Raw genomic sequence first — 57671 nt, forward strand, 5'->3', positions numbered from 1 at the left:
ACCACCGGCTTTTTGACATTGTGCAATGGCTTGCAATGTCATTGTGGTTTTACCAGAAGATTCAGGACCGTAAATTTCAACGATACGACCTTTTGGTAAGCCACCAATACCAAGTGCAATGTCTAGTGTTAAAGAACCTGTAGAGACCGCTTCAACGGCCAATACGGTATTATCACCAAGACGCATTACGGTATTTTTACCAAATTGTTTTTCAATTTGGCTTAGGGCAGCATTAAGCGCCTTACTTTTATTATCATCCATCTCACAACCTCAAAACGATGTCACAAAAATATTAACTTAAGTGGATGAGTTACTTTTAAACGTGTTCCACTCAAGTATAGTGACAGATTGATTCTTTATGTTCTATATCAATTCAGTCTAGTGCGACAGAATATGACGCTTAAATTAATCATCATTATAAGACCAGCTTTGGTCAGACTGCTGATTATTGTCTTGTTTAAATTTACTGATTTGTCGTCGATCTTTTTTACTAGGTCGATGTTCAGGTCGGGCTAGATTATGCAACTTTCTTTGTGTTGCAAGCAACTCTCGTCGTGCAATACTGACGTCAGTTTCTGCATAAAGTTGTTGCGCAATCGGTGCTGCACCGCGTATAGCCGACAATGCTTTGATCACAATCGTTTTTCGGTCGAAACCTTGTTGAATGGTCAGTTCCATGCCAACACGAATTTCTTTCGATACTTTCACCCGTTCACTATTATGATGAACCTTACCACCTTCAATGGCAGCCTTCGAGATTGAGCGTGTTTTAAAAAAACGTGCAGCCCAAAGCCATTTATCAACACGCATACTTTCAACGTTGTTTTGTTGAGAGAGATTAGGCATATTTTTTCAGATCCTCAGCTTGTTCCAATATTGCAATGAAGTCAGTTAAATGATTTAAAATCGGATAAGGGCTTTCAGATCTTATCTGTCCTTTAGATGAGGGCTGAGCAATGGTAATCAAATGCTGAAGACCAAATTTTTCTGCGCCATTGAGGACTTTTTCTGTGTCATCAATAAAATAGGCTTGATTGATTTGGAAGGGATGTAATGCATGTAACTGTTGCCAAAATTCAGGATATTCTTTGGCATAGCCGATACTTTCACTACTGATAATCACATCAAAATAATGCGCTATTTGGGTTTGTTCAAGTTTAAACTTTAAACCCTCACAATCGGCATTGGTTGCAATCCAGCAGGAATAACCATTTGATTTTAAATAATCGAGCAATTCCAAACAGCCGGCACGTAAAGCAACGTTATGTTTAAATTCTTGTTGCAATGCAAGCGTATCGACGCCTACTTTTGAGCTCCAAAAACGAGTCGAATACCAATTTAGGGTATGATTATGTTCTTGATAAAACTGAAATAGGGCTTGGGTGCTTTGTTCCAGTGTGCAACCATGTGTGGCAGCATATCGAAGTGGAAGTTGATGATTCCAAATGAAATCATCATAAGCAAGATCAAGGAGCGTACCGTCCATATCAAAGATAATGGTCGGTTTTTCTGAGTAATTCGACATATAAAGGTAATCTATGTTTAAAACAACAACAGCACCACAAGATGCTTTGATTTTACAGTTGGTTCCCATTGTGACACAGGCATGTGAAATTTTGCGAGCAGAATATCAAGCATATTGTGCAGGTGTCGCCTTTGATGTTGAGAGAAAAAGTGACAATTCACCTGTAACCCAAGCGGATTATCGGGTGAATGAATTTATCACCACAGCATTGCAGAAAAATTTCTCAGATATCCCCGTATTGTCAGAAGAAGGGGATAATACAGAACGTAAGCAATGGCAAAGTTTTTGGTTGCTTGATCCTTTAGATGGGACGAAAGAATTTCTACATAAACGACCTGAATTTACAATTAACTTAAGTTTGGTGGAAGGGGCATATACCACTTTTGCTATATTGGCCATTCCAGGTGAGCAAACGATTTATATCTGCCCAAAACAAGGTTTGCCTTTAAAATTTGAGATTCAAACGGGTCTATGGCAGGAATATGTGCAAGATCAGCCATCGACAGAAATTCGAATTGGCTTAAGTCAAAGTAGTCAAGATAAACCTAAATATGCTGAATACTTAGCAATATTAAAACGAAAGGTGAGTATTGCTGAGTTTAAAGCAGGAAGTGCTTACAAATTTTGCATGATCCTTGAGGGTAAAGTCGATATTTACCCCCGCTTTCATCCCACCAGTGAATGGGATACCAGTGCAGGTCAATGTTTGGTTGAGCGTATAGGGGGGGGAGTGGTTGATTTAAAAGGACGCCCTTTTTTATATAATCAACGGGAGAGCTTGTTAAATGGGGGCTTTATTGCATTTCGGAATATGGATATGAAAGAATTGGCATTTCAAGCCCTAGAACTTATGGCAAACAGACCTTGAGCTGATGGTTTAACATGCTATAGTGTGCCGAACCATGTTTATTTTGGCTGGATCATGGCGTTAGAGCTGCTCCCGATAAGTATGTTGAAGGCAATTGATTTATTGCCCGATGCAAAAACACCTGTCACTTTATTTACTCGTCATTCTATTCGTGAAGTAGTGGCTGGGCAGGGTTTGGCTGGCTATGATTTACAGTTAACCTCGCAAGGTCGTGATTTGGCGCAGGCGTGGGGAACCTATTTAATTGATCATACAGACCGAAGTATTCAGCACTGTATTTCAAGTCCGATACAACGCTGTGTCGATACCGCTGCTTTAATGATTCAAGGTGCTGATTCTAGTACGCTGGCGCAAAATACCCATTGTATTGAGATTGTCGAGCAAGGTTTGCTGGTCGAACCGGGAAGTTTCGTACTGGATATTAAGCAGGCTGGTCCTTATTTTCAAAAACAAGGTGCACTGGGCTTTATTAATAGTTTTGTGAAAAATGCGTTGCCGGGCATGAAACATCCAATTTCTGGTGTTGTGGATGTATTAGAACTGATTTATAACACGCACCCACAAGATAATTTTGGTTTAAGTCTGGCGGTGAGTCACGATACCATTTTAGCCGCCATTATTGCAGTGATTTCTGGGCGTAATACCGTGAGTCAGGAAGATTGGCCTAGAATGATGGAAGGTCTGTTTGTCTGGTTTGAAGGTGATGAGTTCTTAGAGTCGAAACTAAAATGGATTTGGCGTGGTGAATTGAATGAGTTGTCAATACGTGAGTTTCAAAAATTAGAAAAATAAAATAGATGTGAATAAAAAGAAAAAATGAATTGACCTAAAAAATCACCAAGCAAGTTTTTAAGAAATTATAACTGTCTTTTATTTTTCTCAATTGTAAGTATTTGGTCTATAGCAATAATAACTAAATTGAAATGAGTGTTATATACACCGACATTTTAAAAAAATTCATCCATAAATTCACCTATTTCATGTAAATAAATGTTCTAACACACACTCATTTTTTTGAAAAAACCAAACAGAACGCAAGGAAATACAAAGATTTAGCGCGGTCTTTTGCATATTTTCTAATGGCTGTTCCTGTTAGTTTAATATATTATTTGTTTTTGTAAGGTATTGATTAATATAATTTTAATATGCTCACATAATTTTTCTTTTTGGAGAGGTCGTGGTGCTATTGGGGTGGGAATGTGATGCAACTACAGTTTAAATATTTAACTGTGTGTACTTTATCTATAATGCTTATGGCATGTGGTGGGGGTGGTGGTAGTTATGAAGGAGGAGCTTCAAATACAGTTCAGGAAGTTGATAATTCATGTGAAAATTATAAATTACAACTACCTGTTACTCATGATTATGTCGAACCATCTAATGATGTTGTTGATGCAAGTGTTCTTGGTTTTAATGATTGTGAATCAAATGGTCAGCTACGTTTAATTCGTAATGATTTGTCAGGTAATTTCAATGCAATGATTCAGTTTGCACAGAGTCATGTTGTTGATCCAAAAGGTAATGAAGCGAAAAATATGCCTCGCTTAACCAGTGAAAAGGAAGCTCTTTTACTGGTGACTCCAACTGAGGATATGAGTAAGGTGGCTCAGTTGACTGCTGAAATCTATCAGGATAATCGATTGCTTAGAACAGTCAACTTGAATGATCCTTTACAAATTGCATTGTCAGATCAGTCCAATGCTGATGACCGACCACGAGTACAATTTTCAAAACGTGCTTGGTCAGCAGCATTAACATGGAATGAGGTTCGTCCGGGTTTATCTATTCGTATTGTTGATCCTGTAAACAAAAAAAATGGTGATTTACGCTCAGAAGACATTGATTTTGCAGCACCGGGAGAGTTGGTTGTTCAAAGTATTCGATTGGGTTTGTTGACAGATCCACCTAAGTCAACGGGTCATTACATGTTGCTTGAACCTGAGAAAGCAGGCACGGATTATTTTCAGACCATTCCAGCAGCACGCATGATTGTCAGTAAATATGAAGATATGAAGCTTGATAAAGTAATGGTGGCAAGTGGTGTCATTTATGATTCAGTAAGTTTAGACAATGGTGGTGTATATGGTGGTGACATGCGTGAAAATACAGCTAAATCCACCTTTAGTACGGGCATTAACCTTGCAAACTGGGGTGTAACCAGTTCATCTATGCAGAGTCAGGAACAACCACAAGTAACCCAAAGTGTTGTTATTCATCATGCCCGTGGTAAATACATTAATGAAGAGATCAATGATAAAGGTGAGTCCAATAAAGGTGAGTATGTTCATGGGTTAAGTGGAGGTAATGGTATTCTGACTTTATATGATTCAGTTGGAAATGAGTTTAGTCATGAGATTGGCCATCATTATGGTTTAGGGCACTATCCAGGTTCGGTTAAGATCAGTGATACCATAACCAATTATTTCTGGGCCGCACATCATGCTGATAGTGGTTGGGGCTATATTGCCTTTAGAAATAAAATGCGCGGAAATTTAAATTGGAGAACGACCAATTTGGGTGATGGTACAAATGGTGTGCCAAACTTCCTCGGTAAATATGCATATGGTTGGGATGCCATGTCGGGTGGTGCGACAGCCAGCTCGATTTCACGTTATACCCACTATACTGGATACAGTACACAACAAAAAATTCAGCCTGCGTTTGATTGTGATGTTTGGGCCGAAGACTCTGCCACGGGTTATAAAAAGTGGAATAAAACAACGCGAATGATGGAAGTGTCGCAGCCTAAAGTACCTACGAAATCGAATAATGTTTGGTATAACAGTGCGAATGGAAATTATTTAAAGCCGCGTTTATTTAGTGTACCTGTATATACCATTGTGGGTGGATATGATCCCGTTAATCAGTCGGGTTTAATTTATCCTGCGGCACGTGGGAACTGGGGGAATGTGTTTGATTTGCCGCAAGCCAATACGAGCGGTACAGCTGCGAGTTGTTGGTTAAAGGTGCAGTCTGCCAGTGGTGTGCAAAATATTGCACTAGCATCACAGCGAATGAATCCTAACCTTGATCCTAAAAATTTGGCTGTAGTGAATAAGTTTCATATTAATTTAGCACAAAGTGAGCAACCTCAAGCGGTTGATTTATATTGTCAAAAAGCCAATGAGCAAGCAGTTAAACTTTCAAGTATGACAATTCCTGTCAGTACTGATGTTATGCCACCGTATGTGAGTATTGGTCAGGAAGATGGTTATTCCGCTTTAAAACGTGTTGAAATGCCAGAGTTGGAACAAGCCTTGTTGCAAAATAAGGGTAAGGAAATCGTTAATCTATCGCCGACATTTAGACTGCTCTATGATTCTTATCGTCGCTTTAAAGATGAGTTTTCTCCAGATGCTCAAACTGAAATGGTACGTTATACCCAGCAACAAATTAAAATTTACCGTTTGAATCGTTGGGTCAATGTTTATTATAACGACCTTAGTAATGGTAATACTGAAGCATTAGAAGCATTTCATAAATTTGTTGATAGTCTTGGCTTGAAGAATGATATTCCATTTGCCAATGCAAGCATGTTGGTCATGCCAAAATGGGCAATAGCTGTCTTAAAGTAGAAAAGCTTGATACAGGAGTATTGAATGTTTATATGAGTGGGAAAAATGGTTGTACGGGTGAAGCATCGACGTTATGGGTTCATGATGCAATTGGTAAAATTCACAGTCAACAATATCCAAACTTATGTTTAACCAATGCTAGAACACTTTCTGTATGTAGTAATGATGTACAGAGTCAAGTGTGGGAAGCCGCTGTAAATGGTGATACACAACAACTGCGTCAAGGGAAGAGCTGTTTAGACTTGAGTGGTGGTGGTACACCAAGTGCTGATGGGCGCGGTGAAATTATTATGTATGGTTGTGGTGGCGGTAATAACCAGAAATGGAGTCTTATGCCACAAAGTCACAGTCTAATTTTAGCGATGTCGAATAGTAAAAATTTACCCTTGGTATCGAAAATTTTAGCAAAATAATTACACTGTAAAGTGTTAAGTAAATAAAATAAGCCCTATATAGGGCTTATTTTTATGATATGAAAATGAATAGACACAAAAAAAGCCCTAAAAAGGGCTTCTTTCACATGCATAAATTAGTTAGCTAAAGCTTTAATTTGTGCATTTAAACGGCTCTTATGACGAGCAGCTTTGTTTTTATGGATGATGCCTTTATCAGCCATACGGTCAATTACTGGTACAGCAGTTTTGTATGCTGCTGCAGCAGTAGCATAGTCACCAGCAGCAATAGCAGCTACTGTACGTTTTAAATAAGTACGAACCATTGAACGTAAGCTAGCGTTGTGTTTGCGTGCTTTAACGTTTTGACGGGCACGTTTTTTAGCTTGAGCAGAGTTTGCCACTCGTGCACTCCTTGAAATAGATTGGTCTGGGCGGGCTGAAATTGCAACTGAAAACCTTCATCAGAAGAATTATCACCAGCCCGTAAACAAGTGCCATATTGTGATTAAACTATGACGTTAAGTCAAGTCTTGACTTGCTTTGACAACATTTTAGATGCATAAAAATTCCAAAGAAACCGTTAGATTAGTAATAACCTCTAGAGATTGTTTAAAAAATGACTAAATCAATTAAAAGTGCAATTGTGATTGGAGCAACAGGTTTAGTGGGGCGTGAACTGCTAAAACAACTTAATCAGATTGAGAGTTGTGAGAAAATCACAGCCGTTGTTCGGCATGAAGATATAGAGCTTAAATCTTTAGAAAAAGTACAACAATTTATTTTAGATGATTTTCTGTTGTTGAATGATGAAGATGTGAATGGTTATAGCCATGCATTTAGTTGTTTGGGCACAACGCTGAAAAAAGCAGGGTCTAAGCAAAAATTTTATAACGTTGATTATGAAATGAATGCACATTTTGCCGATTTATTTGAATCAACAGATACCCATTACTTACTGATTAGTGCGATGGGTGCCAATGTGCAGTCAAAATTTTTCTATAACAAAGTGAAAGGTGAACTAGAAAATCATATTCAAAGTTTAAATCTTAACTGTGTATCAATCTTACGTCCGTCATTATTATTAGGTGAACGCCAAGAACAACGAACTTTGGAGGATGCGACTCAAAAGCTATATCGAAAATTTTCGCATTTGGTTCCGAATACATTCAAATATAAGCCAGTGACAGCAGAGCAAGTGGCTCATACTATGGTCGATGCAGCGCGAACTCAAACAGATAAGTTTGAAATTTATGATAATTTACGCATACAAACGTGCAAATAAGGGAGATAAAAAGTGTCTAATGTAGCATTCGTAACTTGCGATTTATTGGATGATCATCCAGAGAAAGATCTTCAAGTGGTTACACCATCGATGGATGGTAAATTCTTTAAAAGTTATGGGGCGCGTAAAAATTTTGGCGGTCAGGTGGTGACGGTAAAATGCTTTGAAGACAATTCACGTGTTAAAGAATTATTGGCAACGGATGGTACAAATAAAGTGCTTGTCGTTGATGGTGGTGCTTCAATGCGCTGTGCTTTAATGGGCGATATGATTGCAGAGTCAGCAGTGAAAAATCACTGGAATGGTGTGGTAATTTATGGCTGTGTACGCGATGTTGATGCAATTGCTGAATTAGATTTAGGTGTGCATGCATTGGCTGCAATTCCTCAAAAAAGTCAGCGTAAAGGCATTGGCGAAGTCGATTTAACTTTGTATTTTGGTGGTGTGACCATCAATTCTGGCGATTATATTTATGCCGATAACAATGGAATCGTGATTGCAAAAGAAAAATTAGTCGATTTATAACGAAAATTCAATAAGGATAAAAATGGTGAATCATCAACTTAAAGTAGTACAAGCTTTAGCTTCAACATTGACCGCAGGTGGGCGTGGCGTGAGTGGCACAGCTTTTCCCAAGCAGCCTGAAAAATCACTCAAACTTTATGAGTTTGAAGGTTCACCATTTTGTCGTCGTGTACGGGAAGTATTGACCTTATTAAATTTAGATTACGAAGTCTATCCATGTCCAAAAGGCGGGGCAAAATATCGTAAAATTGTAAAAGAAAAAGGTGGGAAATTACGCTTTCCATTTTTAATGGATGAAAATACGGGAGTCGAGATGTATGAGTCGAAAGACATTATCGATTATCTATTTAAGCATTACGGTAAAAGCGGTAAGACGCCAAAGAAATATTCAGACTATCCTCAATATCCTGTCGTTGCCTTTGCGGGGACTTTGATTAATGGTGCACGTGGGGTTTGGATTAATCAAAAAATTATTGATCGGGAAGCACCTGAGCAACTGCTAGAATTATGGGGTTTTGAAGCGAGTCCATTTACCCGAATTGTGCGTGGTGTATTAACTGAACTGGAATTACCTTTTAAGTTTCATAATGTGCCTAAAGAGCGCTGGCAAGATATGGGGCCAGCAGTATTACGTTTAAAACCGGGGAAATATCAACCATTAAAAGGCGGTAAGCGTGAGAAAGTGATTGAAATTATGGGGCGCGATATTCAAGTTCCATATTTGGTTGACCGTAATACGGATGTGAAGATGTTTGAGTCAGCAGAGATTGTCAAATATTTGAAAAAACAATATGGCTAAACGCTGAAGTTGGAATAAAGAAACAGCGCATTTCGTTGTTTCTTTACAGCGCTATTGATCTATGGATACTTGGATTAGATTCCAAGCACTTTTTATTTTATCGTGCCAAATTGAAATGATAGCGCTGAGAAAGACTAAAATATAATTTTAATGATCAGTAAAAAATCAACAAACTCCTTGGTTTTAGGGATATTCTTTTCATTGTGTTTGTCGTTATATTGAACAGTCATAAAAGGGGATAGTTTGTGTCAGGATTAGAAACGATTTTACCCGTACCCGTTTTAATTGTTGAGGATGAAAGTCTCATTCAAGAACGATTAAGAAATATATTGGCAGAATTGGGTTATGACAATGATGGACTCATTTTTGCTAAGAATCTGAAAGAAGCATTTTTACACATCGAACAGCAGCATATTTCCTTGGCATTGGTTGATTTAGGGCTTCCTGATGGAAATGGGATCGAACTAATTGAAAAGCTGCGTGCGCAAGATAGTAGCGCCCTCATTTTGGTAATTTCAGCATGGAGTACCCAAGAGAGTTTATTTTCAGCAATCAAAGCGGGTGCGACAGGTTATGTCTTGAAAGAACGTGATGATGCTGAAGTTTTGTTATCTATTCGGAGTATTTTGCGTGGTGGCGCACCGATAGATCCTTTTATTGCACAAGAAATTTTAAAGCAGATTTCAGCTTCAGTCATTATAGGGTCAAAGGATAATAAAACTTTAGATTCTGACGTGGCGCATTTAACCAATCGTGAGACAGAAATCCTCGACTTGGTGGCTCAGGGGATGAGTAATAAAGAAATAGCAGAACAGTTATTTGTTTCTAAATATACTGTTGAAAGTCACATTAAACATATTTATCGAAAACTATCGGTCACGAAAAGAACAAAGGCTGTAAGTACTGCGAGATCCTTAGGGATTTTATGAACCATTCCATTTTGCATTTCTTGGCTATTTTTTTACTCTGTTTCGTCAGCAGAATCAGTTATGCAGAAATAGAACAAAGTATTAATAGCCAATGCTCAGTGCATATAACGTCTATCTCTGCCGTGAAAACACCATCAAAAACGGTTTTACCTCAGCATGGATGGCAGCCAGTACAATTACCGGATAATTGGACGAAGCATTGGCAAGATTATAGCGGAAGTGCTTGGTATAAAATTCAGTGGAAATTATTATGCCAAGAGAATACGAGGCTTGCGGAACCCATCGCATTTGCAGTTGATTATATTAATTCTGCGGGTGCTATTTTTTTAAATGGTGATTTACTTTGGCAAGACCAAAACCTGCAAGAACCGTTGTCAAAAAGTTGGAACATGCCACGTTATTGGCTCTTACCTGCATCAGGATTAAGGTCCGATCAAAATGAAATTTTAATTTATGTAAATGGGTTCGCTTTTCAATCTGCAGGGTTGGGCGAAATTTCCTTTAATAATGTACAAAAAAATTATCAGCTGCATCAAACAAAAATATGGAATTCTAGAACTTTATTTGAAATTAATATTATTTTATCTATCACTTTTGGCATTATCTGTTTTGTTATTTGGTTATTAAGACCCAAGGAAACAACCTTTGGCTGGTTCGCATTAAGTTCATTGTTGTGGGTGTTGTTTATTTCTAATGTGCTTATTACAGAAACATGGCCTTATTCAAGCAGCTTAATGGCAACCCAAGCCAATTTAGTTTTTTTTATTCTGTATATCTTGAGTTTTTGTATTTATTTACTCAGATTTATCCAAACACATTTCGTTAAAATGGAAAGAGCGATTGCTCTGATGAGCGTGTTTATCATCATCGGTATCTTTCTGACGCCACAACATGCTGTTCGTTTTATTTTCCCACTGATATTTTTAAGCTATGTCAGTTTGTTTTTTCTCACTTATCTGTATTTAAGCTATCAAGCGGTTAAATTGAGAAGCATGGAGTATATTTTTTTAGCGATTAGCCTAACAGGAATCGTTATTTTTGCTGTACTGGATATTATAGTATTATCATCGGAATCCATGTCCAACACCCAATCTTTATTGCCGTATAGTGCCCCGATTATTACTTTCTTTGTGGTGATGATATTGGGGTTGAGGTTGGTTCGCAATATAAAAAAAGTAGAAGCATTTAATGCGGAATTAGAAGTTAAGGTTAAGCAAGTGGGCGATGACTTAAGTTCAAGTTTAAATGAAAAACATCAATTAGAAATTGAAAATGTGAGGTTACAAGAAAGAATACGCTTATCCCATGATTTACATGATGGCTTAGGTTCTTCATTGGTTCGTTCTATGATTTTAGTCGATCAAAGTACACACAATATTCCAAATAAGCAGTTTTTATCGATGCTTAAATTACTCAGAGATGATTTAAGACAAATTATTGATAGTGGATCATCTGTAGATAATAAGATTCCAGTCAGTCCCATTATGTGGGTTGCTCCAGTGCGGCACCGTTTTAGTCAGCTGATGGATGAACTCGAGATTTCATCTAAATGGACCTTTCCTCGTGAGTGGCAAGCGGTTCCTACGGCTTTGCAATGTCTAACCTTAATTCGTGTGTTAGAGGAAAGTTTAACCAATATTATTAAACACAGTCAGGCAAAAAATGTAACAGTATCGATGGTTTATTTATTTGAAAATGAATTAAGTTTGATTGTGCAAGATGATGGTGTGGGTTTTGATACCAATTGTGTGGAGCAGCAAGGGCTAAGTGTTGGTATGCGCAGTATGAAAATGCGTTTAGAGCGAATCAATGCCGAGCTTAAATTGTCGTCTGTTGCGGGCTGTACGAGAATACAAGCGATTATTAAAATAAAGTAAGTGTTTGTTTTATAATTGATTTACTTGTTGATTTCTATGCAATCAGGGTTAAGTACGAATTTTTTCTTCTAGAAGACAAGGGGGAAGTCATCTAATGTGAACTTCCCCCTTATTATTGGATTATTCTGAATCTGCCGCAGGCAATAACATCAGAATTGACTCATTTAACAAGTTTACGATGTCTTCCAGCATATCTGGATCATCAAGTTTTTCGTCAAGTAATACCGGATTACCATCAGCAATTTGTTTTAGAATGGGTGCAAATGCATCTGAAATACAAATACCTTCACCATTGGCCCAGAACAGCAATTCATCTTCGTCTTCGGTATAGAGTAGACGCGATGCTGGCTCAAGGATAAGTGAATAGCCTAAATCAAGCGCTTCCTCTAAATCACCCGTACCAATTGCTTCAGCATCTGGAATATTTTCAGGATATTTAGGTTCCGACATTAGGCTCATAAGCGCATCTTCAAGCACGGTTGGATTTTGCAATTGTGCTAAAAGTTTTGTTTTTAAATACTCGAGTTCAGCCTGACTGATTTGACCAATCGGGCTGATTTTGTCACGAATAATGTCGGTCAGTGGGTTTTTAAGCAATTGATCGTCAGCAAATTTATCACTCACACGATCCATCATTTCCGCCACATTCGGCATACGGAAGCCAAATGAGTAGGTCAGGCATTCATCTTCAGCAACGCCATAGTGCGATAGACCCGGCGGGACATACAGTAAGTCACCTGGTGCCAGGACTTCATCAAAATTAACATCCATCTCTGGCAGTAATTTTAACGGTTGACCTGCAACAAATTCGCTTTCTGCATCACACATTTGCCCCAACTGCCAGCGACGGTGACCATAACCCTGAACTAAAAACACATCGTAAAAATCGAAATGTTGACCGACTGAACCGCCTTTTTGAGCATATGACACCATAATGTCATCACGGCGCCATTGTGGAATAAAAGGGAATTTTTTCCACAATTCGGCCAAATCAAAAGAGTAATGATCAACAGCTTGAACCAGTAATGTCCAAAGTTTCGGCATCTTTTGGAAATCGGCTTTTATTAAAGGCGATGATTTCACTGACCATTGGTTTGGATCTTTATCTTTTTGTTTGATTAAACGCGCAGTGATATTTTCATCTAGTGCAAGTTCCATCACATCATTCGGTTCTAACAGATTCGCAATTTCTGGAAGTGCATTACGTACCAGTAATGGTTTTTTTTGCCAATATTCGGCAAGGAATTGTTCAGCGGTGATTCCGCCTAATATATCTAAAGGTTGAGACATAAATACAGCCTAAAATTAAGGAACTAAAATATTCAACTGACGCAGGATATGACACAGCTGAATCATCGGCATGCCCATGAGAGTGGTTTGATCTTGCCCACTCATTTGCTCAAATAAGCTGATACCTAAGCTTTCACATTTGAAACTTCCTGCACACATGAGCGGTTGTTCAACTTCGATATAGCGTTCAATTTCAGCCAGTCCGAGTTTACGGAATTTAACTTTGTAGTGTTCAACCAGTGTTTGCTCAAAGCCTGTAGCCAGTTGTTGTACACTTAATGCTGTACTGAAATACACGATTTTATCGGAGTTGGCTTGCAGTTGTTTGACTGCCTTTTCAACAGTCAAAGGTTTTCCAATAAAAATATCGGGTGCACCTTCACGCCATGCCACTTGATCTGATCCAATCACAATGGCTTCAGGATGCTGCTCTGAAATCACTTTGGCTTTCTCAAAAGCCAGTCGTTTGGCTAAATGGTCAGCATGATCTTCACCGCGCGGAGATTCATCAATATCGGGCACGATGCTTTGATAGTCGATGCGAAGACGATTCATTAAGTCTTTACGGGTTTGACTGCTGGAAGCCAAAATAATTTGAGATGTATTCATTACACTGCATATTCCATAAGAACATCAAGCGGAACATAAGAGAGCACTGCTTGATGGCAAGCTTGAATTTTAATAGGGGGAGCAATACCAGCTTGGTAAGCATCTACCCAACGGGTCACACAAATACACCAAAAATCACCCGGCTCTAAACCCGGGAAATCGACTTCTGGTAACGGTGTGATCAAGTCATTACCTACTTTTTGCGAAAAGTTAAGAAACTCAGCGGTCATTTGTGCACACATTGTATGCTGACCTAGATCTGTTGTCGCTGTATGACAAAAACCGTTACGAAAATATCCCGTAATAGGAGAGTAGCAACAACTTGCCAATGGTTCGCCTAAAACATTTAAGCGATTGATATTTGGATCTGGGTGAATAGACATGTGTTCCGAATCATGATGTGGCTTTTGACTATCATAATCAAAAGTTTGCCTTTCGACAGCTTTTATGCAAAAGAAGCTAACCTTTTTCTGCATAATCATTTAAAATCGGGCGATTTTTATATCTATCAAGAGAGCTATACATGAATTTTCAGCGTATGACTGACCTCGATTTAACAGGTAAACGCGTTCTTATCCGTGAAGATTTAAACGTACCTGTCAAAAATGGTGAGATTACAAGTGATGCACGTTTACGCGCTGCACTTCCTACTATTCAAGCAGCGATTGAAAAAGGCGCTGCGGTAATGGTTTGTTCTCACCTTGGTCGTCCCGTTGAAGGTGAAGCTAAACCAGAACAGTCTTTAGCCCCAGTTGCTGCTTATTTGACTCAAGCTTTGGGTCAAGACGTTCAATTATTGAAAGATTATTTAACGGGTGTTGAGGTTGCAGCGGGTCAAGTTGTATTGCTTGAGAATGTGCGTTTCAATCATGGTGAAAAGAAAAACAACCCTGAACTTGCAGAAAAATATGCAGCACTTTGTGACGTGTTTGTCATGGACGCTTTTGGTACAGCACATCGTGCAGAAGCTTCGACTGAAGGTGTAGCTCGTTTAGCACCAGTTGCAGCAGCAGGACCTTTACTTGCTGCTGAATTAGATGCACTTGGTCGTGCGCTTAAAACGCCTGAATCGCCAATGGTTGCCATTGTTGCCGGTTCTAAAGTTTCAACTAAGCTTGATGTGCTGACTTCACTTTCTACAATTTGTGACCAAATTATTGTTGGTGGTGGTATTGCCAATACTTTCCTTGCTGCGGCAGGTTACAACGTAGGTAAATCACTGTGTGAAACAGATTTGATTGACACAGCTAAAGCGATTGCGGCAAAAGTTTCAGTACCATTACCAACTGATGTTGTGGTTGCTGATGCAGCGGAAATCGACTTTGCTGATTTCTTGGGTTCATTGGCAAAAGCAACAGCCGTGGTTAAGAACGTTGCCGATGTGACTGACAACGATATGATTTTAGACGTTGGTCCAGAAACGGCAAAAGCATTTGCTGAAATTATTAAAACCTCAAAAACAATTCTTTGGAATGGCCCAGTTGGCGTATTTGAAGTTGATCAATTCGGTGAAGGGACGAAAGCATTATCTTTAGCCATTGCTGAATCAGCAGGTTTCTCTATCGCGGGTGGTGGTGATACTTTAGCTGCGATCGACAAATATGCCGTGGCGGATAGAATTGGTTATATCTCTACAGGCGGTGGTGCTTTCCTTGAATTTGTCGAAGGTAAAACACTTCCAGCCGTTGCAGTATTGCTTGAACGTGCCTAATTGACAGCAATGTCATGATGACTGTTTGATGAAAAGGTTGATCTCATGATCAGCCTTTTTTGTTTTTGATTCATTTTTTCGTCATTAAAATGAAATATAACTGCAATAAAATCATGTTCATTAAATCTCCTGCGGTAGGAAAATCGGATGAACTTAAAACTAACACTTGCAGCATTACTGATTGCTCCTTTAGCTTTAACGGCTTGTGCGAAGAAAGATGAAGCACCTAAAAATGAGACAGCTGAAACTGTAGCAGTAGAAGAAAAAGTCACACCAGAACAGCAAGCAGTGATTGATTCAATTGATCAACCTGTTTTGGATGAAAAAAATACAGATATACCGGCGGCAGTCTCGAATGTCGATGCAGATGCAGCGACACCTGCGGTTGAAGAAGCGGCTTCGAACGCAACAACGCATTAAGTTTTTCATTTTTTATTTAAAAGTCCCTGCAAATGCAGGGACTTTTTTTGAAATAGTGTTTTTTCTTGCTGAATTGAAAGCAATCAGCATGTAGAATATGGGGCATTACCTGGGAGGACATTATGGCTCTTATTTCATTGCGCCAGCTCTTGGATCACGCCGGTGAACACAACTACGGCGTACCAGCATTTAACGTAAACAATTTAGAACAAATGCGTGCAATTATGTTAGCCGCAGATGAAACGAATTCACCTGTTATTGTTCAAGCATCTGCGGGTGCTCGTAAATATGCAGGCGCTCCGTTCTTACGTCATTTAATTTTGGCTGCAATTGAAGAATGGCCACATATTCCAGTGGTTATGCATCAAGACCATGGTACAGATCCTGATGTATGTCAGCGTTCTATCCAATTGGGCTTTTCATCAGTAATGATGGATGGTTCACTCGGTGCAGATGGTAAAACACCAACTTCATACGAATATAACGTAGATGTTACTCGTCGTACTGTTGCGATGGCACATGCATGTGGCGTTTCAGTTGAAGGTGAGATTGGCTGTTTAGGTAGCCTTGAAACTGGTATGGCTGGTGAAGAAGATGGCGTAGGCGCTGAAGGCGTACTTGACCATTCACAACTGTTAACTTCAGTTGAAGAAGCAACTCAATTTGTTGCGGATACCAATGTAGATGCTTTGGCAATTGCAGTGGGTACTTCACACGGTGCGTACAAATTTACACGTCCACCTACAGGTGATATTTTAGCCATTGACCGCATTAAAGAAATTCATGCGGCATTGCCAAATACACATCTTGTGATGCACGGTTCAAGCTCTGTGCCACAAGAATGGTTGGCTGTGATCAATGAATTTGGCGGCGACATCAAAGAGACTTATGGTGTTCCTGTTGAACAATTGGTTGAAGCAATCAAACACGGTGTGCGTAAAATTAATATCGACACTGACTTACGTTTGGCTTCTACGGGTGCAATGCGCCGTATGATGGCTGAAAAACCAAGCGAATTTGATCCACGTAAATTCTTCGCTGCAACTGTTGATGCAATGAAACAAATTTGTGTAGATCGTTATACATCATTTGGTACTGCGGGTCATGCAGACAAGATTCGTCCAATTTCTTTAGAGAAAATGGTCAATCGTTATAAATAATCGCTAAAGATTATCTATAATCAAAAGCCCACATCTATTGTGGGCTTTTTTGTATTTAACCCTAAACCATTATAAATAAGGAAAATAAGGCAAAAGATGGAACTTATATTGGCCGCAGCATGCTGTAGCGTAATTGTCTCAATTCTTTTAAAGCTCGCTAAAGCGCAAGGTTTTGATGTATTACAAATGATTGTATGGAACTACGCTTCTGCAAGTGTGCTGTGTTTCCTCTGGTTTAAGCCAGATTTACAGCATATTTCAATCATCAATACGCCGTGGTGGTTAATTATTGCTTTGGGTATTTTACTGCCGAGTGTTTTTTTATGTTTAGCGAAGTCTTTGCAATATGCTGGTATTGTGAAAACTGAAATTGCCCAGCGTTTGTCCGTGGTATTGTCCTTATTGGCGGCATTTTTTATTTTTCAGGAACAGTTCAATACGCTCAAAATAATCGGTATTGTTTTAGGTGTGTTCGCTGTATTAAGTCTTTTATTTTCTCATCAACAAGATAAAACAGGGCAGTCATCGACAAAGCAAGCCATGCTGTATCTGGCATTGGTTTGGTTTGGCTATGCCTTAATTGATGTGTTGTTAAAGTATACGACTGGATTGGGGCTTCAGTTTGCTGTTGCACTGAATTTAATGTTTATTTGTGCCTTTATATTGTCATTGGCTTATATTGCTATGACCACCAAAACCGTTGGTAATAGAAAAAATATACTGGCTGGAATGGGATTGGGTTTGTTGAATTTTGCCAATATTGCACTTTACGTTAAAGCACATATGCTGTTGAAAGACACACCTGCAATTGTCTTTGCAGGCATGAATATTCTTGTGGTTGTATTTGGTGCATTAAGTGGCTTAATCATCTTTAAAGAAAAATTAACACCAATAACTGCTCTAGGTTTAACGTTGGGCTTAGCCAGTGTTATTTGTTTAGCTTATGCGCTATCTGTTTGAATAGATTTTTTGCAAAAGTACTTGGGTATTTAATAAAATCTGTGATCTCGGCTGTGCCTAGAAGTAAGCCAGCCTTGTTGCAATCAGGGCAGTCAGGATAAAAAGCAAAAGCATCTATTCGATATGGATGCATATAAATTTTATTACAGTTTGTACATTCGAATTTTATTGGCATTTTAGAGGCAACTGGCATAAAGATGTCCGACCGTGTAATTTTTGTGCAAATATACCTGAATAATGTTTAAAAAATAAGTCCTGAAATGACATAAAAGAGGAATATATCCCCTTTTATTGTAAGTAATTTTTAATTAGAGCTGAGTGAAAATTTCTTCTTTACTTAAACGAGATTTTGGCAGTTTTGCATTAAAATCATTTTCGCTACGATAACCAAGTGTCAGTAATACAGAAGGCACTAAACCTTTTTCGGTTAACTGTAATTCATCATTAATGATTTGCTCATCAAAACCACCAATTGGCGTTGCATCAATGCCTTCAATCCCTGCCGCTAACAAGATTTGACCCAGCGCGATAAAGGTTTGATTTTCAGCCCAGCGCTGAATATCACCTTTTTCATTTCGATAGTAATTGACATAACCTGCACGGCTATCTTTTTGTCCTTGTTTGGCAGTTGAGTCTTTAAAGCGACCACTGATATCATCTTGAGTTAACAAGTTATCTAAATGTTGTTCGCTGATATCTGCCTTGGTACAAAATAAAATAGTGTGCGATGACTCTAAAACTTTAGGTGCATTATAGGCATATTTTCCAACCAACGCCTTTGCGATACGCTCTTTCGCCGCTTGATTATCAGCAATAAAGAAATGCCAAGGTTGAATGTTGATAGAAGATGGCGTTAAACGTAAAATTTCTAATAAACGGGTAATTTGTTCTTGCGGAATTTTTCGAATAGGATCATAGGCTTTTGTTGTATAACGCGTTTTTGAAATGTTTAATAAATCCATGATTAAAACCAAATTAAGTGATTATCTATTTAATAATAGCAAATAATGTATTCATAACTAATAATTTAAAATGAGGAAGCTTATGGCAAAATATCAAATATTGTTACCAGATGATATTGATGAAATAGAATGATTAATTGAAGCAAAAGGTTGTTTTAGATTAGATGTTGAAATTGAAACAGAAATTTATGAATTTAACTTTTATGATTCTGTAAGATTGATTCAAACAATGAATGATTATTTAGATTGTAATACATATTTTTTTGAGCAAAATCTTGTGGTCTTACCGATGGTGAATATTGTAAATATGCGGGCATTTATTGAACAGATCATTGATACAGTTGAAATCAATGCTTTTGTGGTGAATAAAAAATAATCATATTGTTAAAGTATTTTAAATTGAATGAATTGCCATTCCGCATTTTCATTTATTTCCAAAATCATTGCCTCAGATGTTTTTTCACGCCAATCACCTAAAACAATACGAGTCTTACCAAATTCATGGTGAATTTCAGGGCGATGTGTATGTCCATGAATCAGTAAATCCACCGATTGAAGTGATTGTTCAACGGCATGTTGATTTACATCCATAATGGCATAGGATTTTACTTGTTTGGTTTCTGTACTTTTTTTACGGAAGCCATTGGCCAATTTTTGACGGAAACTGAGCGGCATGCTTTTAAGAAAGCCTAAAAGCAGTGGATTGCGAATAATCTTACGAAATTTTTGATAGGACACATCATCGGTACAGAGTAAATCGCCATGTTCAAGGCGTATTTGAATGTTGCCTATTTTTAAAGTATCGACGTCGGGCAATAAAATACCGTTAAATTGTTTTAGAAATTGCTTACCTAAAGCAAAATCACGATTACCGACTTGGAAATAAATTTGATTACCAGCTTGATTGAACTGTTTTAAGGCCTTAATAACGTCATCTAACCATGGGGCAGTGTAGTCATCACCAATCCATGCATTAAACCAATCACCTAAAATATAGAGTTGGGTATTTTTATCTTGATAGTGTACTAATAAATCCAAAAAACCCCGAACGAGTCGAGGGTGTTCAGGTGACAAATGTAAATCAGCGATAAACAGATAGGTCACTTATATTCCTTTTAAATCTCCCTAAATCCCTCTTTGAGAAAGAGGGACTTCCCAACTTTTATATTAAAGGAATAAACCTTTATTTTATGGCGGAAAGTTCCTGCCTTTTTAAAGGGAGGAGAATCTCGTATTTGAATGAGAGTCTAGCTCCCTCCTTTATCAAAGGAGGGCTGGGGAGGATTTAAAATTATTCAGCAATAATTTTAGCAGATTCGATTACAACATTTTCTAAAGGAACGTCAGCATGGTAACCACGGTTGCCAGTGCGAACACCTTTAATTTCGTTAACGATGTCTAGACCTTCAGTCACTTTACCAAATACAGCATAACCCCAACCTTGTGCAGTTTTGCCAGAGTGGTTAAGGAACGCGTTGTTACCAACGTTAATGAAGAATTGAGCAGATGCAGAATGTGGAGCTTGAGTACGCGCCATTGCAATTGTGCCTAAGTCATTTTTTAAGCCATTGTCGGCTTCATTTTCAATAGAATCGCGAGTTGCTTTTTCTTTGAAATTTTCATCCATGCCACCGCCTTGGATCATGAAACCGTCAATCACACGGTGGAAAATTACGCCATCATAAAAACCATCACGAACGTATTCTAAGAAGTTAGCAACAGTAATAGGTGCTTTTTCTGAGTTAAGTTCAAGAACAATACGTCCTTTATTGGTGTTTAATTCGACTTGAGGAAAACTCATTTTATAATCTCCTGATCATGGACAAAAAAGCCATGGGTTTTTGGTTGAGAGAAGCATAAGCAAACTGTAAACTACAAGGCAAGCAAAAACGCGACTTTCTTTGTTAAAAAACGAGAATCGCGTTTTAATTATCCTATTTTATCTTATAGAAGTGATTTATCAACTATGAAGCCGAATGATGTTGTTTCATCCCTGCCAAATAACCCGACAACTAATACTCAATCTGTCGATGCTGCGCAGCAAGAACAACAGCCGGGCTTAGACTTTGTACGCCAAGTCATTACCGAAGATCTAGCAGCAGGTCGTACAAAGCAGGTGGTGACACGTTTCCCACCAGAACCAAATGGTTATTTACATATTGGTCATGTCAAAGCCATTTGTCTGAACTTTGGTATTGCACAAGAATTTGATGGCGTATGTAATCTGCGTTTTGACGACACCAATCCTGATGCAGAAGAACAAGAATATGTTGATGGGATTGCCAACGATGTAAAATGGTTAGGTTTTGACTGGAATGGCGAACCGCGCTATGCATCAAGCTATTTTGACCAACTGCATACGTGGGCAATTCAATTAATCAATCAAGGTGATGCTTATGTCGATTTGCAATCACCTGAAGAAATTCGTTTAAACCGTGGTAATTTTGTTGAATTGGGGAAAAACTCACCTTATCGTGATGTAAGTGTGGAAGAAAATCTTGCACGTTTTACTCAAATGAATAATGGCGAGTTGGGTGAAGGTCAAGCGGTGCTACGTGCCAAAATTGATATGGCTTCTCCAAACGTGCATATGCGTGACCCGATTTTGTATCGTGTACTTCATTCTGAGCATCATCAAACAGGTGATACATGGAAAATGTACCCAATGTATGACTATGCTCATCCATTATCTGATGCGATTGAAGGCATTACCCATTCACTGTGTACGCTTGAATTCCAAGATCACCGTCCATTCTATGATTGGGTAGTAGAGAAAGTTAAATCTGAAGCCGTTCCACGTCAGTACGAATCGAGTCGCTTAAATATTGATTACACCATCACCTCTAAACGTAAGCTTCGTAAGTTGGTAGAAGGTGGTCATGTTCATGGTTGGGATGATCCACGTATGCCAACTGTTGTTGGTATGCGCCGTCGTGGTTTTACTGCGGAAGGTTTGCGTGATTTCTGTAAGCGTGTAGGCGTGTCGAAAACTGATGGTATTGTCGATGTAGCAATGCTTGAGTTCTGTATTCGTCAATCACTGGAAAATACCGCTGCACGTGGTATGGCCGTGTTAAACCCGCTTAAAGTGACATTAACCAATCTTCCTGAAGATATGGATTTAACGCATTCGCGCCATCCAAATGTCGACATGGGCGAGCGTATTATTCCTTTATCGAAAGAAATTTATATCGATCGTAAAGATTTCGAAGAAGTGCCACCGAAAGGCTTTAAACGTTTAACGCCTGAAGGTGAAGTACGTTTACGTCATGCTTATGTGATTAAGTGCGATGAAGTGATTAAAGATGCAAACGGTGAAGTGATTGAGCTGAAATGTTCAATTGACCCTGAAACTTTAGGTAAAAACCCTGAAGGGCGTAAAGTGAAAGGGGTGGTGCATTGGGTTTCTGCGGAAAAAGGTATTGCTGCTGAAGTTCGTGTTTACGACCGTTTATTTACTGAAGCTGCACCAGATGCCGATGATGATTTCTTGGCGAACTTAAACCCAGATTCTTTAACGGTACTTCAAGCTGTGATTGAACCTGCATTGGCACAAGCGCAACCTGAAGATCGTTTCCAGTTTGAACGTGAAGGTTATTTCGTTGCGGATCAATATGATCATACCAGCGACAAACCTGTGTTTAACCGTATTTTGGATTTAAAAGATAGTTTTAAACCAGGCAAATAACCAAAGCAGGATATTTCTAGTAAAAGATTGGCATTCAATGCGAATGCCACTATGCTGAAATAAGCCATAAAAGCTCAACTTAGGTTGGGCTTTTTCATGCAGATTAATAAGGACTTGCCGTGATTATTCGAGATAAAACCAATAGTTTTGCATTGCTGTTTGCTTGGCACGGCACAATTCTGCCTAAAGTTTTTCCTGCACTGATGATGGTGGTACTGATCTCGACGACTTTGGTTTATTTGTCGAAGAATCATTATGTTTCGGTGCCAGAAGTTCCTGCGATAGGTTTTACTGTTTTTGGGGTGATCTTATCGATCTTTCTAAGCTTTAGAAATACTGCGTGTTATGAGCGTTGGTGGGAAGGACGTAAGTTGTGGGGGGCTTTAATTGCCAATTCACGACATATGATACGGGATACTTATGTGTTAGATGATCAACCGCGTGAAGTATTGATTTACCGTATCATGCTGTTTACTCATTTATTACGTGATCGGCTACGTAAACAGACGCATTCATTTGAGCATTATCAGCCACATGTACAATTGACACAGCAGCAATGGCAGGTGCTGAGTGACCATATGAACCCACCGCAATATGTATTGGAAATCACTCAAAAAGATTTAGTCGGTATTTATAAACGCGCTGAGATCACCGATGTTATTTATAGTACATTAACCAAGCATACTGTTGCGATTGGCGATATTCATGCAGGTTGTGACCGAATTTCATCTACACCGCTGCCATTTTCATATTCTGTGTTGCTACATCGTGCAGTGTATTCATTTTGCTTTATTCTGCCGTTTAGTCTTGAATCCAGTTTAGGGGTTTGGACTCCTGTCATTGTCGCGCTGATTGCTTACTTGTTTTTAGGTTTAGATGCCTTAAGTGCAGAGTTGGAAGAACCCTTTGGCATTCAGGAAAATGATTTGGCTTTAGATTCGATGGTACGCAACATAGAGCGGGAAATGCTGAGTTCATTGGGTGAAGACTTGCCGCCCGTGATTGTTGCGCATAAAGGTAATTTGATTTAAAAAATTTATATTTGCCAGAACTCAAATTACGGATTTTTATGTTTATCATCTTTTAAAAATAAATAATCTATATTTTTATGTTTGGCTTTATCGCGTAATTTCTTCTTGATATACAAAACCAAGGCAAAACAGGTGGTGGTGACAGTCAATAGCATACTGTTCATATAACTCATAATTGAGCTGACATAGCCAATGGTGGTGAGACGATTCATCATACGAATCACTTGTGGGCTGCTTTCTACACCTGTAATGGCCCAAGTGCATAAATGTTCACAGTTATTCATAATCAGATGATAGCTGTTTTCATGCATGCGTGAACGCATACGACGAACCACTTTACGACCGACAAATTTTGGCTGGGTATAGCTTTGAACAATAATGGTTTTACCAAAACTGAATTTTTCCAGCGATGTGATTTCAATCGGGCGTTTTTTGAATAAATGTGCAAAACCTGAATAATGAATGACCCGACCACGTCCTGCATAAATGCCATGATGAGAGTATCCCCAATGTTTGACGATCAGATGTGTCCCTAAAGGAAATCGTGTTTTCTGCTGCCGCATCGTACGCTTAGCCCATAAAGTTACAAGTGTATATTGTTGATGTAGTTTACTGTTTCTGTATGAAAGAATCGAATATTTCATTCGGTTGAATAAATTTGTTCTGCTTTTATTCAGAACGCCCCATATTGCTTCTGCAAGCGTATAGGTAAAAAGCCATCGCCTCATGGGGACTGAGTAAGTAGAGTGATGTTTAAATGCAATGCTCAAGATGCATCACATTCGTTTGACTAAGCGTCAGTAGCCAAGAGAGAAGTGAAGGGATAAAGCTTAAAGATAAATCTAGCGTATCGACAAATAAAAAAGCATTTAGATAATCTAAATGCTTTTTGTCAGATTCTACTATTGGAGTGGTAGATGCTGTAGTTCATTTAACTCTTTACGGCTATAACCTCGCGAAGCTAAAACCTTTTTAATTCCAATGATGACTTCTTCATCTGTCGCTTTTGCTAAAGCTTGAATCAGTTGTTCATTGGATTTACAAGAGCAATCATTTTCGACACAAGAAATTTGATTTTTCTGTTCGTTTTGCTGTTGATTAGCAGAAAACAGCTTTTGCCAAAAACTCATAGAGCCTTCATACACGACTTAATATAGTTCGAAATATAGCCAATCTGGTAAATAAAACAAGTCTACTCAAGCGATAAAAGCAGCAATCGAACAGTAAATTTTCCGATAGTAGCAGAGAAGTTTAACGGTATTATGACATTGACTATTTGAAAATATTTATAAGTTACTGATTTTTATTTTAATAAAAAAATGAAGCTCAATTGAGCTTCATCAGAATATAAAAAATAAGCTTTCTTACAGCGAAATAAATTGTTTAAATTTTTTCGAGCAGTACGCCTGATTCTACATGATGGGTGTATGGGAATTGGTCAAACATCGCAAACTTGGTGATTTTGTGCGTTTGGGATAAAGTTTTTAAATTGTCTTGTAATGTATCAGGGTTACAAGAGATATAAATGATGCGTTCAAAGCGTTGAATCAACTTTAAGGTTTCATCATCAATACCTGCACGTGGCGGATCAACAAAAACAGTGTCGAAATCATAGCTTGAGATGTCGATATTGGCTTCTTGTAAGCGACGGAACTCACGTTCACCATTATAGGCTTGAGTGAAATCTTCCGCTGATAGACGTGCAACTTGAATATTGTCAATTTGGTTTTGTTCAATATTCCACTGTGCAGCATAAACCGATGATTTAGCCAGTTCTGTCGCCAGTACACGCTTGAACTTGGTTGAAAGCGGTAGGGTAAAATTACCATTACCACAGTACAGCTCAAGTAAGTCTTTATCTGACTGTTCAGCAGCATTACATGCCCATTCCAGCATCTTTTGGCACACTTGCGCATTCGGCTGTGTGAAGCTACTTTCGATTTGTTTGTATTTATAAGTACGGTCAAAAACTTGGAGTTCTTCAACCACATACTCATCAGACAAGACGAATTTTACACCGCGACTACGACCAATCAACTTAATGTTAAGTTGTTCGGCTAAAGCTTTGGCAGCAACTTCCCACTCTTGTTCAAGTTTACGGTGGTAGATGAGTGAAACCAGCACTTCACCGCTTAACGTTGCCAGAAAATGTGCTTCAAATAAACGCGCTTCCAAAATAGGATTTGCTTTTAAAGCTGCCAATAGTTTTGGCATTAAATCGTTAATGCTTTGATCTGCAATCGGGAATTCATCTATACGAACAACGGTTTTTTGTTTGTCGTCTTCATTGCGTTCAAACATGGCATAGAACATATCATCTTCAGTATGCCAAATACGAAATTCTGCACGCATACGGAAGTTTTGTTCAGGCGACTGAAACACTTCTAAAGAAGGGGGATTAAATTCGGCAAATTGAGCAGAAATACGTGCAATCTTGGCATCAAGTTGTAACTGATAAGCTGAAGTCATATGCAGTAAAAATCACAAACACATTGAAAACAGGGATGGTAACAAAGTTTGCATAAGATGACTAAACTTATTCCCAATTAAGCAGTAGAAATATCGTGTGAACAGGTGTTTTGCTTGAATCTTTAGTTGATCTTATTTATGAGCGTTAAAAGTACTTTTGCAACAGGCGGATCAAAACCAGCTTAATGCAGGTTGATCCATTTATAAAAAAATAGCCAAGTCAACGAGATTAGGGAGTAGTCGACTTGGCTGAAAAGGAAAAGACATTTAGTTATAGGGGCTAAATGTTAATTTTTAGCTTTGCGTGAGTGTCATTAGGCTGGCATTTCCTCCCGCCGCTGCGGTATTAATACTGATCGCCCGTTCAATGACAAAGCGTTCTAAAGGAATGTCATGACTAAGTGGTTCTAAGTGCGTGACGCCAATAATCGCACCTTTACGGGCAGCAATTTTGCTTTGCAGCTTTTGTAGTTCCACTTTGGTTCCATGATGTAACACTGCATCAAATTGATCCGTTTCAATATTTTGGATGATAGAGAAATTGCTCGCGATTTCTTTTGGCATTTTTTGCAAATATTTCAGCACGAAAGTATTTTCTGCAAGCACCGTCGGTTGACTGCCTACCGCAAAAATTGCACACAATTGCTGGATCTGATCCTGCTCTTGATCGGCTAAAGAGAGGACACGTTTTCTCGGCAACACCACATATTGATTACTCTCTCCTGTAGGGCCTTGTAATTCATAATGATGACCAGAACAGAACGCAGGGGATGGATTCAGTTTATATTGAGGGAAATTCTTTTCTGCCCACGTGTAAAAGATCTCATATAAAGGTTGATGTGCTGGCTGGGTTTTGGTGGCTTGAGTGGCAAAAGGGATGGCCAGTTTTTTTGCTGAACAGCTTTGCATTAAGCGGTAAAGATAAATTGGTCCACCGGCTTTAGGGCCTGTACCTGATAGACCTTCACCACCAAAAGGCTGAACTCCGACCACAGCACCGACAATATTACGATTAATATATAAGTTGCCGACTTCTGCATGCGCAATCACGGTTTGAATCGTTTCATCAATACGGGTATGTAAGCCCATGGTTAAGCCATAACCTTTGGCATTAATGTGCTGAAGTAACTGTTCTAATTGGCCATATTTGTAACGGATGACATGCAAGACTGGACCAAAAACTTCGCGTTGCAAATCATTTAAATTCGGTAGCTCAATCAAAGTCGGTGGAATAAATGTACCTTCGGCTAAGCTTGAATCGTGTTCAGGATTGAACATGAATTGATGCACTGGATGACCTTTGGCACGCATTTGATCAATATGTTTTTGAATATTGTTTTGCGCCTCTAAATCAATGACTGGACCAATATCTGTTTTTAATAAGAATGGATTGCCAACCCGTAGTTGTCGCATGGCACCTTTTAGCATGGTGATGACGCTATCGGCATTATCTTCTTGCACACATAAAACACGCAGCGCTGAACAGCGTTGACCAGCACTGTCATAAGCCGAGCTGACCACATCTAAAACCACTTGTTCAGTTAATGCCGAGGAGTCAACAATCATCGCATTTTGACCACCGGTTTCCGCAATTAAGGGAACAGATTGACCTGAGCTGCTTAGGCGCTGTGCAAGTGTTTTTTGTAAAATTTTGGCAACTTCAGTTGAGCCAGTAAACATGATGCCTTGAATACGAGCATCGCTACTTAATTGAGCGCCAACGGTTTCGCCTTGTCCTGGTAAAAGTTGTACGACATCGTTTGGAATGCCTGCTTGCCAGAGTATTTTGATTGCTTCTGCGGCAATGAGTGGGGTTTGTTCAGCAGGTTTTGCAATCACGGTATTACCTGCAACCAATGCAGCAGAAATTTGACCGGCAAAAATGGCTAAGGGGAAATTCCACGGACTAATACATAACACCGTGCCCAGTGGTTCAATGATTGTATCATTTTCTAAATCAATGACCTGTGCTGCATAATAGCGTAGAAAATCGATTGCTTCGCGGACTTCTGCAATGGCGTTGGAATAGGTTTTACCACTTTCACGGCAGAGTAAAATCATCAGCTCGGGCAAACGTGATTGCATAATATCTGCTGCACGTTGCAAACAAGCCGCACGGGCATTTTTTGCTGTATTGCTCCATTCAGATTGTGCATTTACGGCATTTTCAAGTGCTTGATTCACTTGAGTTGCTGTGGCTTCTTGCACATGACCCACGATATCTGAATTACTTGCAGGATTAACAATGGCTAAACTTTGCAGGCTTTCATTCTGAGGGATATTTTCAATGCTTAAGTTTTTACCTAAGGCTTGGGCTTGCCATTGATGTTGATTTAACTTCTGCGCCGTTTGATTCAGTACAATTAAATCCTGATCATTGGCTAGGTCTAGACCGGCAGAATTGGGACGAAGATCGCCGTATAAGTCTTGTGCTAGAGGAATAGAGGGATGTTTTTGACCAATTTGTGTTTCTTTTTCGGCATTTTTCAGAATTTCGGTATGTGGATTTTCAATGAGATCACTAATTTCTAATGTTTTATCCGCAATACGATTGACGAAAGATGTATTGGCACCATTTTCTAGTAAACGTCGTACCAGATAAGCCAGTAGTGTTTCATGATTGCCCACAGGTGCATAAATACGACAAGGCACACCGAGTTTTTTATCTTGCTTTTTACCTACCACTTGTTCATACAGCGGTTCACCCATGCCATGTAAGCACTGGAACTCATATTGACCAACATAGTATTGCTTTGGATCTGCCAAATGGTAAATCGTTGCCAGTGTTTGCGCATTATGCGTTGCGAATTGAGGATAAATTTGCTCGGGTGCTGCTAACAATTTTTTTGCACAGGCAATGTAAGACAAATCGGTGTGAACTTTACGTGTAAACACAGGATAGTCGTTCATTCCTTCAATTTGAGCTTTCTTAATTTCGCTATCCCAATATGCGCCTTTGACCAAGCGGATCATCAAGCGTTTTTGGCTACGTTTTGCTAAATCAACCACATAGTCGACCACGTAGAAACAGCGTTTTTGATAGGCTTGAATGACAAAGCCAATGCCTTTCCAGTCGGCAAGCGTCGGTTCAAAACATAGGCGCTCTAGAAGTTCTAAAGAAATTTCTAAACGTTCAGATTCTTCTGCATCAACATTTAGCCCAATGTTGTATTGTTTTGCCAACTGCGCCAATTGAAGCACTTTTGGATAAAGCTCATGATGCACACGCTCAATTTGCGCACGTTGATAGCGCGGATGTAGCGCAGAAAGCTTGATTGAGATGCCCGGGCCATCGTAAACATCTTTGTCTTTTGATGCTTTACCAATCGCATGAATGGCATCGCTATAATCTTGATAATAGCGTTCAGCATCGTGTTCAGTCAGCGCGGCTTCACCCAACATATCATAAGAATAACGGAAGCCTTTATCTTCTAACGGTTCTGCATGTTCGAGTGCCTCTTGAATGGTTTCACCCGTCACAAACTGTTCGCCCATCATACGCATAGCCACATCTACGGCTTTACGGATAATGCCGCGACCACTACGTGCTAAGAGACCCGTCAGTACACTTGATAAGCTATTTTCTTTAGGGGTTTCCATTAATTTGCCGGTAAGCATTAAGCCCCAAGCTGCGGCATTGACAAACATCAGGTTACTTTGACCGAGGTGTTCTTTCCAATTGCCTTGATTAATTTTGTCACGAATAAGCAGGTCACGGGTTGCACTGTCTGGAATCCGCAGTAAGGCTTCAGCCAAACACATCAGCGCAATGCCTTCTTGAGAGGACAATGAAAATTCTTGTAATAAACCTTGAACGATACCTGCTTTACCCGCAGAGCTTTTACGCTCACGTAGTGTGTGCGCGAGGTTAAATGCGAGATCGTAAATACGTTGATTTAATTCGGCAGAAATTTGACTATGTTCAAGCAGGTTTTCAACAGATTGAGGCTCGGCACGGCGCCAAGCAGTATTAATCTTAACTTCATAATCATTCTTTTCTTTGAATTCAGTCATATACTCAGAATGAGCTTTTTCTTCGCCGAAGCGGGTTTCTGTATCCATCATATTCATGTCAACGTCCTGTAATGCTCAAATTTTTGTTGAGTGAAATACCTTATATAATTTATCATTACAGAAATAAGACCGAATAACTCACTATAATCTTGGTTCATTTTAGAGAATAATTCAGATGACAAGCCCGATTTTTACATTGGACAGAACAGATATCAAAATTTTAGATATTCTGCAAAATGATGGTCGAATTTCAAATATAAAACTGGCCGAAATGGTTAATTTATCCGCGACTGCTGCTTTGGCACGCGTGCAAAAATTGACGAAAGATGGCTTCATTTTGGGCTATGAAGCAAAGCTAAATCCTGAAATGCTAAATGCCAGTTTTGTGGTTTTTGTGGAAATTTTATTGGATAAAACCACACCGAATGTTTTAGAGGAATTTTCTGATGCAGTGATACAATATCCAGAAATTGTGGAATGTCACATGATTAGTGGGGGTTTTGATTTTGTGGTGAAAATTCGCTGTGCCAATATGGAAGAGTTCCGTAGGATTTCGGGGCAGGTATTGTGGCAACTTCCGGGGGTAAAAGAGACCCGAAGTTATCCGGTGATGGAAGTGATTAAAGAAAGTTCTAAAATTCATCTGAAAAACAAACCACAAAAATAAAAACAATAAAGGGGCCTAAGCCCCTTATAAAGTTGGAAATTTATCTAAGCTTTAAGATGAAGGATGTTTACTTCTTCAATTCAGCCATTTCTTTTTTATACAACTCATCGGCTTGTTCAAAACGCTGGATCACTTCAGCAGGTGGCGCTTTTTCTAGTAAGCTGACCACGATGATGCTGATGAATGAAAGAATAAAACCGGGAATAATTTCATAGAGCCCAGTGCTCGCCATGGTGTTTTTCCACACAATAACGGTTACCGCACCGACAATAATTCCGACAATCGCGCCGTTTAAAGTCATCCGTTTCCAGAACAAAGATAAGATGATGAGTGGACCAAATGCAGCACCAAAACCTGCCCATGCATAAGCCACTAAGCCTAAAACCTTACTGTCAGGATTGCTTGCTAGAACAATTGCTAGAACTGCAATCGCTAATACCATGAAACGACCAACCCAAACTAATTCCTTTTGTGAAGCATTTTTGCGTAGAAATGCTTTATATAAATCTTCAGTTAATGCGCTTGAACACACCAAAAGCTGACAGCTTAATGTACTCATTACCGCCGCTAAAATAGCAGCCAAAATAATGCCTGTAATCCATGGGTTGAACAAAATTTTAGTCAATTCCATGAATACGGTTTCAGGATTGGCTGTCACGATTGCCGCATGTTCTGGGTGGATGTTGAAGTAAGCAATACCTAAGTAGCCAACAGCAACTGCACCGCTTAAGCAAAGAATCATCCATGTCATGCCAATGCGGCGTGCTGCTGGAATTGATTTAACAGAGTCTGCTGCCATAAAGCGGACAAGGATATGTGGCTGACCAAAATAGCCTAAGCCCCATGCCATAGAAGATAAAATGGCGACCACACTTAAATCTGAGAGCAGGTTATGTGCCAGTGGGCGAACAGATTCAATGACCGTTGTCACTTGCTGCGCATTATCGCCAATGGCAATGTAAGTCATAATTGGCGCAAGCAGCAGGGCAAAAATCATTAATCCAGCTTGGAAGGTATCGGTCCAACTGATTGCAAGAAAGCCACCAATACAAACATAGGTGATGGTCGCAATTGCGCCAATCCACAGTGCAGTGGTGTAATTCCAGCCAAAGAGGCTTTCAAACAGGCGTGCACCAGCAACCATGCCTGAAGCACAGTAAATTGCAAAGAAAATTAGAATGACGACTGCCGAAATAAGACGTAAAACACGCTTACGATCACCAAAACGACTGGTGAAGTAATCTGGAAGCGTTAATGCATTATTTTGAATTTCGGTATGAACACGTAAACGACCTGCAACCAAGAACCAATTGAGCCATGCGCCAATAACCAGTCCTATGGCAATCCAAGCTTCAGATAAGCCTGAAAGATAGATTGCTCCGGGGAGACCCATCAAGAGCCAACCACTCATATCTGATGCACCGGCAGAAAGGGCGGTGACGACGCTGCCTAAACTACGGCCACCGAGAATGTAATCTGAAAAATCTGTCGTGGCTTTATAGGCATATAGCCCAATTCCGACCATGGCAATGATATAAAAAATAAATGTGATTAATGTGGGGTTTAGTTGACTCATACGCTCATCCTTATTTCCTTATAAATGCATCTGTGCAATAAGATGAATTTTTATCCATATCCTGTAAGGAGCTGATTCAAGCACAGAATTAAAATTACGTTCCGTTACATTTCAGGGGGATTTAATAGCGAGTTATGTAGCGAAATGTATTTCTAGATACAATTGAAGAAAAGATTATAAAATGAATAAATGATAAACATGATGTTAAATGCCATTCCTCTTTTGGGCATATTTAATTACTGTAAATTTAGAATCAGTCTAAAAGAGTCTTGCGTTTCATTTTTAATGAGAAAAATTGAATATAACCAACAATATTACACGTTGTTACAAACGCTACAAAGTGGCTGTACTTGATTATAGAGTATTGCTAAATAACGCTCTTTTTACTGTATTCAAAATAAAACAAAGGTTTAGGATTTCTTATATCGCACGGTTCTAGTGCATACAATGTGAGTATATTTAAAGTGTCTACGGTTCAACTCGATTATACAAGAATAGAGCGTGATTTATTAGGAGCGAAGGAAGTTCCAGCGGCATGCTATTACGGTATTCATACTTTACGTGCTTTAGAGAATTTTCAAATCTCTAATCAAAAAGTAGGAACTCATCCTCATTTTATTCGTGCTTTAGCACAAGTCAAAAAGGCTTCAGCGCAAACCAATTTGAAATTTAGCAAAATTTCTGAGCAAGTGAGTCAAGCCATACAATTTGCTTGTAATGAATTAATCGAGTTTCCAGAGCAATGGAGTACTGCTTTTCCCTTAGATGTTTATCAAGGTGGTGCGGGAACCTCGATTAATATGAACAGCAATGAAGTATTAGCAAATATTGCCTTAGAACACTTAGGTTTTCAGAAAGGTCAATATGAACATATCCATCCGAATGATCATGTTAATAAATCGCAATCGACCAATGATGTCTATCCCACAGCTTTGCGTTTAGCGACTTATTATAGTTTGGATGATCTGTTAATTCAGATTCAAAAATTGATTGATACACTACATATAAAGGTTGCAGAGTTTCAGTTTGTTTTAAAAATGGGGCGGACCCAATTACAAGATGCCGTTCCGATGACTTTGGGACAAGAATTTCGCGCTTTTGCGACGTTGTTAAAAGAAGATATACGTTTGATTCAGCGTACACGTGAGTTTTTATTGGAAGTGAATTTAGGTGCGACAGCAATTGGCACAGGAATAAATACACCGAAGGGCTATGCGTATGAAGCGGTTCAAGCTTTAAGTAAAATTACTGGCTTGAATTTAATTGGCGCGGAAGACTATGTTGAAGCGACCAGTGACTGTGGTGTGTTTATTATTTTATCAAGCACGCTGAAACGCCTTGCCGTTAAACTTTCAAAAATCTGTAATGACTTACGCCTATTAAGTTCTGGGCCGCGTACCGGCTTAGCTGAAATACGTTTACCTGAATTACAAGCAGGCTCATCCATTATGCCTGCAAAAATTAATCCCGTGATTCCTGAAGTGGTCAACCAAATTGCATATAGAGTGATTGGCAATGATTTAACGGTGACACTGGCTGCGGAAGCAGGGCAATTACAGTTAAATGTCATGGAACCCGTCATTGCTATTGCAATTAATGAATCAATTGAATTACTCACACAAGCCGTTAAAAGCTTAGATGATAAATGTATTCAAGGTATTCAAGCCAACGAACAAGTCTGTTATGACGCGGTCATGCGTAGTGTGGGCATTGTCACTTTATTAGACCCTATTTTAGGGCATGCGAAATGTGATGAAATTGGTAAGCAATGTATTGCTGAAAATAAAACCATTCAACAAGTGGTGTTAGAGCAAGCGTTACTGACTCAAGAGCAGCTAGATGAAATCTTTTCGTTTAGTAATTTGGTTTCAGAAGTTACAGCAGTACACGAGTCGTTAGCACAGGTAAGCTAAGTTTTGGATGCAACATCTAATTCTGTGAATAGCTATTAAGTGGTGATAAAGGGTAGTGACTTTAGTCGCTGCCCTTTTTTATGAAAAATAGTCGTGCATAGACAGCAGCTCAGGTTAAAATAGGCCGGATTTTTAATATTTGTAATGCTTATGTTGAATAAACTCGCTGGACTATTTAAAAGTTCAAAAGAATCCGCTGAACAACTGTTTTTACAGCAACAGAATATTCAGTTTGACCAAGTGCAGGGTTATATCGTCGATGGTATTGTGGTCAATGAACTTTCAGAACGCTTGGCTTATTTTTCAAATCGGAAATTAAGTCATTTTGACGATTTAAAAAAACTATATTGCACTGCCATGATTATCAATGAAAAAATTGACCTTGAAATTGCCAATCAACGCTTTGTAGCACGTTTAGGCAATACTGAAGAAAATTTATTGCAACTGAAGCAGATTATTCAAAAGTTAAATGACTATTATCGACAGTTTTTGCGCGAAAAATAATGAAAAAATAAGCTTTGCGTAAATGAGATCTTAAGCATCCAAAAGGATTTGGGTGAAAAATGGCGTCGGATATAAAAATAACTCAACCGAAAAATTACACATGCTAATATATTGCTTATGTGATTTAGACCAAAAGCTATATACATGTTCCAACAAGAAATTTCCCAACTCAATCTACAACAATTAAAAGCAGGCGAGAAACGCTGGGTCGGTAATCTACAAGGCTCATCTGCATCTTTGTTGTTCAAAGAAATTGCCACGCAAAGTAAGCAATTATTCATTGTTATTGCCAAAAATAATCAGCATTTAGGTCAGTTGGAAAGTGAATTAGAGTTTTATGGCATAAAACCGACGATTTTCCCCGATTGGGAAATTCTGCCGTATGACCGTTTATCGCCACATCAAGATATTGTGTCAGAGCGGTTGTCGATTTTATCCAATATGCCACAGTCTGGTGTGTTGCTTTTGTCTGCATCGACCTTAGTACAACGGGTCGCACCAACGTCGTGGGTGTTAGGTGAGCACTTTGATATTAAAGTCGGACAAAAGTTTGAATTAGAACAACAAAAACTTCGCTTGGTGCAAGCGGGTTATCATTTGGTCGATACCGTTTATGATCATGGCGAATTTGCTGTACGCGGTAGCATTATGGATATCTATGCGTCTGGGCAAAGTGCGCCTATTCGGATCGATTTATTTGATGATGAAATTGAGAGTCTAAAGTTCTTTGATCCTGAAACACAAAGAACAACGCAAAACTTAACGCAGTTTTCGGTATTACCTGCCAAAGAATTTCCCCTTAAAGAAGGGCGTGCGACTTTTCGTGATCGTTATGCAGAAATTTTTCCGACTGCAAATCCAAAGAAAAATCCAGTTTATCAAGATGTTTTAGAGGGTATTGCATCTCCGGGGCTTGAGTTTTATTTTCCTTTATTTTTTAGTAAAGAAGCCATGGCAACTCAAAGTACGCTCATGGCGTACTTACCAAAGAATGGCATTGTCATTACAGATAAGTCGTTGGATGAAGGGTTAAGCAACTTCTGGAAGGATGTGGTGCGACGTTATGAAGACCGTCGTCATAATGTTGATCATCCTATTTTATCGCCAGAGGAAATTTTCTTACAGCCCAATCAGGTCTTGGAACAACTCAATCATTTTGCAAGAATTATTGAATCATCAGAAGAGTTTGTCGAAAAAACAGGTGTTCTGAATCTGAACACTGAATTGCCTCCGCGTTTGCCTGTGGATCCAAAACAAGAAAAACCTTTTTCGGCAGTGAAGAAATATATTGATGCTGCCAATCACCCTGTGCTTTTGGTTGCTGAAAGTGCAGGTCGCCGTGAAACTTTAAAAGATGCTTTAAGACCAACGCTTGGGGATATCCCCAATGTGGAAAATTTTGCTGACTTTAGAAAATCATTACATGCCATAGCCATTACCAGTGCACCACTGGATCGTGGTTTGGTGATCCCGAATCACCTTACGGTAATTTCTGAAAATCAGCTGTATGAACATCGCGTGGTACAACGCCGTCGTAAACGTCAGCAAGAAGTATCCGAAGAGTTTCTCATCCGTAGTTTAACGGAGCTGAGTATTGGCGCACCGGTGGTACATATTGATTATGGCGTGGGGCGTTATGCAGGTTTGGTCACCTTAAGTATTGATGATCAAGACCATGAGTTTTTACAACTCGATTATGCTGATGCGGCCAAAGTGTATGTTCCTGTCACCAATTTACATCTGATTAGTCGTTATAGTGGCGGCGATCCTGATTTAGCACCTTTACATAAATTAGGTACCGATACTTGGAATAAAGCAAAGCGTAAAGCCTTGGAACAAATACATGATGTTGCTGCTGAGCTGTTGCATATTCAAGCGCGTCGTCAAGCTAAACCCGGTTTTGCTTTTGAACTTGAACAAAGTCCCTATATGCAATTCGCCAGTGGTTTTGCCTATGAAGAAACCTTAGATCAAGCCAATGCCATTGATGCAACACTACATGATATGCAATTGGCAAAACCCATGGATCGCCTTGTCTGTGGTGATGTCGGTTTTGGTAAAACAGAAGTGGCTATGCGGGCTGCATTTTTAGCGGTGCAAAATAATAAACAAGTGGCAGTTTTAGTGCCGACCACCTTGCTTGCGCAACAGCATTATGAATCCTTTAAAGACCGTTTTGCCGATTGGCCAATTCGGATTGAAGTGCTGTCGCGTTTTGGTTCCAACAAATCACATGTGAAAACAACTGAAGATTTGGCTGACGGTAAAGTTGATATTGTGATTGGGACACACAAAATTTTGCAGGAAAGTATTCAATTTAAAAACTTGGGTTTAATGATTGTCGATGAAGAACATCGCTTTGGTGTACGTGATAAAGAACGTATTAAAGCCATGCGTGCCGATGTCGATATGCTGACCCTGACTGCAACGCCAATTCCGCGTACCTTAAATATGGCATTTAGTGGCATGCGTGATTTGTCTATTATTGCCACGCCACCCGCACGCCGTTTGGCAGTGAAAACTTTTGTGCAAGAAAGTACCAGTGAATCGATCAAGGAAGCCGTTCTGCGTGAATTACTTCGTGGCGGTCAGGTTTATTTTTTACATAATGAAGTCGATACCATTGAACGTGCCGCAGAAAGCATTCGTCAATTGGTGCCAGAAGCACGTGTAGCCGTGGCACATGGGCAAATGCGCGAACGTGAGTTAGAGCAGGTCATGCAGCAGTTCTATCACAAAGAATATAATGTCTTGGTCTGTTCAACCATTATTGAAACAGGGATTGATGTTCCAAATGCCAATACCATTTTAATTGAACGTGCGGATAAATTAGGTCTGGCACAATTGCATCAATTACGCGGTCGTGTTGGTCGCTCACATCATCAAGCTTATGCTTACCTACTTGTGCCTTCTATTAAAGGCTTAAAAGGCGATGCAGAAAAACGTCTGGATGCCATTCAACGTGCATCGAATTTAGGCGCAGGCTTTATGCTTGCCACGGAAGATTTGGAAATTCGTGGTGCTGGTGAACTGTTGGGCGAGCAACAAAGTGGTTCAATGCAGGCCATTGGCTATAGTTTGTATATGGAAATGCTAGAGAAGGCGACTAAAGCCATTCAAAAAGGTAAAACGCCAAATTTTGATGCGCCACTCTCTTTAACCGCTGAAATTAATCTGCATATGCCGGCATTGATTCCAGATGATTATCTGGGTGACGTACACCAACGTTTGTTATTTTATAAACGTATTAGTAATACCGATAGCCAAGACAAACTTGATAACATTCGCATGGAATTGATTGATCGTTTTGGCGTGCCACCGCAACCAGTGAAGCAATTATTTGCTGTACATCAGATTCGTTTGAAAGCAGAGCAGTTGGGAATGACCAAAGTCGATATCAGTTCGCATGGCGGTTATATTGAATTTTCTCCCGATACTCCGGTACAGGCCATCAGCATTATTCAAATGATGCAAAAACATCCGACTTTTTTCCGTATGGAAGGTGGGCAGCGCTTGAAAGTGATGGTGATGTTGGAAGATTATCAAAAAAGAATTCAATTTATTTCTGATTTATTGGTCAGTCTATTAAAAGAAATTCACTAAAGAGAATGTGAGTGCATAAATATTATGCACTCACATTTAAAATTGATCATAATTTCACAAAAGTGCGCAAGAAATACTTGATTTTTTAAAGGAATTTACTACATTTGTAGGGGCTAAGGTGTTCAATATAAATAGTGGTTTATTTGTAATGAAACACATTGCATAGAATATTCACGTCTCATTGGATGTGATAGTATTAGCCATCATTCTAATTTTGCATAATTTATAAAGATATGTTTAGTTTGCATCCACAACTTGCTCAAGATACTTTTTTTGTAGGCGACTTTCCACTGTCAACATGTCGTTTAATGAATGATATGCAATTTCCGTGGCTCATATTAATTCCGCGTGTACCAGGTACTACTGAATTATATGAATTAAGTCAGGCCGATCAAGAACAATTCCTACGTGAATCTAGCTGGTTATCAAGCCAACTGGCACGTGTATTCCGTGCAGACAAAATGAATGTTGCAGCTTTAGGCAATATGGTGCCACAGTTGCATTTTCATCATGTCGTGCGTTACCAAAATGATGTCGCTTGGCCAAAACCAGTTTGGGGAACACCTGCCGTTCCTTATACCAATGAAGTCCTTGCGCATATGCGTCAAACTTTAATGCTCGCGCTTCGTGGTCAAGGTGATATGCCATTTGATTGGCGTATGGACTAATTCATAACCATTTAAAACCATAAAGGAATATATGGTGTGAATACTCGGACTAGGAGTGATTGAGTGCCGCTAGACGACTGGATTAGAAAAGAGCCTAGACAATTTGAATATTTTCATCGCTTGATGGGGTATGTCATGTTGTCTTTGCTCATGATTGTCTATCACTACACTTCATCCGATACCAAATATCAGATTTATGTTCCTTTATTCTTACTGTTTACTTTACTGATTACACCCAAGTTATCGAATTGGTTGCTATACCGTTATAATTCTAAAATAAAACGCAGTGTCTTATTTATTATCGATATTGTTATTATTTCAGTTCTTTTGTCTGCGATTCATTTAAATCTGGTTCTGACTTTTCTTTCATTTTTTGCCATTTTATATACTGCAATCAGTAATAAAATTTCATTCCTCATGGTGTCACTGGCAAGTTTAATTGGCATTGCCATTTTTTATCTGTGCAATATTTTTATTTTTGGTTTTGGTGAGTATTTTGAGCAAACCACGGGTGAGTTAACGGTCCTTGGTTTTATTTGCTTAATTACTTATTTCGGCGTGGGAAGTTTTTACCAACGTAGTCAAATCCAGCATATTACCGATCGTAAAGCTTATTATTATGAGCAAATGAATCGTTATATGGAATTTGCGAACCAACTTAGCCGTTATGCACCGCTACAATTGTGGCAATCGATTATGAAGGGTGAGTCTGAAGCTAAAATTGAATATAAACGAAAAAAAATGACGATTTTCTTTTCAGATATTCAAGGATTTACCGAGCTTTCTGAAACGCTTATTCCAGATGACTTGGCATTTTTACTCAATGACTATCTAAGTCATATGACTGAAATTGCAAAGCAATATGAAGCAACCGTCGATAAGTTTATGGGCGATGCTATTTTAATTTTCTTTGGTGATCCTATTTCCCAAGGTGTTGAACAAGATGCAAAAACTTGTTTAGACATGGCGATTGATATGCGTCAGCAAATGAAATTATTAAGAGAACGATGGATTAAAATGGGTTATCCCGCTTTACATATTCGTATGGGGATTAGTACAGGTTATTGCCACGTCGGGAATTATGGTGCAGCTCATCGTATGGCATATACCATTGTTGGACGTGATGCAAATTTGGCTGCGCGTTTACAAAGTGCTGCTGCGGTGGATGAAATTTTAATTTCTGATGAAACTTATAATTTAATTAAAAATGATTATCTGTGTGCGCCTAAAGCACCAATTACCCTCAAAGGTATTCAGGGTCCAGTGAATACTTGGCAGGTAATGGAAAAATATACTTCACGTAAATCGGATTATCAGCGCTGGTTTGATTATGAGTATAAGGGCTTTCATTTATTGTTGAATCTGGATGAAGTTCAAAATTATGAATATCCAGAACTGCTTAATGTTTTAGAAAAAATGATTAAGCGCATACAAAAACAGCAAAAAATGACCAATGCTCAAGGTATTGTAAAATTGAATTTAGAGGACGAAGTGATAGAAGAAAAAGATCAACAATATCACTAGAATCATTTGTCTTAGCTTATATTGAGATAGAAAAAACCACGCTATAGCGTGGTTTTTTATTGCCTATACCATCAATTAATGATTTTCAGAAGCATGATTGATGGTATATTTAGGTATTTCAATTTCTAAGTCTTCGTCGACCAGTTTCACTTGGCAAGATAGGCGAGAATCAGGTTCTAAGCCCCAAGCACGATCAAGTAAGTCTGCTTCAATATCATTCATTTCATCTAAGCTGTCAAAGCCTTTACGAACGACAACATGACATGTTGTGCATGCAGCAGACATATCGCAAGCGTGTTCAATTTTAATGCCATTTTTCAATAAGCTTTCGCAAAGATTAGCATTTTGTTCAACTTCAAACTCAGCACCATTAGGGCAAATTTGCGCATGTGGAAGAACTTTAATACGTGGCATGATTTTTACCTATTTATTTGTGTGAGTTTGACCAGTCATCGAGTTGAGTGCCTTTAAGTGCAGAATCAATGTGTTGATTCATGCGTGCGGCAGCAAAAGCATCACTATGTATTTTAAGTTGCTGTACAGCTTCTTCAATAGCTTCGATGTTGGTTGTCGATAATTGCTGTTCGAGTTCAACTTTCGTTTGCTCTAAAGCCACCAATTGTTCAGCACTCAGTAAGTTTGCATCAACTTTTAATGCTTGTGTAAGTGCTTCCAATTCACGCTGTGCTTCAACTTTGGTTTCTTGTAAGTGACGAAGATTTTTATCTTCTTCAGCAAATTTAAAACCGTCAATCAATAAGCGCTCAGTATCAGAATCGGATAAACCATAAGAAGGTTTAATGTCAATTTGTGCATGCACACCCGACGTGGTTTCTTTAGCAGAAACGGTCAGCAAACCATCGGCATCGACTTGGAAGGTCACTTCAATGCGTGCTTGACCCGCAGTCATCGGTGGAATGCCATGTAAAACAAAGCGACCTAAACTACGACAGTGTTCAACCAGATCACGTTCACCTTGGACCACATGAATCAACATTGCCGTTTGACCATCTTGATAGGTAGTAAACTCTTGGCGACGTGCGACTGGAATAGCGGTGTTGCGTGAAATCAGGCGCTCAACCAAGCCGCCCATGGTCTCTAAACCTAAAGAGAGCGGGGTAACATCAAGCAGTAATGAACCATCTTTGCTGTTGCCAATCAGTTGGTCTGCGGTAATGGCTGCGCCAATAGCGACCACTTCATCAGGATTAATTGTGCACAATGGTTCTTGATGAAAGACTTCACGAACTGCTTTTTGTACTGCATAAGAGCGAGTAGAACCACCCACTAAAACCACATTTTGAATGTCATTCAGCTCAAGTTTGGCATCACGCATCACACGCTTACAGACACTAATGGTTTTGTCTAAAGCAACTTTAATAATTTCTTCAAATGTTGCGCGATCTAAAGTTAAAACTTGATCTAAGGCATGAAGTTCTACCGATTCGGCATCGGTTAATGCTTCTTTGGCCTTGCGTGCAGCAACGATCAGATGCACATGTTCTGAATTATCTAAAGTTTCAATATTGAGTTGTTTCTTCGCCCATTTAACAATTAAACGGTCTAAATCATCGCCACCAAGTGCAGTATGACCACCGGTTGCGAGAACTTCGAACACACCTTGGGTAAAACGCAAGATCGAAACGTCAAAAGTACCACCGCCTAAATCATAGATGACATAGTTACGATCAGAAGCTAAGTTGCTTTCTTGGTCTAAACCATAAGCGACCGCAGCAGCAGTTGGTTCATTAAGTAAACGTAATACGTTTAAACCTGCCAATTGAGCCGCATCACGTGTTGCTTGGCGTTGAGCTTCATCAAAATAAGCAGGAACAGTAATCACTGCACCATTAATTGGGTTTTGTAGACTTGATTCTGCGCGTTCTTTTAAGTGTTTTAATATTTCAGCTGAAATTTCAACAGGTGTTTTACGTCCGTGATTGGTTTCAAAAGCGGGCATCTGGTGATCTTCACCCACCAGTGTATATGGATGTTGGAATTTAATATCCGCTTTTGAGCGACCCATAAAGCGCTTAACAGAAACGATAGTATTTTGTGGGTCACTGATCATGAAAGCTTTTGCTTCATCACCATATTGAGTTGCCTGATCAGCATAATGCACAATCGATGGGAGTAACACGCGACCTTGTTCATCGTTAAGAACTTTAGCTTTGCCTGATAGAACCGTAGCCACTAAAGAATGCGTAGTACCTAAGTCGATACCAATAGCAATACGGTGTTCATGGGGCGCACTTGATTGACCAGGTTCTGCAATTTGCAAGAGAGCCATTGTGTTACATCCTTTGAACGTCTAAAAGTAAAAATAAATTAAAAATCATCATCAAGATCGAAAGAGTCATCATCTAAAAAACGATCTTCAGCTTTGTTAATATCAGCCATGACTTTTTGAAAAAAGCGTAGTTTTCGCACTGTATCGCGCGCTTCAGCCCAATCTTCTTCAGTATAGTCAATTTTAAATTCACGCACTAAGCTGTCAATCCATTGTTGGACTTCTTCTTTAAGTGAAATTAAATCGTTAGCAGAGTGGGCTTCATCAAGCTGTTCACGAATTTCTAGCGCAGATTGTAAAAATTCAAAATCGCTGATGGATTGATCAAGGAGGTGATCTTGTTTTTTTAACGAAAGCAGATATCCCGCACGACTATCAACTTGAGATAGAACTTTAAAAGCTTGATTGATCTCGCTAGATTTGATGAGTGCTTGATCTTTATCTTCGGCTTTATCGGGGTGATATTGTTGCTGCAATTTTAAAAATTCATTTTTTAAAACGGCTAAATCAATATCGAGTTCTACTGGAAGATTGAACAACTCAAAATGATTCATGGGAGATTTGATCCGCGAAAGTTCTATAAAATAATTGAAAATTAAATGCAATTAAAACAGTGTATTGTACACTGTTTTAATGCTTAAAAAGGGAATATAAGAGATTGATTAAACAGTGAAAGATTCACCACAACCACATTCACCTTTTTTATTGGGGTTGTTAAATTCGAAGCCTTCATTTAGACCATTTTTTACATAGTCCATTTCTAAACCTTCTAAATAGACACTGCTTTTAGGGTCAACGAAAACCTTAACACCAAACTGTTCAAAAACTTGATCATGTGTATCAACTTCGTCTACGAATTCGAGTACATAAGCCAAACCAGAACAGCCTGAAGTTTTCACACCAACGCGAATGCCTTCACCCTTACCGCGATTTTCTAAGTAATTGCTGATATGAGTTGCAGCATTTTCAGTTAAATGAATCATGAAAACTCCATTATTCCTTATTCAAAACTTAATATAATTAAGCTTTAGCTTTTTTGCTGCGGTAGTCTTCAACAGCAGCTTTAATTGCATCTTCAGCAAGTACAGAACAATGTACTTTCACTGGAGGAAGCGCAAGTTCAGTTGCAATATCAATGTTTTTGATCGCTTGAGCTTGGTCTAAAGTTTTACCTTTAAGCCATTCAGTTACAAGCGAGCTTGATGCAATCGCAGATCCGCAACCATAAGTTTTGAAACGTGCTTGTTCAATGACACCATTGTCATCCACTTGGATTTGAAGGCGCATAACATCACCACAAGCTGGTGCACCGACCATACCTGTACCAACATTTTCAGCATTTTTGTCTAAAACGCCAACATTACGAGGGTTTTCGTAATGATCAATTACTTTTTCACTATAAGCCATGATGCGTCTCCAAAACTCGGGGTCAGCCTGATAAGATTTAATATGAGGGCATCTTCAGGAAATTTCCATGAGATGCCATGAATAAATTAGTGTTCAGCCCATTCGACTGTAGATAGATCGATACCTTCTTTGTACATATCCCAAAGAGGAGAAAGATCACGTAATTTTTCTACAGCTGCTTTGGTTATTTCAAGGACATGGTCAATGTCTTCTTCGGTGGTGTATGTACCGAAGCTGAAACGAATCGAGCTGTGAGCAAGTTCATCAGACAAACCTAATGCGCGAAGCACATAAGAAGGTTCAAGTGTTGCAGATGTGCATGCAGAACCAGATGAAACAGCAGCATCTTTCAATGCCATCATCAAAGATTCACCTTCCACAAAGTTAAAACTTACGTTTAAGTAGTTTGCAACATTGTATTCAGGATGACCGTTTAAGAACACTTGTTCTAAACCTTGTAAGCCGTTCCAAAGTTTGTCACGTAATACGCGAATACGCTTTTGTTCAGACTCTAGGTTTTTGCCTGCAAGTTCAAATGCTTCACCCATGCCGACAATTTGATGCGTTGGCAGTGTACCAGAACGCATACCGCGCTCATGACCACCACCATGCATTTGAGCTTTTAGGCGGACACGTGGGCTACGACGTACAAAAAGTGCACCCATGCCTTTAGGGCCATAAATTTTATGTGCTGAAAAGCTCATTAAATCGACTTTCATGCTTGAAAGGTCAATTTCAACTTTACCCGCAGCTTGAGCAGCATCGACATGGAAATAAGTTTTATTTGCACGTGTAATTTCGCCAATCGCTGCAACATCAGTCACAGTACCAATTTCGTTGTTGACCATCATCAGTGAAACAAGAACAGTATCTGGGCGAATGGCTGCTTTGACCATTTCAGCTGTGATTAAACCTGTCTTTGGCTCTGGCTCAAGATAGGTGATTTCAAAGCCTTCTGCTTCAAGTTCACGACACGTGTCTAAAATTGCTTTATGTTCAATTTTACTGGTAATAATGTGTTTGCCTTTAGAGGCATAAAATTGAGCCACACCTTTTAATGCAAGGTTGTCAGATTCAGTTGCACCTGAAGTCCACACGATTTCACGTGGGTCAGCTTTAATTAAATTAGCGACTTGTTCACGTGCATATTCGATTTTTTCTTCTGCTTGCCAACCGTAAGCATGCGAACGAGATGCTGCATTACCGAAAATACCGTCGAAAGTTAGGCATTCCATCATACGTTCTGCGACTTGAGGGTCTACAGGAGTTGTTGCTGCATAATCAAGATAAATCGGACGTTTCATGTCAAATACCTGTAACCGATAAAAGGGCTGAATCAAATGATGGTGTATTTTGGCGAATCGCAACGGTTTGCACGTTGTCTCTTGCTACAAGGTCTGCCAGCGTGATTTTTGCTAAATAATCGGCGATGTGGTGGGAGAGTTCTTGCCATAAATCATGAGTTAAGCACATTGCACCATTTTGGCAGTTACCTTTATGGTCACAACGTGTTGCGTCAACTGTTTCGTTTACAGCTTCAATAATTTCTAACACAGTGATTTCTTCAGCGCTACGAGCTAGATGGTAACCACCGTTGGCACCACGAACACTAGAAACTAAACCGTGACGCTTTAATTTCGCAAATAACTGCTCAAGATAAGCCACAGAAATAGTTTGACGGGCTGCAATTTCAGCAAGCGTGATCGTTTGTTCGGTTGGCTGCAAAGCTAAATCAAGTAGAGCAGTCACTGCGTAGCGACCGCGAGTAGTAAGACGCATGATTCGATACACATATTAAGACTAGATGTGTCGATTTTAAGAATCCTGACTAAAATAGTCAAGTTTTTTTATGAGGCTTTAATTTGTTTTATTTTATAAGAAAAATTATATATTTATGCAAGCCATAAATTATACACTAATAATGCAATTAAAAGCGTGGTGGTTACAATAAATGCAATGTTAGTTCTTTTCTGTCTTTGTTTAAGACGACGAATACGGTTCTTATATTGTTTGACTTCCACGTTTAAGCTATTAATGGTTGAGCGCTGCTGGTCAATTTTTTCTAATAGCGGCGCAATACGTTTTTTTGAAGCAACGATATCTTGCTCATCGGTGGGTTCAGTTAACCATTGTTTCCAGTCAGATAAAACTTTTGGCAAGCTAAACAATAAAGCTAAATCGCGAAATTCATCTTTTAAAGTGATATCACCATCAATACGCATTTTTTTAATGCTGCGGCGGTTAGCCAAAACAAAGACTTTAATTAAGTCCATCAGCGTAGTACGAATATCAAGATCTACAACTTGCTCTGGCGCTTTGGTGTCAAATAAAATGCCATGTTCAGTAAATTGAACATAAAAATCAAAATAAGGTAAATAACTATTAATTTTGATGGAAACTTTTTGCTCTATAAACTTTTTAGCTTGTAAACCGACGACACGATCATGTTTCAAAATGAAGGTAAAAATTGTTTCCAAAACAATCATCGTCATTGTAAGCAACAAATGTGGTTGATTTTGACTTTGTTGCGATTCACTCATAAAACTTAATCCTTCCCTGAAATAGAGCATCCTAGCTTGTAAAAATACTTCAGGACTTTAATCAAATACATAATAATCTTGCTTTGTAGAACAGTTTAGCAAATCGATCAAGTGTTTAATTTGCTATTATGTGGCTATTTTATAGGTAAATATATTAAGCGGTATAAAAAATAATCGGGAGAGTGGGGAAAATGGATAAGCAAATGAATGATCAAAATATTGATCAAGAAAAACAGGAAAATTCCGATAAAACAAAGAATAAGCTGCGTTCAGGTCGTAAGTCGAGTCTGGATTTTCGTAAATATACCCAACAAATTTGGCTTGCTGGATTGGGTGCTTTTTCACGTGCTGAGGAAGAGGGAAATAAATTATTTGACTCCTTAGTCAAAGTCGGTGAAGAGTTAGAGTCAAAAACGACGGAAATCGCTGATCAAACAGTTGAAAAAGTGTCGGAGAAAGCAAAAGACTCAGTGACCGATACCAAAGATAAGGTCGAAAAATTACTTGATCAAAGTGTTAATCATTCACTAAATCGAATTGGTTTGGTGACAGTCAAAGATATTCAGTACTTAGAAAGTCTCATATTACAGTTACATAGTAAGGTTGATTTTTTGGTTGAAGAAAATAAACTTTTAAAAGAGCAAATTGTAAAAAAATGAAACAATTTTACTTTTTCTTCATTTTTCAACAATTTTTTTCACATTTATTTTGCAGAAATGCAGATCGATAGTATTGCCTTTTGCCCCAAAGCATTGCTATAAAGAGGTCATGGAATCCTTAGACCTTAAATAAACGATATTAAGAGGACGTAATCTTCATGAATAAATCAGAATTAATCGATGCAATTGCAGAGAAAGGGGGATTGTCTAAGACTGATGCAGGTAAAGCCTTAGATGCGACAATTGCTTCTATTACTGAAGCGCTTAAATCTGGTGATACTGTTACACTTGTTGGTTTTGGTACATTCAACGTTAAAGAACGTGCAGCACGTACTGGTCGTAACCCACAAACGGGTGCAGCTTTAGAAATTAAAGCAAGCAAAGTACCTAGCTTTAAAGCTGGTAAAGGTTTGAAAGATTCTGTAGCTTAATCTTTTCTCAAGCCGATAAACGCGCCGAATAAGGCGCGTTTTTTTATTAATAATGCCGATTTACAGTTTGAACTCATTCATTCATTGTGGGTTTTCGGGTAAAATCCCTGACAAATAAAATATTGGAATACTTATGGAATCTTTTCGTAAAGTTATTAAGGGTTGGTTGGGCAAAGTTCTGCTCATTTTGTTTTTGACCCCTTTAGCACTTGTAGGTATTGAAGGATATTTTAGTGGTGGGAAGTCAGAAGACTCGGCAAAATTAGTCAATGGCCAAGAAATTTCTAAGAAAGAGTTAGAAGCACTGACCAAAACATTTAAAGAACAGTACTTAGCTTATGCCAATGGCGACGAAACTTTATTGAATCAATCCTATATTCAAAATAAAGCAATGGATAGCCTTGTTGCTCGTACCTTGTTATTACAACAAGCAGAAAAATTGGGTATTTCATTAAGTGATGCGCAGATTGAACAAATGGTTGCTCAACAACCGAGCTTTCAAGAAAATGGTAAATTTTCTGAAACCTTATATTCAAATTATTTGCGTTCAGTCGGTATGACTAGTCAAGCTTTAATTGTGAATTTACGTCAAGACCATGCTTTAAAAATGTTGACTTCAACATTTATGGATTATGCATTGGTGAGTAAACTTGATATTCAACAAATTGCGAATTTGCAAACTGAACAACGTACTTTGCATTTGGCCAGTATTAAACTTGATGAATATAAGAAAAATATAAAAGTTACACCTCAAGAAATTGCTACTTATTATGACAAACATAAAAATTCATTTAAGCAAGTTGCCAGTGTAGATGTAGATTATGTTGTGTTGACGCCTGCAAATGTTGCACCAGCGAATACTCAAGTCACAGATGCTGAATTGCAGCAAGCTTATGCTGCGTTTGTAGATACGCAAAAGAAAAATATTAAACCTGTGGTGAAGCATATCTTAATTGCTGCTGACACGCGTTCAGATGCTGAAGCGAAGAAACTGGCAAATGATGTGGCTGCTAAAATTAAAGCAGGGATGACTTTTGCTCAAGCAGCTGCGCAATATTCAGATGATACTGAGTCTAAAGCCAAAGGCGGTGTGATTGAAGCATATGAAAAAGGTGTATTTGGTGATGCATTTGATCAAGCAGTGGCTGCTTTAAAATCAGCTCAAGTATCGGCACCAATTAAAACCCAATATGGTTATCATTTAATTGAAACACAAGCTGCGGCGATTAAACTTCCTTCATTTGAAGCTGAAAAACCACGCTTGATGGCTGAATTGCAAAAGAACAAATCTGCAAATGCTTTTTCAGATACGGTAAATAGTCTGAATGAGTTGGTGGTAGGAAGTGATGCACTCGATGTTGTTGCACAAGAAGTTAAGGGTGTGATGGTTCAATCTGTGAAAGGCATGACATTATCTACACAACATGCAGTACTTAGCGATGCGAATGTAAAAGTTAAGTTGTTTAATGATGATGTGAAAAATGGTGATCGTAATGCTTCAAGTAGTATTCAGTTAACGAATGGCGATACTGTGTGGGTGAAAGTACGTGATTATCATGCTGCTGGCGTGCAAAGTTTGGCTGAAGCGACACCACGCATCAAAGCTAAACTTATTGAACAAAAAGCAGTTGATGCTGCAAAAGCGAAAATTCAAGCGTCATTGAATAGTTTTAAATCACAACCTGCTGCAACTGTTTTGGCACAAAGTAAAATTGCATTTGAAAGTGCGGGTGTCTTTACGCGTTCACAAGGCTTGAAACGTGAAATTGAACGTGCAGCATTTAGTGTTCCAGCGCCAAAAGCAGGTATGTGGTCAGTCACTACAGCATCATTGCCAAATGAGTTGGTGGTTGTGGCGGTATCGAATGTGAATAAAACGACATCAAGTGCTTTAACGGATGAGCAATTAAATGAATTGTCTAAGTTGTACCAACAACTTCGTGGTCAACAAGAACTAGATGATTACACTCAATATTTAAAATCAAAGGCCAAAATTAAATAATTTTTGCTGAAATAAAAAAACCTGCGTTAACGCATAATGCCAGTCAGTTAAGCAATTGACTGGCATTTTATTTTTTAAATTCATGATGTTCTTCGATACGCGGAAACGTCATCCGCAACTGTTCGAGGCATGAGGTGTATACACCGCAAGATTGGAAAAGTAAGGTTTCTGCGATTTATTAATCAATAAAAGGGATTTGGCGAGTTTTGCGGTGAGGCGCACTGCGCCGCAAGATGCTTTTTTGCGAACTCAAAATATATTTTGAGGATTTGGGCTTATCCAAAGTAATAGATGAGATCCAAGTATTTGATTTAAAGATATAAGACTCCGTTGTGAAGAACTAAAAAGCTAAGGAGTTTATTACAAAACTCCTTAGCTGATCAGCATTAGCATTAACGCAGGTTTTTTTATGGATGAGACAATATTTTATTCAGCACGTAGCTTAAGTTGATAACCTGAGTATTTACGAATATTAATCACCCCAGTATCTAAAATTAGATATTGACCTTTAATACCTTGTAAGACACCACGAATAATTGGTGTTTTGTCTAGATTATGAGATTTTACTTTTTCAGGATACTGCTCTACAGGATAGATAAACTGATGCGGAAGTTCATTTTCCATCAGTTCAACGGTTTCATTGAATTCAAGGTTTTGACTAAATTCATCACGAATCATTTGAATTTTTGGTGCAAATTCCGCTACCAGTTGCTCGCGAACTTCAAGTAAATTTAGAGGTTCAGCTTCACCTTTGAGTAGTTTCCTCCAATCGGTTTTATCTGCCACTTGTGTTCCAAACATAATTTCAAGTTGACCAGATAAGCGGCGTGAACCCACTTTCATAATTGGTAATGCTTGTGTTGCGCCCTGATCTAACCAGCGAGTTGGCATTTGTCCAAGTCGTGTGATGCCTACTTTGAGCGCACTAGAATTGGCAAGGTATACAATATGTGGTTGGAAACAGACTTCATGGGCAAAACTATTTTCACGACAAGTACCTAAATGATAGTGACAAGTCTCTGGCTTCATAATGCACATATCACATGAAGCTTTGGTTTTAAAACACTTGAAACAGTGGCCTTGTGAATATGATTTTGGCGTTTTACTTCCGCAAGAGACACAATAAATATTACCGGTCCATTCAATTTCAATTTCTTGACCTAAACGAAATGGAAGATTGATTTCTGAACGATCTAGAACGAATTTATACTCTACATTTGCCTTACGCGTCTGTTGATCAGTTACACTAAGGTCCTTTAAACCTGCATGCATTTTATGGCAAATGCCTTGTAGTTCCATGAAAAACTCTCTTAATAATAAGGATGCAGTTATGGCTGAACAAAATGTCATCACTTCAATGCTAGACGATTTATTCAAAGAACAGCCGATTCAAACTGCATTATGTATTGGTCAGAATCTTGAGCAATACGACAATAATCAATCAATTCAATGGCACTATTTTAGCGTAACTGAGTTTTTAAATCTGCCTTTTACCCAGCGATATGACGTGGGTTTTGTGTTGCTTGATTCTCAAGAATTATTGGCTATTTCAAATATTCAAAAATCACAATTACTTGTAAAATTACGAGATTTGATGGCAAAACGAATTGTTGTGGTCAGTCAGTTACAAGATGAGAAATTATTACGTGCTTTGGGCTTTACTCAACTGATTGATAGAACTCTGCATGATCGTGATTTTGCTTTATGGCAATTTAATATCCTGACATATAAGCATGTACCCGATTGGTTCAATTCCAAGTTTTGGGCTAATCCTGAAAATTGGAATAAATTCCGTTGGTAAGTGATTTATCTATATGGTTTTTATGATGGTAAAGTTTAACAATTTCTTTTTATTGATTGGTTTGAAAGCATCGTATTCTTTTATGGCACTTCTATAAGAATAATACGATGACCAATTTAAGCACTTAGTCAGCTTTTGGGTGGAATATCAGCAACAACCATAGCAATAACAAGGCTAATTAGGTGGAATTTGGAGTGATGGCTTAACTGATTTTGATGTTCTAGAAGATGAGTTACTGATCATTTACACTCAGCTTAAGGATGATTGCCCATGGTAAACAGACTATTTGATTTGGATATTTTTTTAGCAATATAGTGTGATTTTTTTAAACGAATTAAAATGATTTGAGATTGAAATTCAAGCTCACCAAATTCTGGCTCAACTTGTACATAATGCAGTTGACCAAATTCATCACGAACACGTGCTTGCGCTGAGAAGCCTGGGCGTGCATTGCCGCTGGAAATCGTTGCGAGTCGTCCGAGTAAACTCACTTGTTGTTTTGTTTCAATGGGTTTAATCACTTGATCTAAACAATGGATCATAAAGACTGTAAAGAAAATCGCAATAATCAGGGCTGGAATAATTAAGTAATAAGCAGGAAGAAATTCTTGTTGCTGAGCATAAACACAAAGTTGAAGGAAATAGCCTGAAAAGCTAAAGTTCATGAGCAAGAAAACCACAATCAGTGTTTTAGAGAACTTAACATTGAGGAGCGGTGATTCAGAAAGTCTCTTCGGGGATAGACTTTTTAGGTATTGAGTGGGGTGAATATTAAAGTAATAGCCGATGGTTTCGACCATGCTGAGCAAAATTAAAGCCAACAAACTTAAATGAAACGGGATTAAGTTATAGTTTTGCAAAAACTCAAGCATGGTTAAATTCCATTGATTTTATTCTTTTGTGAGGTAAATTCCACCATCAGAATGTACGTTGATCGCTATTTTTTCAAGTGATTGCCCTAGGCAAGGTCCAGAAATACATTCACCTGTTTCAACCAAAAAGAGCGCGCCATGGGTTGAGCATTGAATATATTCACCGTCTTGATCTAAAAACTGATTTTCTAAAAATTCCAATTCAGTTTGTAGGTGAGGACAAAGGTTGTTGTAAGCATAGTAAGCCCCGTCACGTTGAGTGATAAAAATGGTTCTACCATCGTCTGTGTCAAAAGCACGTGCTTCGCGTTCAGGAATTTCTTCCGTCATGGCAATTCTCATCATTATGCACATTCCTTTTGAAAGTTGTTTAATAATTCCGCATAACCTTCTACGCTAAGACGTGGGCCGAATTGCGAAACCACTTCACTTGAAATTAGAATCGCCAATTCAGCCGCCACTTGAAGACTTAAACCTGCATTTAATGCATAAAGGAATGCACCCGCAAAGGCATCACCAGCACCGTTTGCATCGACAGCGGTTACAGTGCGACCCGGAATTTTAAGTATTTGTTCTGAATCAGAAATTAAAGCACCTTCTGCCGATAATGTAATGACGGTGTACTTGCTTTTCAATTGCAATTGAGCAAGTGCTGCTTCTACAGAATCGGTTCCTGTATACATCATGGCTTCTTGTTGATTGCAGAAAATCAAATCGACACCATCATCTAACAGCTCATCTAAACCTTGACGTGCATATTGCACCATCGCTGGGTCAGACAGGGTTAATGCAATTTTAACCCCATGTGCTTTGGCAATTTGACGAGCTTGTTTTACTGCAAGGCAGGCAGAACTGCTGGTCGATAAATAACCTTCAATATAAAGCCATTTTGCTGTTTTTAACGGTTCAAAGTTAATTTGATCTGCACTGAGTTCCGCTGTAATGCCAAGGTAAGTGTGCATGGTACGTTCAGAATCTGGGCTGACCAATACCATACAAGTACCGGTTTCACCTTCACTTACAGAATGTTCAGTGGTTTGGATGCCTGCTTCATTTAGACCTTTTAAGTAAATACGACCTAATTCATCATTGCCTACACGGCAGCCATAAAATGCTTTGCTGCCTAAAGCACTAAAAGCAACGGTCGTATTTGCAGCAGAACCACCAGATGCTTGACCTTTGTAGATTTGCGTTTCTTTTAAATTATTGTATAAATTTGCTTGTGTTTCACCATCAGTCAACTGCATAGTGCCTTTTTGCAAATTTTGTTGAATAAGGAAGTCATCAGAGACTTTAAATTCTTGGTCGATTAATGCATTACCAATTGCAAAAAGATCAACAGTTGCCATGTCTTTCATTCACATTTTAAATTAAAGCGCTAAGTTTACACCAATGCTCATGATAGCTGTAGATTGATGAGTAAAATTCAAGATATGGCGCATTTATTCGGTCAAAATGCAATATAGGAAAGGATGAGGAAGGTTAGATGAATATCACGATTGATAAAGCTGAACAGTTACCAACACAAATTCAGGAATTGGCGAAGCAAGCACAGAAAGAAGGATTTCAGTTTGTTGATCGATTGATTGAGGAGTATGAGAGTGGAAAAAATAGGTTTAATCAACCGGGCGAGTTTCTTCTTTTTGTTTATGATGATGAAAAGCTGATTGCCTGTGGGGGTTTAAATCAGCAGTGGAATGAAAATGAAATTGATAACAGAATTGGTCGTGTGCGTCGTTTTTACGTCTTACCAAAATACCGTAAGCATGGGGTAGGTAAGCAGTTGTTACAACATTTGGAAAAAAATGCTCGTGCAAATTTTTCAGCACTTTGCTTGAACACAGATACCAAATCTGCGGCTCATTTTTACCAAAAGCAAAATTATGTTTTTGTGGAAAATCACCCGAACTATAGCTATTTCAAATATCTGCTCTAGTATTCGATCACTTTAGATTGTGATTAGGTTGTGATGCTGCTGAGTTTTAGCTTAATGCTGAGCAGTATTATGACCATATTTTTGTTGCATGTTTTGGATCAAATGTTAATTGCTGCAATGTCTTTTTTTTAAATGGATAAGCTTGAAAAATTATTTTTTAAATTATTTTAGTACTCAAAAATATTCAAATCATTGTAAGTGGTTTTTTGTAGATAAAGGCCTTAATTTGAAAGGTTAAATGATACAAAAAATACCTTATGTCAGAAGTTGTTGCGATTTTAAGATTGAGTTAAGTGCTTGGTTGGAAGATATCAGTAAAAATCTCCATTGAGTCCAGCTGATGAGCCAACGACAAAGTCTTATCACTTCCTTATCTAAAGTACCCGAAATAACAGCGCTCTTTTGGATGACAAAAATATTTGCCACGACCTTTGGTGAAACAGCGGGCGATGCGGTATCTATGTCACTCAATTGGGGGTATTTAGTGGGCACAGCTATTTTTGCTGTGCTTTTTATTTTACTGCTATATTTTCAGGTGAGTGCAAAAACATATCGACCTTATTTATATTGGTTCACCATTATTGCCAGTACCACAGTGGGTACAACCCTAGCTGATTTTGTTGATCGATCTTTAGGGATCGGTTATATCGGTGGTAGTACACTTTTACTGAGTTTTGTGCTGCTTTGCCTTTGGGTTTGGTATAAATCGGAAGGTAGTATTTCCCCGCATAGTGTGAATTATCCTCGTGCAGAAATTTTCTATTGGCTGACTATTACGTTTTCACAAACACTAGGAACAGCTTTGGGAGATTGGTCGGCAGATACGGCGGGCTTAGGTTATAGCGGTGGTATTGTTTTGTATGTAAGTTTAATTGCATTGATTGCAGGGCTGTACTTTTTTAGTCAAATTTCTCGGACATTATTATTTTGGAGTGCTTTTGTTTTGACCCGACCCTTAGGTGCGGTTGTGGGTGACTTTTTGGATAAACCGTTGGCTTCTGGTGGTTTGGATTTAAGTCGTTTTGGTGCTTCCGCGGTAATTTTGACCGCAATCATAATATGTATTCATTTTGCCCATCGACCAGCGACGAAAAATATTTAATCTTTAAGGCATGTTGTATTATTTTTTAACCATAAATTAAAAATGTTGATAAGGAACTTAGTGGAATAAAAAATCTATACTGAAATACACGGAAATTAGTGTTTGCACCAATCCATAGTCATGAAAGATTCAGGTATAATCGGAATAACTTATAAAATTGTATCTGATTTGGAGATCACATGACTGTAGATGTTACTGAAACCATTACTCAAACTGTTCATCCTGCGTTTCAGTTGATACGTCAACACCATGTTGAAGCCTTAGACGTTTTTATTTCTGAATATAAACACAAAGTGACAGGCGCAACGCATTATCACTTGGCAAGTGACCTTGATGAAAATGTCTTTTTAGTGGCATTTCGTACCCAACCGATGGATTCAAAAGGCGCAGCGCATATTTTGGAACATACAGCATTGTGTGGTTCGGAAAAATTCCCAGTGCGTGACCCATTTTTCTTGATGATTCGTCGTTCACTGAATACTTTTATGAATGCGTTTACTTCAGCCGATTGGACAGCGTATCCATTTGCAACTCAAAACAAAAAAGACTTTCAAAACTTGTTGGAGGTTTATTTAGATGCTGCATTTGCTGCAAATTTAAATGAACTTGATTTTGCTCAAGAAGGTATTCGTATTGAGTTAGAAGAAGGTCAACCTGTATATAAAGGTGTGGTTTTTAATGAAATGAAAGGGGCGATGAGTTCTCCTTCAGATCAGCTTTATCATCAACTGGCACATCATTTATTCCCTAAAACCACCTATCATTACAATTCAGGTGGTGATCCTAAAGATATTCCAGATTTAACCTATCCAGAGTTGGTTGATTTCTATAAGTCGCATTACCATCCGAGTAATGCTGTATTTATGACCTTTGGTGATGAATCTGCCTACCACTTACAAGAACAATTTGAAACTTTAGCCTTGTCTAAATTTAAACAAGGTCAAACCCTGTATTCAACACCTGAAACACGTTTAACTGCTCCTGTTGAAGTGACAGAAACCTATGCCGTTGATGCTGAAGATTTAACCGATAAAACCTATCACATTATTTCATGGTTATTGCCTGAAGCCAGTGATATTAAATTGCGCTTAGGTATGCGTTTGGTTGAAGGTATTTTATTGGAAGATTCAGCTTCACCATTACGTCATTATTTAGAAACGTGTGATTATGCACAATCTACTGGCCCGATTATGGGCGTAGATGATTCAAACTTTGAAATGACGTTTTTCTGTGGTGTGCAAGGTTCAAATCCAGAACATGCTGAAGAATTCAAAAATGGTGTGTTTAAAATTCTTGAAGATGTGGCATCAAAACCTGTCGACACCGATATGGTGGATGCCATTTTGCATCAGATTGAATTGCATCAACGTGAAATCAATGGCGATGGTATGCCATATGGTTTAAGCCTGATTTTAAATGGTTTAGGCAGCGTGATTCATCACAGTGACCCCATTCATGTTTGGGATGTCGACAGTGCGATGGAGCAAGTCAAAGAAGAACTGAAAGATCCAATGTGGTTGTCGAATCTGATTAAAACCTATCTGATTGATAATTCACATCGTGTGCAAATGACTTTGGTGCCAGATGCCAACAAGTCAGCCGCTGAAGCCGAAGCAGAAAAAGCTCGTTTGGCTGAAATTGGCGCCAAACTGACTGAAGAACAAAAGGCTGAAATTCTTGCGCAAACAGAGGCGTTAAAAGTTCGTCAAGATACACCTGATGACCTGAACTTATTACCAAAAGTCGGGCTAGAAGATGTGCCTGCTGATTTGCATATAGTACAAGGTCAATTGCGTGAAATTATCAGCAATGGTTTAGATACGCCACTGAATTTGTACCATGCAGGAACCAATGGTATTTACTACCAGCAAGTGACCGTTAAAATTCCTGATCAGGTTGTACAGTCGCCATATTTTACTTTGCTGTCGGTGTTATTGGGTGAAGTTGGCGCTGGAGAATATGATTATCTCGAGTTACAACAACTGCAAACTGCGGTCAGCGGTGGTGTGGGGATGGGTGCATCTTTACGCTCAAAAGTGGATGACAAAAACAAAATTAGCGCATGGTTAACACTCACAACGAAATCG

General features: G+C 38.8%; 54 protein-coding genes and 1 pseudogene (2 of these 55 cut by a window edge). 28 read left to right on the forward strand and 27 right to left on the reverse strand.

Features of this window, described 5'->3' with window-relative positions; genetic code table 11:
- The 3 genes from recA to F994_RS16370 all read right to left on the reverse strand — a co-directional run.
- Positions 1-261 carry the start of a recombinase RecA gene (gene recA, locus F994_RS16360; RefSeq protein ID WP_004651738.1) on the reverse strand. The gene continues 783 nt to the left of window position 1, outside the view, so 261 of the gene's 1044 nt are visible here — the first part of the coding sequence; its start codon is at positions 259-261; its stop codon lies off the left edge, out of view.
- Positions 262-405: 144 nt separating this feature from the next.
- Positions 406-846, reverse strand: coding sequence for an RNA-binding S4 domain-containing protein (locus F994_RS16365; RefSeq protein ID WP_004651740.1), 441 nt, complete (start codon positions 844-846; stop codon positions 406-408).
- Entirely contained in the window at positions 839-1525 is a 687-nt protein-coding gene (locus tag F994_RS16370; RefSeq protein WP_004651741.1) for an HAD-IA family hydrolase, read from the reverse strand. The genes F994_RS16365 and F994_RS16370 overlap by 8 nt, the downstream gene beginning before the upstream one ends.
- A 13-nt stretch (positions 1526-1538) precedes the next feature.
- Here F994_RS16370 and F994_RS16375 point away from each other — a divergent pair, with 13 nt between their 5' ends.
- From F994_RS16375 to F994_RS16385, 3 genes and pseudogenes are all read left to right on the forward strand, one after another.
- Entirely contained in the window at positions 1539-2393 is an 855-nt protein-coding gene (locus F994_RS16375) for a 3'(2'),5'-bisphosphate nucleotidase CysQ family protein (protein WP_004651742.1), read from the forward strand.
- A gap of 54 nt (positions 2394-2447) precedes the next feature.
- A complete protein-coding gene (locus F994_RS16380; RefSeq protein ID WP_004651743.1) occupies positions 2448-3185 on the forward strand; it encodes a histidine phosphatase family protein in 738 nt (245 codons plus the stop codon).
- A gap of 410 nt (positions 3186-3595) precedes the next feature.
- Positions 3596-6381: pseudogene (locus F994_RS16385) on the forward strand (M66 family metalloprotease).
- Between the two features lie 116 nt (positions 6382-6497).
- On the opposite strand, the gene rpsT reads toward F994_RS16385, so the two are convergent.
- Positions 6498-6764 (reverse strand): 30S ribosomal protein S20, encoded by a 267-nt coding sequence (gene rpsT, locus F994_RS16390; protein ID WP_004651746.1) that lies wholly within the window; start codon positions 6762-6764, stop codon positions 6498-6500.
- 215 nt (positions 6765-6979) lie between these two features.
- Between rpsT and F994_RS16395 the strand changes: the two genes are divergently transcribed.
- The 5 genes from F994_RS16395 (at position 6980) to F994_RS16415 (ending at position 11775) form a co-directional block, all read left to right on the forward strand.
- A complete protein-coding gene (locus F994_RS16395; RefSeq protein ID WP_004651747.1) occupies positions 6980-7645 on the forward strand; it encodes an NAD(P)H-binding protein in 666 nt (221 codons plus the stop codon).
- Positions 7646-7657: 12 nt separating this feature from the next.
- Positions 7658-8170 carry a ribonuclease E activity regulator RraA gene (gene rraA, locus F994_RS16400; RefSeq protein WP_004651748.1) on the forward strand — a complete coding sequence of 171 codons (513 nt, stop codon included), beginning with the start codon at positions 7658-7660 and terminating at the stop codon, positions 8168-8170.
- 22 nt (positions 8171-8192) lie between these two features.
- Entirely contained in the window at positions 8193-8969 is a 777-nt protein-coding gene (locus F994_RS16405; protein ID WP_004651749.1) for a glutathione S-transferase N-terminal domain-containing protein, read from the forward strand.
- Positions 8970-9214: 245 nt separating this feature from the next.
- Entirely contained in the window at positions 9215-9898 is a 684-nt protein-coding gene (locus F994_RS16410) for a response regulator (RefSeq protein ID WP_004651750.1), read from the forward strand.
- Positions 9895-11775 carry a sensor histidine kinase gene (locus F994_RS16415; RefSeq protein ID WP_004651751.1) on the forward strand — a complete coding sequence of 627 codons (1881 nt, stop codon included), beginning with the start codon at positions 9895-9897 and terminating at the stop codon, positions 11773-11775. The genes F994_RS16410 and F994_RS16415 overlap by 4 nt, the downstream gene beginning before the upstream one ends.
- A gap of 120 nt (positions 11776-11895) precedes the next feature.
- Here the strand turns inward: F994_RS16415 and F994_RS16420 are convergent, their stop codons facing one another.
- Genes F994_RS16420 through F994_RS16430 form a run of 3 tightly spaced genes read right to left on the reverse strand, consistent with a single transcriptional unit; the run spans position 11896 to position 14057 of the window.
- On the reverse strand, positions 11896-13065 hold the full coding sequence (locus F994_RS16420) for a ribosomal protein uL16 3-hydroxylase (protein ID WP_004651752.1): 1170 nt from the start codon (positions 13063-13065) through the stop codon (positions 11896-11898).
- Positions 13066-13080: 15 nt separating this feature from the next.
- Positions 13081-13674: a Maf family protein gene (locus F994_RS16425; protein WP_004651753.1), complete on the reverse strand. Its 594-nt coding sequence runs from the start codon at positions 13672-13674 to the stop codon at positions 13081-13083.
- Entirely contained in the window at positions 13674-14057 is a 384-nt protein-coding gene (locus F994_RS16430; protein WP_034697413.1) for a DUF2237 family protein, read from the reverse strand. The genes F994_RS16425 and F994_RS16430 overlap by 1 nt, the downstream gene beginning before the upstream one ends.
- Before the next feature lie 140 nt (positions 14058-14197).
- Here F994_RS16430 and F994_RS16435 point away from each other — a divergent pair, with 140 nt between their 5' ends.
- From F994_RS16435 to F994_RS16450, 4 genes are all read left to right on the forward strand, one after another.
- Positions 14198-15385, forward strand: coding sequence for a phosphoglycerate kinase (locus tag F994_RS16435; RefSeq protein WP_004651756.1), 1188 nt, complete (start codon positions 14198-14200; stop codon positions 15383-15385).
- A gap of 147 nt (positions 15386-15532) precedes the next feature.
- On the forward strand, positions 15533-15805 hold the full coding sequence (locus tag F994_RS16440) for a hypothetical protein (protein ID WP_004651757.1): 273 nt from the start codon (positions 15533-15535) through the stop codon (positions 15803-15805).
- Between the two features lie 122 nt (positions 15806-15927).
- Positions 15928-16965: a class II fructose-bisphosphate aldolase gene (gene fba, locus F994_RS16445; RefSeq protein ID WP_004651758.1), complete on the forward strand. Its 1038-nt coding sequence runs from the start codon at positions 15928-15930 to the stop codon at positions 16963-16965.
- Positions 16966-17061: 96 nt separating this feature from the next.
- On the forward strand, positions 17062-17925 hold the full coding sequence (locus tag F994_RS16450) for a DMT family transporter (protein ID WP_004651759.1): 864 nt from the start codon (positions 17062-17064) through the stop codon (positions 17923-17925).
- A 308-nt stretch (positions 17926-18233) separates the two neighbouring features.
- On the opposite strand, the gene nfsB is transcribed toward F994_RS16450, so the two are convergent.
- Positions 18234-18887: an oxygen-insensitive NAD(P)H nitroreductase gene (gene nfsB, locus F994_RS16455; protein WP_004651761.1), complete on the reverse strand. Its 654-nt coding sequence runs from the start codon at positions 18885-18887 to the stop codon at positions 18234-18236.
- 229 nt (positions 18888-19116) lie between these two features.
- On the opposite strand from nfsB, the gene F994_RS17915 reads away from it, so the two are divergent.
- Entirely contained in the window at positions 19117-19263 is a 147-nt protein-coding gene (locus F994_RS17915; protein WP_004651762.1) for a hypothetical protein, read from the forward strand.
- 8 nt (positions 19264-19271) lie between these two features.
- Here F994_RS17915 and F994_RS16465 read toward each other — a convergent pair whose 3' ends face one another.
- Together F994_RS16465 and F994_RS16470 are read right to left on the reverse strand one after the other, a co-directional pair.
- A complete protein-coding gene (locus F994_RS16465) occupies positions 19272-19991 on the reverse strand; it encodes a UDP-2,3-diacylglucosamine diphosphatase (RefSeq protein WP_004651764.1) in 720 nt (239 codons plus the stop codon).
- A 187-nt stretch (positions 19992-20178) separates the two neighbouring features.
- Entirely contained in the window at positions 20179-20688 is a 510-nt protein-coding gene (locus F994_RS16470; protein ID WP_004651765.1) for a peptidylprolyl isomerase, read from the reverse strand.
- Positions 20689-20853: 165 nt separating this feature from the next.
- Between F994_RS16470 and F994_RS16475 the strand changes: the two genes are divergently transcribed.
- Together F994_RS16475 and F994_RS16480 are read left to right on the forward strand one after the other, a co-directional pair.
- On the forward strand, positions 20854-22575 hold the full coding sequence (locus F994_RS16475) for a glutamine--tRNA ligase/YqeY domain fusion protein (protein ID WP_004651766.1): 1722 nt from the start codon (positions 20854-20856) through the stop codon (positions 22573-22575).
- 119 nt (positions 22576-22694) lie between these two features.
- Positions 22695-23606: a bestrophin family protein gene (locus F994_RS16480; RefSeq protein WP_004651767.1), complete on the forward strand. Its 912-nt coding sequence runs from the start codon at positions 22695-22697 to the stop codon at positions 23604-23606.
- A gap of 26 nt (positions 23607-23632) precedes the next feature.
- Here F994_RS16480 and F994_RS16485 read toward each other — a convergent pair whose 3' ends face one another.
- From F994_RS16485 to putA, 4 genes are all read right to left on the reverse strand, one after another.
- A complete protein-coding gene (locus F994_RS16485; protein WP_034697321.1) occupies positions 23633-24169 on the reverse strand; it encodes a lecithin retinol acyltransferase family protein in 537 nt (178 codons plus the stop codon).
- 339 nt (positions 24170-24508) lie between these two features.
- A complete protein-coding gene (locus tag F994_RS16490; RefSeq protein WP_004651770.1) occupies positions 24509-24736 on the reverse strand; it encodes a hypothetical protein in 228 nt (75 codons plus the stop codon).
- A 253-nt stretch (positions 24737-24989) separates the two neighbouring features.
- On the reverse strand, positions 24990-26075 hold the full coding sequence (trmA, locus tag F994_RS16495) for a tRNA (uridine(54)-C5)-methyltransferase TrmA (protein ID WP_004651771.1): 1086 nt from the start codon (positions 26073-26075) through the stop codon (positions 24990-24992).
- 294 nt (positions 26076-26369) lie between these two features.
- Positions 26370-30146, reverse strand: a complete 3777-nt coding sequence (gene putA / locus F994_RS16500) for a trifunctional transcriptional regulator/proline dehydrogenase/L-glutamate gamma-semialdehyde dehydrogenase (protein ID WP_004651772.1) — start codon at positions 30144-30146, stop codon at positions 26370-26372.
- A 118-nt stretch (positions 30147-30264) separates the two neighbouring features.
- Here putA and F994_RS16505 point away from each other — a divergent pair, with 118 nt between their 5' ends.
- Positions 30265-30756 carry an Lrp/AsnC ligand binding domain-containing protein gene (locus F994_RS16505; protein ID WP_004651773.1) on the forward strand — a complete coding sequence of 164 codons (492 nt, stop codon included), beginning with the start codon at positions 30265-30267 and terminating at the stop codon, positions 30754-30756.
- Positions 30757-30823: 67 nt separating this feature from the next.
- Here the strand turns inward: F994_RS16505 and putP are convergent, their stop codons facing one another.
- Positions 30824-32332 (reverse strand): sodium/proline symporter PutP, encoded by a 1509-nt coding sequence (gene putP, locus F994_RS16510; RefSeq protein ID WP_004651774.1) that lies wholly within the window; start codon positions 32330-32332, stop codon positions 30824-30826.
- A gap of 464 nt (positions 32333-32796) precedes the next feature.
- On the opposite strand from putP, the gene aspA reads away from it, so the two are divergent.
- The 5 genes from aspA to F994_RS16535 all read left to right on the forward strand — a co-directional run bounded on the left by aspA (position 32797) and on the right by F994_RS16535 (position 40544).
- On the forward strand, positions 32797-34245 hold the full coding sequence (aspA, locus tag F994_RS16515) for an aspartate ammonia-lyase (protein ID WP_004651775.1): 1449 nt from the start codon (positions 32797-32799) through the stop codon (positions 34243-34245).
- 150 nt (positions 34246-34395) lie between these two features.
- On the forward strand, positions 34396-34749 hold the full coding sequence (locus F994_RS16520) for a hypothetical protein (protein WP_004651777.1): 354 nt from the start codon (positions 34396-34398) through the stop codon (positions 34747-34749).
- A gap of 144 nt (positions 34750-34893) precedes the next feature.
- Positions 34894-38352 (forward strand): transcription-repair coupling factor, encoded by a 3459-nt coding sequence (gene mfd, locus F994_RS16525; RefSeq protein WP_004651778.1) that lies wholly within the window; start codon positions 34894-34896, stop codon positions 38350-38352.
- 233 nt (positions 38353-38585) lie between these two features.
- Positions 38586-39020: an HIT domain-containing protein gene (locus F994_RS16530; RefSeq protein ID WP_004651779.1), complete on the forward strand. Its 435-nt coding sequence runs from the start codon at positions 38586-38588 to the stop codon at positions 39018-39020.
- A gap of 63 nt (positions 39021-39083) precedes the next feature.
- A complete protein-coding gene (locus F994_RS16535) occupies positions 39084-40544 on the forward strand; it encodes an adenylate/guanylate cyclase domain-containing protein (protein WP_004651780.1) in 1461 nt (486 codons plus the stop codon).
- A gap of 75 nt (positions 40545-40619) precedes the next feature.
- On the opposite strand, the gene fdx is transcribed toward F994_RS16535, so the two are convergent.
- The 8 genes from fdx to F994_RS16575 form a co-directional block, all read right to left on the reverse strand.
- On the reverse strand, positions 40620-40958 hold the full coding sequence (gene fdx / locus F994_RS16540; RefSeq protein ID WP_004651781.1) for an ISC system 2Fe-2S type ferredoxin: 339 nt from the start codon (positions 40956-40958) through the stop codon (positions 40620-40622).
- Between the two features lie 13 nt (positions 40959-40971).
- Positions 40972-42834 (reverse strand): Fe-S protein assembly chaperone HscA, encoded by a 1863-nt coding sequence (gene hscA / locus F994_RS16545; RefSeq protein WP_004651782.1) that lies wholly within the window; start codon positions 42832-42834, stop codon positions 40972-40974.
- 38 nt (positions 42835-42872) lie between these two features.
- Positions 42873-43388 carry a Fe-S protein assembly co-chaperone HscB gene (gene hscB / locus F994_RS16550; RefSeq protein ID WP_004651783.1) on the reverse strand — a complete coding sequence of 172 codons (516 nt, stop codon included), beginning with the start codon at positions 43386-43388 and terminating at the stop codon, positions 42873-42875.
- A 108-nt stretch (positions 43389-43496) separates the two neighbouring features.
- Positions 43497-43817, reverse strand: a complete 321-nt coding sequence (gene iscA, locus F994_RS16555) for an iron-sulfur cluster assembly protein IscA (RefSeq protein WP_004651784.1) — start codon at positions 43815-43817, stop codon at positions 43497-43499.
- A gap of 37 nt (positions 43818-43854) precedes the next feature.
- Positions 43855-44241: a Fe-S cluster assembly scaffold IscU gene (iscU, locus tag F994_RS16560; protein ID WP_004651785.1), complete on the reverse strand. Its 387-nt coding sequence runs from the start codon at positions 44239-44241 to the stop codon at positions 43855-43857.
- An 86-nt stretch (positions 44242-44327) separates the two neighbouring features.
- Entirely contained in the window at positions 44328-45545 is a 1218-nt protein-coding gene (locus tag F994_RS16565; RefSeq protein ID WP_004651786.1) for an IscS subfamily cysteine desulfurase, read from the reverse strand.
- A gap of 1 nt (position 45546) precedes the next feature.
- Positions 45547-46020, reverse strand: coding sequence for an Rrf2 family transcriptional regulator (locus F994_RS16570; protein WP_004651787.1), 474 nt, complete (start codon positions 46018-46020; stop codon positions 45547-45549).
- Between the two features lie 113 nt (positions 46021-46133).
- Positions 46134-46781 carry a hypothetical protein gene (locus F994_RS16575; protein ID WP_004651788.1) on the reverse strand — a complete coding sequence of 216 codons (648 nt, stop codon included), beginning with the start codon at positions 46779-46781 and terminating at the stop codon, positions 46134-46136.
- Between the two features lie 203 nt (positions 46782-46984).
- Between F994_RS16575 and F994_RS16580 the strand changes: the two genes are divergently transcribed.
- The 3 genes from F994_RS16580 (at position 46985) to F994_RS16590 (ending at position 49873) form a co-directional block, all read left to right on the forward strand.
- Entirely contained in the window at positions 46985-47440 is a 456-nt protein-coding gene (locus tag F994_RS16580) for a phasin family protein (protein WP_154649962.1), read from the forward strand.
- Positions 47441-47598: 158 nt separating this feature from the next.
- A complete protein-coding gene (locus F994_RS16585; RefSeq protein ID WP_004651791.1) occupies positions 47599-47871 on the forward strand; it encodes an HU family DNA-binding protein in 273 nt (90 codons plus the stop codon).
- Between the two features lie 133 nt (positions 47872-48004).
- Positions 48005-49873, forward strand: coding sequence for a SurA N-terminal domain-containing protein (locus F994_RS16590; protein WP_004651792.1), 1869 nt, complete (start codon positions 48005-48007; stop codon positions 49871-49873).
- Positions 49874-50299: 426 nt separating this feature from the next.
- Here the strand turns inward: F994_RS16590 and F994_RS16595 are convergent, their stop codons facing one another.
- Positions 50300-51172, reverse strand: coding sequence for a DUF2797 domain-containing protein (locus F994_RS16595; RefSeq protein ID WP_004651793.1), 873 nt, complete (start codon positions 51170-51172; stop codon positions 50300-50302).
- A 31-nt stretch (positions 51173-51203) separates the two neighbouring features.
- Here F994_RS16595 and F994_RS16600 point away from each other — a divergent pair, with 31 nt between their 5' ends.
- Positions 51204-51674, forward strand: coding sequence for a DUF6231 family protein (locus F994_RS16600; RefSeq protein ID WP_004651794.1), 471 nt, complete (start codon positions 51204-51206; stop codon positions 51672-51674).
- 254 nt (positions 51675-51928) lie between these two features.
- Here F994_RS16600 and F994_RS16605 read toward each other — a convergent pair whose 3' ends face one another.
- From F994_RS16605 to F994_RS16615, 3 genes are read right to left on the reverse strand one after another with little or no spacing between them, the layout of a single operon-like run.
- On the reverse strand, positions 51929-52546 hold the full coding sequence (locus tag F994_RS16605) for an OB-fold-containig protein (protein ID WP_004651795.1): 618 nt from the start codon (positions 52544-52546) through the stop codon (positions 51929-51931).
- 18 nt (positions 52547-52564) lie between these two features.
- Entirely contained in the window at positions 52565-52876 is a 312-nt protein-coding gene (locus F994_RS16610) for a Rieske (2Fe-2S) protein (protein ID WP_167555819.1), read from the reverse strand.
- A gap of 14 nt (positions 52877-52890) precedes the next feature.
- Positions 52891-53895 carry an adenosine kinase gene (locus F994_RS16615; protein WP_004651797.1) on the reverse strand — a complete coding sequence of 335 codons (1005 nt, stop codon included), beginning with the start codon at positions 53893-53895 and terminating at the stop codon, positions 52891-52893.
- A gap of 137 nt (positions 53896-54032) precedes the next feature.
- On the opposite strand from F994_RS16615, the gene F994_RS16620 reads away from it, so the two are divergent.
- The 3 genes from F994_RS16620 to F994_RS16630 all read left to right on the forward strand — a co-directional run.
- A complete protein-coding gene (locus tag F994_RS16620; RefSeq protein WP_004651798.1) occupies positions 54033-54482 on the forward strand; it encodes a GNAT family N-acetyltransferase in 450 nt (149 codons plus the stop codon).
- A gap of 340 nt (positions 54483-54822) precedes the next feature.
- A complete protein-coding gene (locus tag F994_RS16625; protein ID WP_004651800.1) occupies positions 54823-55584 on the forward strand; it encodes a COG4705 family protein in 762 nt (253 codons plus the stop codon).
- 179 nt (positions 55585-55763) lie between these two features.
- On the forward strand, positions 55764-57671 hold the 5' portion of the coding sequence (locus tag F994_RS16630) for an insulinase family protein (protein ID WP_004651801.1). The gene runs 1032 nt beyond the window's last position; 1908 of the gene's 2940 nt are visible here — the first part of the coding sequence; the start codon lies at positions 55764-55766; its stop codon lies off the right edge, out of view.

It is taken from the genome of Acinetobacter bohemicus ANC 3994, assembly GCF_000367925.1.
GTDB lineage: Bacteria > Pseudomonadota > Gammaproteobacteria > Pseudomonadales > Moraxellaceae > Acinetobacter > Acinetobacter bohemicus.

What these genes read in the sequence shown, in the direction of transcription:
- F994_RS16365 (WP_004651740.1), bottom strand. Translation starts at nt 846, where the DNA reads ATGCCTAATCTCTCTCAACAAAACAACGTTGAAAGTATGCGTGTTGAT.
- F994_RS16370 (WP_004651741.1), bottom strand. Translation starts at nt 1,525, where the DNA reads ATGTCGAATTACTCAGAAAAACCGACCATTATCTTTGATATGGACGGT.
- F994_RS16375 (WP_004651742.1), top strand. Translation starts at nt 1,539, where the DNA reads ATGTTTAAAACAACAACAGCACCACAAGATGCTTTGATTTTACAGTTG.
- F994_RS16380 (WP_004651743.1), top strand. Translation starts at nt 2,448, where the DNA reads ATGGCGTTAGAGCTGCTCCCGATAAGTATGTTGAAGGCAATTGATTTA.
- F994_RS16395 (WP_004651747.1), top strand. Translation starts at nt 6,980, where the DNA reads ATGACTAAATCAATTAAAAGTGCAATTGTGATTGGAGCAACAGGTTTA.
- F994_RS16405 (WP_004651749.1), top strand. Translation starts at nt 8,193, where the DNA reads ATGGTGAATCATCAACTTAAAGTAGTACAAGCTTTAGCTTCAACATTG.
- F994_RS16415 (WP_004651751.1), top strand. Translation starts at nt 9,895, where the DNA reads ATGAACCATTCCATTTTGCATTTCTTGGCTATTTTTTTACTCTGTTTC.
- F994_RS16420 (WP_004651752.1), bottom strand. Translation starts at nt 13,065, where the DNA reads ATGTCTCAACCTTTAGATATATTAGGCGGAATCACCGCTGAACAATTC.
- F994_RS16425 (WP_004651753.1), bottom strand. Translation starts at nt 13,674, where the DNA reads ATGAATACATCTCAAATTATTTTGGCTTCCAGCAGTCAAACCCGTAAA.
- F994_RS16430 (WP_034697413.1), bottom strand. Translation starts at nt 14,057, where the DNA reads ATGTCTATTCACCCAGATCCAAATATCAATCGCTTAAATGTTTTAGGC.
- F994_RS16435 (WP_004651756.1), top strand. Translation starts at nt 14,198, where the DNA reads ATGAATTTTCAGCGTATGACTGACCTCGATTTAACAGGTAAACGCGTT.
- F994_RS16440 (WP_004651757.1), top strand. Translation starts at nt 15,533, where the DNA reads ATGAACTTAAAACTAACACTTGCAGCATTACTGATTGCTCCTTTAGCT.
- fba (WP_004651758.1), top strand. Translation starts at nt 15,928, where the DNA reads ATGGCTCTTATTTCATTGCGCCAGCTCTTGGATCACGCCGGTGAACAC.
- F994_RS16450 (WP_004651759.1), top strand. Translation starts at nt 17,062, where the DNA reads ATGGAACTTATATTGGCCGCAGCATGCTGTAGCGTAATTGTCTCAATT.
- nfsB (WP_004651761.1), bottom strand. Translation starts at nt 18,887, where the DNA reads ATGGATTTATTAAACATTTCAAAAACGCGTTATACAACAAAAGCCTAT.
- F994_RS17915 (WP_004651762.1), top strand. Translation starts at nt 19,117, where the DNA reads ATGAATGATTATTTAGATTGTAATACATATTTTTTTGAGCAAAATCTT.
- F994_RS16470 (WP_004651765.1), bottom strand. Translation starts at nt 20,688, where the DNA reads ATGAGTTTTCCTCAAGTCGAATTAAACACCAATAAAGGACGTATTGTT.
- F994_RS16475 (WP_004651766.1), top strand. Translation starts at nt 20,854, where the DNA reads ATGAAGCCGAATGATGTTGTTTCATCCCTGCCAAATAACCCGACAACT.
- F994_RS16485 (WP_034697321.1), bottom strand. Translation starts at nt 24,169, where the DNA reads ATGCGGCAGCAGAAAACACGATTTCCTTTAGGGACACATCTGATCGTC.
- F994_RS16490 (WP_004651770.1), bottom strand. Translation starts at nt 24,736, where the DNA reads ATGAGTTTTTGGCAAAAGCTGTTTTCTGCTAATCAACAGCAAAACGAA.
- trmA (WP_004651771.1), bottom strand. Translation starts at nt 26,075, where the DNA reads ATGACTTCAGCTTATCAGTTACAACTTGATGCCAAGATTGCACGTATT.
- putA (WP_004651772.1), bottom strand. Translation starts at nt 30,146, where the DNA reads ATGAATATGATGGATACAGAAACCCGCTTCGGCGAAGAAAAAGCTCAT.
- F994_RS16505 (WP_004651773.1), top strand. Translation starts at nt 30,265, where the DNA reads ATGACAAGCCCGATTTTTACATTGGACAGAACAGATATCAAAATTTTA.
- putP (WP_004651774.1), bottom strand. Translation starts at nt 32,332, where the DNA reads ATGAGTCAACTAAACCCCACATTAATCACATTTATTTTTTATATCATT.
- F994_RS16520 (WP_004651777.1), top strand. Translation starts at nt 34,396, where the DNA reads ATGTTGAATAAACTCGCTGGACTATTTAAAAGTTCAAAAGAATCCGCT.
- mfd (WP_004651778.1), top strand. Translation starts at nt 34,894, where the DNA reads ATGTTCCAACAAGAAATTTCCCAACTCAATCTACAACAATTAAAAGCA.
- F994_RS16530 (WP_004651779.1), top strand. Translation starts at nt 38,586, where the DNA reads ATGTTTAGTTTGCATCCACAACTTGCTCAAGATACTTTTTTTGTAGGC.
- fdx (WP_004651781.1), bottom strand. Translation starts at nt 40,958, where the DNA reads ATGCCACGTATTAAAGTTCTTCCACATGCGCAAATTTGCCCTAATGGT.
- hscA (WP_004651782.1), bottom strand. Translation starts at nt 42,834, where the DNA reads ATGGCTCTCTTGCAAATTGCAGAACCTGGTCAATCAAGTGCGCCCCAT.
- hscB (WP_004651783.1), bottom strand. Translation starts at nt 43,388, where the DNA reads ATGAATCATTTTGAGTTGTTCAATCTTCCAGTAGAACTCGATATTGAT.
- iscA (WP_004651784.1), bottom strand. Translation starts at nt 43,817, where the DNA reads ATGATTCATTTAACTGAAAATGCTGCAACTCATATCAGCAATTACTTA.
- iscU (WP_004651785.1), bottom strand. Translation starts at nt 44,241, where the DNA reads ATGGCTTATAGTGAAAAAGTAATTGATCATTACGAAAACCCTCGTAAT.
- F994_RS16565 (WP_004651786.1), bottom strand. Translation starts at nt 45,545, where the DNA reads ATGAAACGTCCGATTTATCTTGATTATGCAGCAACAACTCCTGTAGAC.
- F994_RS16570 (WP_004651787.1), bottom strand. Translation starts at nt 46,020, where the DNA reads ATGCGTCTTACTACTCGCGGTCGCTACGCAGTGACTGCTCTACTTGAT.
- F994_RS16575 (WP_004651788.1), bottom strand. Translation starts at nt 46,781, where the DNA reads ATGAGTGAATCGCAACAAAGTCAAAATCAACCACATTTGTTGCTTACA.
- F994_RS16580 (WP_154649962.1), top strand. Translation starts at nt 46,985, where the DNA reads ATGAATGATCAAAATATTGATCAAGAAAAACAGGAAAATTCCGATAAA.
- F994_RS16585 (WP_004651791.1), top strand. Translation starts at nt 47,599, where the DNA reads ATGAATAAATCAGAATTAATCGATGCAATTGCAGAGAAAGGGGGATTG.
- F994_RS16590 (WP_004651792.1), top strand. Translation starts at nt 48,005, where the DNA reads ATGGAATCTTTTCGTAAAGTTATTAAGGGTTGGTTGGGCAAAGTTCTG.
- F994_RS16595 (WP_004651793.1), bottom strand. Translation starts at nt 51,172, where the DNA reads ATGGAACTACAAGGCATTTGCCATAAAATGCATGCAGGTTTAAAGGAC.
- F994_RS16600 (WP_004651794.1), top strand. Translation starts at nt 51,204, where the DNA reads ATGGCTGAACAAAATGTCATCACTTCAATGCTAGACGATTTATTCAAA.
- F994_RS16605 (WP_004651795.1), bottom strand. Translation starts at nt 52,546, where the DNA reads ATGCTTGAGTTTTTGCAAAACTATAACTTAATCCCGTTTCATTTAAGT.
- F994_RS16610 (WP_167555819.1), bottom strand. Translation starts at nt 52,876, where the DNA reads ATGACGGAAGAAATTCCTGAACGCGAAGCACGTGCTTTTGACACAGAC.
- F994_RS16615 (WP_004651797.1), bottom strand. Translation starts at nt 53,895, where the DNA reads ATGGCAACTGTTGATCTTTTTGCAATTGGTAATGCATTAATCGACCAA.
- F994_RS16620 (WP_004651798.1), top strand. Translation starts at nt 54,033, where the DNA reads ATGAATATCACGATTGATAAAGCTGAACAGTTACCAACACAAATTCAG.
- F994_RS16625 (WP_004651800.1), top strand. Translation starts at nt 54,823, where the DNA reads ATGAGCCAACGACAAAGTCTTATCACTTCCTTATCTAAAGTACCCGAA.